General features: G+C 38.0%; 34 protein-coding genes and 1 riboswitch. Of the genes, 24 read left to right on the forward strand and 10 right to left on the reverse strand.

Annotated elements, in window-relative coordinates; translation table 11 throughout:
* From H1R81_RS26940 to H1R81_RS26955, 4 genes are all read left to right on the forward strand, one after another.
* Positions 1–4077: gliding motility-associated C-terminal domain-containing protein (locus H1R81_RS26940; protein WP_181843869.1), on the forward strand; the 4077-nt coding region annotated here is incomplete at its 5' end.
* 152 nt (positions 4078–4229) lie between these two features.
* A complete protein-coding gene (locus tag H1R81_RS26945) occupies positions 4230–8174 on the forward strand; it encodes a PA14 domain-containing protein (RefSeq protein ID WP_181843870.1) in 3945 nt (1314 codons plus the stop codon).
* 140 nt (positions 8175–8314) lie between these two features.
* Entirely contained in the window at positions 8315–10864 is a 2550-nt protein-coding gene (locus H1R81_RS26950; protein ID WP_220275329.1) for an OmpA family protein, read from the forward strand.
* Positions 10865–10994: 130 nt separating this feature from the next.
* Positions 10995–11915 carry an RluA family pseudouridine synthase gene (locus tag H1R81_RS26955; protein WP_181843872.1) on the forward strand — a complete coding sequence of 307 codons (921 nt, stop codon included), beginning with the start codon at positions 10995–10997 and terminating at the stop codon, positions 11913–11915.
* Here the strand turns inward: H1R81_RS26955 and H1R81_RS26960 are convergent.
* A complete protein-coding gene (locus H1R81_RS26960; RefSeq protein ID WP_181843873.1) occupies positions 11898–12203 on the reverse strand; it encodes a DUF4286 family protein in 306 nt (101 codons plus the stop codon). The two genes, H1R81_RS26955 and H1R81_RS26960, sit on opposite strands and share 18 nt — an antisense overlap.
* 140 nt (positions 12204–12343) lie before the next feature.
* On the opposite strand from H1R81_RS26960, the gene H1R81_RS26965 reads away from it, so the two are divergent.
* Genes H1R81_RS26965 through H1R81_RS26980 form a run of 4 tightly spaced genes read left to right on the forward strand, consistent with a single transcriptional unit; the run spans position 12344 to position 17967 of the window.
* Entirely contained in the window at positions 12344–14821 is a 2478-nt protein-coding gene (locus tag H1R81_RS26965) for a YfhO family protein (RefSeq protein ID WP_181843874.1), read from the forward strand.
* A gap of 59 nt (positions 14822–14880) precedes the next feature.
* Positions 14881–15873: a glycosyltransferase gene (locus H1R81_RS26970; RefSeq protein WP_181843875.1), complete on the forward strand. Its 993-nt coding sequence runs from the start codon at positions 14881–14883 to the stop codon at positions 15871–15873.
* A complete protein-coding gene (locus H1R81_RS26975) occupies positions 15874–16686 on the forward strand; it encodes an FkbM family methyltransferase (protein ID WP_181843876.1) in 813 nt (270 codons plus the stop codon).
* Between the two features lie 30 nt (positions 16687–16716).
* Positions 16717–17967, forward strand: a complete 1251-nt coding sequence (locus H1R81_RS26980) for a DNRLRE domain-containing protein (protein ID WP_181843877.1) — start codon at positions 16717–16719, stop codon at positions 17965–17967.
* A 91-nt stretch (positions 17968–18058) separates the two neighbouring features.
* Here the strand turns inward: H1R81_RS26980 and H1R81_RS26985 are convergent, their stop codons facing one another.
* Both H1R81_RS26985 and H1R81_RS26990 read right to left on the reverse strand, forming a co-directional pair.
* Positions 18059–18883 carry an anti-sigma factor domain-containing protein gene (locus tag H1R81_RS26985; protein WP_181843878.1) on the reverse strand — a complete coding sequence of 275 codons (825 nt, stop codon included), beginning with the start codon at positions 18881–18883 and terminating at the stop codon, positions 18059–18061.
* 79 nt (positions 18884–18962) lie between these two features.
* Entirely contained in the window at positions 18963–19541 is a 579-nt protein-coding gene (locus H1R81_RS26990; protein WP_181843879.1) for an RNA polymerase sigma factor, read from the reverse strand.
* Positions 19542–19815: 274 nt separating this feature from the next.
* Here H1R81_RS26990 and H1R81_RS26995 point away from each other — a divergent pair, with 274 nt between their 5' ends.
* The 5 genes from H1R81_RS26995 (at position 19816) to H1R81_RS27015 (ending at position 26180) form a co-directional block, all read left to right on the forward strand.
* Positions 19816–20862: an agmatine/peptidylarginine deiminase gene (locus tag H1R81_RS26995; RefSeq protein WP_181843880.1), complete on the forward strand. Its 1047-nt coding sequence runs from the start codon at positions 19816–19818 to the stop codon at positions 20860–20862.
* Between the two features lie 10 nt (positions 20863–20872).
* Entirely contained in the window at positions 20873–21226 is a 354-nt protein-coding gene (locus tag H1R81_RS27000; RefSeq protein ID WP_181843881.1) for a n-acetylglutamate synthase, read from the forward strand.
* A 180-nt stretch (positions 21227–21406) separates the two neighbouring features.
* Positions 21407–23791, forward strand: a complete 2385-nt coding sequence (locus H1R81_RS27005) for a peptidylprolyl isomerase (protein ID WP_181843882.1) — start codon at positions 21407–21409, stop codon at positions 23789–23791.
* Between the two features lie 35 nt (positions 23792–23826).
* Positions 23827–25167 carry a peptidylprolyl isomerase gene (locus tag H1R81_RS27010; protein WP_181843883.1) on the forward strand — a complete coding sequence of 447 codons (1341 nt, stop codon included), beginning with the start codon at positions 23827–23829 and terminating at the stop codon, positions 25165–25167.
* A gap of 41 nt (positions 25168–25208) precedes the next feature.
* Positions 25209–26180 (forward strand): MoxR family ATPase, encoded by a 972-nt coding sequence (locus tag H1R81_RS27015; protein WP_181843884.1) that lies wholly within the window; start codon positions 25209–25211, stop codon positions 26178–26180.
* 412 nt (positions 26181–26592) lie between these two features.
* Here H1R81_RS27015 and H1R81_RS27020 read toward each other — a convergent pair whose 3' ends face one another.
* The 3 genes from H1R81_RS27020 to H1R81_RS27030 all read right to left on the reverse strand — a co-directional run bounded on the left by H1R81_RS27020 (position 26593) and on the right by H1R81_RS27030 (position 30848).
* Entirely contained in the window at positions 26593–26946 is a 354-nt protein-coding gene (locus H1R81_RS27020; RefSeq protein ID WP_181843885.1) for a hypothetical protein, read from the reverse strand.
* 294 nt (positions 26947–27240) lie between these two features.
* Positions 27241–27999, reverse strand: coding sequence for a GLPGLI family protein (locus H1R81_RS27025; RefSeq protein ID WP_181843886.1), 759 nt, complete (start codon positions 27997–27999; stop codon positions 27241–27243).
* Positions 28000–28028: 29 nt separating this feature from the next.
* A complete protein-coding gene (locus tag H1R81_RS27030; protein WP_181843887.1) occupies positions 28029–30848 on the reverse strand; it encodes an outer membrane beta-barrel protein in 2820 nt (939 codons plus the stop codon).
* A 346-nt stretch (positions 30849–31194) separates the two neighbouring features.
* Between H1R81_RS27030 and H1R81_RS27035 the strand changes: the two genes are divergently transcribed.
* The gene (locus H1R81_RS27035; RefSeq protein WP_181843888.1) at positions 31195–31722 is read left to right on the forward strand and encodes a C40 family peptidase; all 528 of its coding nucleotides are present in this window, start codon (positions 31195–31197) and stop codon (positions 31720–31722) included.
* Between the two features lie 264 nt (positions 31723–31986).
* Positions 31987–32102: riboswitch (SAM-I-IV-variant riboswitch) on the forward strand.
* 63 nt (positions 32103–32165) lie between these two features.
* Positions 32166–33458 carry a methionine adenosyltransferase gene (metK, locus tag H1R81_RS27040; RefSeq protein ID WP_181843889.1) on the forward strand — a complete coding sequence of 431 codons (1293 nt, stop codon included), beginning with the start codon at positions 32166–32168 and terminating at the stop codon, positions 33456–33458.
* 190 nt (positions 33459–33648) lie between these two features.
* Here the strand turns inward: metK and H1R81_RS27045 are convergent, their stop codons facing one another.
* The 4 genes from H1R81_RS27045 to H1R81_RS27060 all read right to left on the reverse strand — a co-directional run bounded on the left by H1R81_RS27045 (position 33649) and on the right by H1R81_RS27060 (position 40073).
* A complete protein-coding gene (locus H1R81_RS27045) occupies positions 33649–35325 on the reverse strand; it encodes a hypothetical protein (RefSeq protein WP_181843890.1) in 1677 nt (558 codons plus the stop codon).
* 66 nt (positions 35326–35391) lie between these two features.
* Positions 35392–37272: a membrane protein insertase YidC gene (gene yidC, locus H1R81_RS27050; RefSeq protein ID WP_181843891.1), complete on the reverse strand. Its 1881-nt coding sequence runs from the start codon at positions 37270–37272 to the stop codon at positions 35392–35394.
* 136 nt (positions 37273–37408) lie between these two features.
* Positions 37409–39058, reverse strand: coding sequence for a CTP synthase (locus H1R81_RS27055; RefSeq protein ID WP_181843892.1), 1650 nt, complete (start codon positions 39056–39058; stop codon positions 37409–37411).
* Positions 39059–39206: 148 nt separating this feature from the next.
* A complete protein-coding gene (locus H1R81_RS27060) occupies positions 39207–40073 on the reverse strand; it encodes a hypothetical protein (RefSeq protein WP_181843893.1) in 867 nt (288 codons plus the stop codon).
* Between the two features lie 141 nt (positions 40074–40214).
* Here H1R81_RS27060 and H1R81_RS27065 point away from each other — a divergent pair, with 141 nt between their 5' ends.
* The 9 genes from H1R81_RS27065 to H1R81_RS27105 all read left to right on the forward strand — a co-directional run.
* The gene (locus tag H1R81_RS27065) at positions 40215–41177 is read left to right on the forward strand and encodes an oxygenase MpaB family protein (protein ID WP_181843894.1); all 963 of its coding nucleotides are present in this window, start codon (positions 40215–40217) and stop codon (positions 41175–41177) included.
* A gap of 30 nt (positions 41178–41207) precedes the next feature.
* Entirely contained in the window at positions 41208–41852 is a 645-nt protein-coding gene (locus H1R81_RS27070; RefSeq protein WP_181843895.1) for a TetR family transcriptional regulator C-terminal domain-containing protein, read from the forward strand.
* A gap of 40 nt (positions 41853–41892) precedes the next feature.
* Positions 41893–43227, forward strand: coding sequence for an AarF/ABC1/UbiB kinase family protein (locus tag H1R81_RS27075; RefSeq protein ID WP_181843896.1), 1335 nt, complete (start codon positions 41893–41895; stop codon positions 43225–43227).
* Between the two features lie 114 nt (positions 43228–43341).
* Entirely contained in the window at positions 43342–44874 is a 1533-nt protein-coding gene (locus tag H1R81_RS27080; RefSeq protein ID WP_181843897.1) for a bifunctional UDP-sugar hydrolase/5'-nucleotidase, read from the forward strand.
* A 76-nt stretch (positions 44875–44950) separates the two neighbouring features.
* Positions 44951–45469: a hypothetical protein gene (locus H1R81_RS27085; protein WP_181843898.1), complete on the forward strand. Its 519-nt coding sequence runs from the start codon at positions 44951–44953 to the stop codon at positions 45467–45469.
* A 3-nt stretch (positions 45470–45472) separates the two neighbouring features.
* Complete coding sequence (locus tag H1R81_RS27090; protein ID WP_181843899.1) at positions 45473–46225, forward strand: LVIVD repeat-containing protein; 753 nt, start codon at positions 45473–45475, stop codon at positions 46223–46225.
* Positions 46222–46938: a hypothetical protein gene (locus H1R81_RS27095; RefSeq protein WP_181843900.1), complete on the forward strand. Its 717-nt coding sequence runs from the start codon at positions 46222–46224 to the stop codon at positions 46936–46938. Before H1R81_RS27090 ends, H1R81_RS27095 begins: the two co-directional genes overlap by 4 nt.
* Positions 46841–47959 (forward strand): type IX secretion system protein PorQ, encoded by a 1119-nt coding sequence (porQ, locus tag H1R81_RS27100; RefSeq protein ID WP_255463283.1) that lies wholly within the window; start codon positions 46841–46843, stop codon positions 47957–47959. Before H1R81_RS27095 ends, porQ begins: the two co-directional genes overlap by 98 nt.
* Positions 47960–48249: 290 nt before the next feature.
* Positions 48250–55607: PA14 domain-containing protein (locus H1R81_RS27105; RefSeq protein ID WP_181843902.1), on the forward strand; the 7358-nt coding region annotated here is incomplete at its 3' end.

The following is a 55607-nucleotide window of genomic DNA, read 5'->3' on the forward strand; positions in this document are numbered from 1 at the left end:
ACAGCCACAGGTTGTAGTGGTTCAGTAACCTGGAGCAATGGTTCAACAGGTACAAGTATTACAGCAAGTACTGCCGGAACATACACTGCAACCTGTACAACACCTTGTGGAACCAGTGGCGTATCGAATGCGGTAGTTATCACAACAGGAGGTTCGCCAAGTGCACCAACAATAGCAGGCAACAAAACAAGCTTGTGTGGTAGTGAAACAGCAATTCTGACAGCCACAGGTTGTAGTGGTTCAGTAACCTGGAGCAATGGTTCAACAGGTACAAGTATTACAGCAAGTACTGCCGGAACATACACTGCAACCTGTACAACACCTTGTGGAACCAGTGGCGTATCAAATGCAGTGGTTATTACAACAGGAGGTTCGCCAAGTGCACCAACAATAGCAAGCAACAAAACAAGCTTGTGTGGTAGTGAAACAGCAATTCTGACAGCCACAGGTTGTAGTGGTTCAGTAACCTGGAGCAATGGTTCAACAGGTACAAATATCACAGTAAGCACAGCGGGAACATATACTGCAACCTGTAGCAATAGTTGTGGAACCAGTGGTGTATCAAATGCAGTGGTTATTACAACAGGAGGTTCGCCAAGTGCACCAGTAATTGCTACTAACAAACCAAGCTTATGTGGTAATGAAACAACTGAAATCACAGCGACCGGTTGTGGTGGTACGGTAATGTGGAGCAATGGTGCGACAGGAATGAGCATTACAGTTGGTACTGCCGGAACATACACTGCAACCTGTACAACAACTTGTGGAACCAGTGGGGTATCAAATGCAGTAATTATTACAACGGGAGGTAATCCTACCCCACCTATAGTGGCAACTGATAAGCCAAGCTTATGTGGTAGTGAAACAGCAATTCTGACAGCCACAGGTTGTAGCGGAACTGTAACCTGGACTGGCGGTCAAACTGGTACGAGTCTTACTGTAAATGCAGCAGGTACCTATACAGCAACCTGTACTAACCTTTGTGGTGTAAGTGGGGCTTCAACGCCAATAGTCATTACAACAGGCGGAACACCTGGCGCACCAATAGTAGTAAGCAATAAAATAAGCATTTGTGGTGCAGAAACTGCTACACTTACAGCAACAGGTTGTGGTGGGGTAATAACCTGGAGCAACGGCTCAACTGGGTCAAATATCACAATTGGTACAGCTGGTACATATAGTGCTATCTGTACTACAGCTTGCGGAACCAGTGGTTCATCAATTGTAATCACAATTACGCAAGGTTCTACACCTACTGCGCCAATCATAGCTGCTAACAAGACAAGTATATGTCCGAGTGAAACGGCAATTCTGACTGCAAGCGGTTGCAACGGAACAATTGTATGGACAGGCGGCAATACAGGAACAATGTTGACGGTAAGCACAGCCGGAACTTATTCAGCCACTTGTATGAACGGTTGCGGAACCAGCGGTGCATCGAACAGCATTGTTATCACATCTAAAACAGATTGCGGTACATGTAATGCGGTAGCCCCTATCATATCAGCGAACAAAACCAGCATCTGCAAACCTGAAAATGTAACATTAACAGCCACAGGATGCAGCACAGGGGTGGTTATCTGGTCAACAGGTCAGACAGGAAGTTCAATAACTGTGAAACCAACAGCTACGTCTATTTACACAGCGGTTTGTAAAGAATCGAACTTATGTAGCAGTGCTTTATCAAATGCTATACAGGTGAAAGTAACCAACGTTAAACTACCAAGTTTGGTTTGTTTGACTGACTTTGTTTGCGGTGGTGAATCAGTAACGATTAAGGCCAGCGGTTGTGAAGGTATAGTAGTTTGGTCGACAGGTGCAACGGGTGAAACCCTTACATTGATTCCTGACAGCACAGTGAAATATACAGCTAAATGTAAAGTAGGCGATTGTGAAAGCGGTGTAACCGAACCGGTAATGATACCATTTGGTGCTCCGAACAAACCATTCATCCATTGCAAGAAACAGATATGTCCAGGCGAAAGCACTACTATTACCGCTACAGGATGTACAGGCTTGGTGGTGTGGTCTACAGGAGCAACAGGAGCCGTATTGACTGTAACACCAACACAGGAGTTCACTACGTACTGGGCTAAATGTCAATCATTAAGCGGTAAATGTGAAAGTCCACGTTCAAACGAAATAACCGTAACAGTTGGCAAAGCGGCAACAGCACCGACAGTAATTGCCGAAATCAAGAATGTGTGTCCGTTTAACACGGCTGACTTAAACACTGCCATTCTGACTGATATTACCACAGTAGGAGGTCAGTTCGAATTCCATACGGCCAATTCAACAGACTCTCCTTTAATTACTAATCCGGGAGCTGTAGGTGCAGGTACATACTACGTATTTGAGCGTACATCAGCGGGCTGCTACTCTGCAGGATCGGTAATTAAAGTAGTAATCACTACTTGTGACGGTGGAGTGACACCGGGCACACCAATTGTAGACCTGGCAATCAGCAAGAAGGCTTCAGCAGATAAAGTAGCAATGGATCAGGAAGTCGAGTATAAAGTATTAGTGAAAAACGTAGGTACGCTCAAAGCAACAGGTATAGAAGTAAGAGACATCTTACCATATAAACTGAGCTTTATCTCGGCAAGTGTGAATGCTACTTATACCAATGGAATTGTTAACCTCAAACTGGATAGCTTATTGGCTGGTGATAGTGTATCATTCACTTACAAAACAAGAGTAGTTGCTGGTGGAAAGATTGTAAATAAAGCTGAATTAGCCAAAGTAAATGAAGTAGACAATACCACTACCAATAACGTAAGTGAATATACCATCAATGATCCAGCTCAGGAAGAAACCTTGTTAGGTATGAGCAAGGTATCAGGTGAGCCTTTATTAGTGAGTGGAAAAACTTACACCATACCATTTACTATCTATGTAAAAAACATGGGTAATTCAGATGTAACGGGTGTACAGGTAGTTGACGATTTAGAGAAGGCCTTTGGCAGCGGTGCGAAGATTCTGAACGATACTGTGAAGATAGTAGCAGATTCAGGCTTGGTAGTGAATCCGAATTATACGGGTCGTGGCTTGCACAAAAATATGTTGATTGACTCATTGAGCAGTATTAAGAAAGGTAAAACTTCGGCTCTGAGATTCAACGTAAAAGTTGATCTTTCTGAAGCAACAGCAGATAAGTTCTATAACAAAGCGGAACTCAATGTAAATGGCCAGAAGAAAGAAGAATCAACAGACGGTGTAAATCCTGACCCTGATAATGATGGCGATCCGACTAACAACAATGATCCAACTCCAATTGAAGTAGAGGTTGATATTAATCCGACCGAACCGGCCATTGGTGTCGCTTTAGCAATTGTTGACTCAACAAAATTAGATGAAACAAGTTATTCAGTAACCTACTTAGCTTTAGTGAAAAATGTTGGAAGTTCTAAACTGACTAATGTGCAGGTATCTGATAGCTTGAGCAAGACATTCGCAGATAGCGTAAGTTACGTAATGGTGGGTAAACCAACAGTAGGATTGAACTCTACTTTAAAACTGAACCCTGCATTCGATGGCAAAGAAGATGCTAATCTATTAATAGCAGATACAACAAGCCAGTTGGCAGTAAGTAAAATGGATTCAATATTCTATACCGTGAAAGTGTACCATAATGGTCATGAAGGGCCTTACGAAAACTATGCGTATGCAAAAGCTATCGGAAGTGGAAAGCTGGTATCTGACAAGTCAAATTCAGGTATGGAAGTGAAACCTAATCAGACTTCACCAACTGTATTGAGATTACCACTTGATGCTGGAGGAGTAGTGATAATTCCTGAAGGATTCTCTCCGAATGAAGACGGGGTGAACGACTACTTCAAGGTCACTGTTCCAGATGGTGCCAAAATTGTATCGGGTAGTATCTTCAATCGTTGGGGGCATTTAGTCTTCAAGGATAAAGACAATACATTGGCAGGAAAAGGTTGGGATGGAACCTCAAACCAGGGTATCAGATTTGGTAGTGAAGGTTTACCAGACGGAACGTACTTCTATGCGATTGATTATGAACTTGGTGGTAAAAAAGTACACAAAGTAGGTTATATTACACTTGCGAGATAAACCATAACCCCCAATTTACAGTAAACTGTGCCATCTTTCAAGACGATTCAATTCTAATGAGAGATGGCACTTTCTTTAACAGGCTGATTTTGCCCTGGCACATAACCCGCGATAACACCTTAAATGCTATTGAGAACCTATAACAAATCACTATGAAAAAAATCTACTCCTTTAAAAAGGTAGTAAGCCTTTTTATTTTTCTGTTTTTATCATATATATCCTGCGCACAATTGCCGTCTGGTTTTAACGACCAGCTTTTTTTAGGAGGATGGAATCAGGTAGTCGGATTTACTTTTGATGCTAATGGTCGTATGTTTGTGTGGGAAAAAGCCGGAAAAGTTTGGATAGTAGAAAATGGTGTAAAGAAAAGCCAGCCATTTATTGATATTTCGCCGGAAGTAGGTGACTGGAGAGATTTCGGCATGGTAGGATTTGCCTTAGACCCCAACTTTATTTCAAACGGAAACGTATATCTGTTATATGTAGTTGACCGGCACCATTTATTAAAATTCGGTACATCGCAGTATAGTGCAAGTACTAACGAGTATTATAACGCCACTATTGGACGTATCACACGTTATACTGCTACCGCCGGTTCAAATTTTTCTCAGATTGACTATAATTCAAGGAAAGTCTTGTTAGGTGAAACCAAATCTACAGGTATGCCGGTTCTACATGAATCTCACGGAGTCGGTCAAATAGTTTTTGGTACAGATGGCACACTCCTGGCAAGTCTGGGTGATGGAGCCAGTTATGCTTCAGCCGATCAGGGCTCTGCAGGAGAGACTTATTGGCAGACAGCCCTGAACGATGGGATTATCACACCTCAGGAAAACGTAGGAGCTTATAGATGCCAGATGCTAAATTCATTAAGCGGTAAAATCATAAGAATCGACCCGAATACAGGTGATGGAATCCCTTCGAATCCCTATTGGAACCCAAATAATCCACGTTCAGCGCAATCAAGGGTGTGGGCAGTGGGATTAAGAAACCCCTATCGTTTTACTATTAAGACAGGGACAGGAAGCCCCGATAGAAACGATGGTAATCCAGGTACATTTTTTATAGGTGATGTGGGTTGGAATACGAAAGAGGAACTTAATATCCTTACAAATAAAGGACAAAATTTCGGTTGGCCTTCCTATGAAGGAATGGAAGCACAAGGGGCTTATAATAATAATACCTATAAACCAGCAACCTACGACAGACCTAAATTAGACTGGCGAAATGGAAGTAATGCAAGAGGGTATATTAATGGGGTAGTTTCTAATGTGGGTAGTTCTTTATTATCAGGTTCTTCTTTTGGCGGAAACGCCTCAACCGGAGGTGTATGGTATACAGGTTCAAGTTTCCCTGCTGAATATAAAAATACCTATTTCCATGCCGACTATGGTGGCGGCTGGATAAGAAACATTAGTTTTGATGAAAATCTTAATCCAGAAAAAGTGAAAAACTTTGTTCCGGATGGTAGCGGCTCTATTGTATTTGTTGGTCAACAACCCTTTCAGGATGCTTTATTATATGTCAAATATCCGGGTGAAATAAGACGTATTACCTATACACAATCAGGCAATAAATTCCCTACTGCCATTGCATCGTCTGATAAAACTTTCGGAACTTCGCCATTAACAATACAATTTACAGGAGATCAGTCTTATGATCCGGAAAACGGCAATTTAAGCTACCTGTGGGAATTTGGTGATGGGAGTATCAGTACCTTGGCAAATCCTCAAAAAATATTTAATACTTCGGGTAATACTGCTTATAATGTAAAGCTGACAGTTACTGACAATGGAGGGGCAAAAAATTCGGCTTCTATTTTAATATCGCCGAATAATACACCACCGATTATAAACGCAAGTACTTTAAACGAGATTAATACCTTTCAGGTAAGTGGCAAAACCTATCTGACATTAGATTGCTCTGCTTCTGATAAAGAAACATCTGATTCTCAATTAAATTATAGCTGGCAAGTGGCTTTATTTCATAATGAGCACAATCACCCCGAACCGCCAATTAATCAGAAGACAACCTCAGCCGTTATTTCTCCAGTAGGTTGTGACGGAGCTACCTATTGGTATCGGATTACCTTAACCGTTCAGGATACTCAAGGTTTAACTGCAACATTGAGTAAAGATATTTATCCCAATTGCGGGGCTGCACAGCAATCTATTACTTTCAATAGCCTTGCCAATAAACTTAATACAGATACACCTTTTGCCATCAGTGCAGTTTCTACTTCAACCCTGCCTATATCTTATTATGTATTGAGCGGTCCTGCCACAGTAGTTGGAAATGTTGTTATCCTAAGTGGCCTTCCGGGTACTGTTACTGTTGCTGCCACCCAACCGGGGAATACTGATTTTGCTCCGGCAAGGCCGGTCTTTCAGTCTTTTGCTGTAACAAAAAAAGTGGATACTCCAACTAACCCTCCGGTGCAGAATGGAGACGGAAATGGGTTAGCCGCCACCTATTTTGATAATATAGACTTAACTAATCCCAAAGTAGCCCGGATTGATTCTAAAATTGATTTTAACTGGGCAACAGGTTCACCGGCTACAGGGATAGCTAATGACACTTATTCGGCAAGGTGGATAGGTGAAATATTAGCTAAATATACCGAAACTTATACGTTGAGTGTCTCGGCCGATGATGGAATCAGAGTATGGATTAATAACCAGCTTGTATTAGACAGATGGGTTGACCAGTCATTTACCACTTATAATTTTATGGTAAATTTGGTAGCAGGTCAAAAAGTACCTGTTAAGGTTGAATATTATGAAAATGGAGGAGATGCCGCGGTAAAATTAGAATGGGCAAGTGTGAGCCAGGTAAAAGAAGTAATACCGCAAAGCCAGTTATTTGGGGTAGTTGTACCTATTGCACCAACTACACCGCCTGACGGAAACGGGAATGGTCTGGCAGCTACTTATTATGATAATGCTAACCTCACTACTCCTAAGCTAACCCGTTTAGATAATAAAATTGATTTCAATTGGGGTTCTGGTTCACCCGACCCATCCATAGGAAATGAGACTTATTCTGTTAGATGGCAAGGTCAGATCTTACCAAGATACTCAGAACAATATACCTTTAGCATCACCTCTGATGACGGAGTGAAAGTATGGATTAATAATCAGTTGAAAGTGAATAAATGGGTTGCTCAGTCTTCTGTAACCAATACCTTCACGATAGACTTAACAGCAGGGCAGAAGACCTCTATTTTGATAGAATATTATGAGAATACAGGCAATGCCATGATAAAATTAGAGTGGGCAAGTACAAGCCAGGTAAAGGAAATAATACCGCAAAGCCAGTTATTTGGTATAGAACCCGACCCTATAGTCGGCACTGGCTTAACTGGTAGTTATTATAATAACAGAGACCTTACAAGCCTGAAGCTTACCAGAATAGACAAGACCATCAACTTTAACTGGGGAAATGGTTCTCCTGCTTCGAGTATTTCAAACGACACCTATTCAGTTCGTTGGGAAGGATTCTTATTACCCCGTACTACGCAGGTTTATAATATTATGATGACAGGCGATGACGGAATAAAAGTTTGGATAGATAACCGATTGATTATTAATAAATGGATTGACCAGTCGCCGACTACTCATTCTTATGCTATCTTATTGTCTGGTGGTGTAAAAGTGCCTGTCAGGATTGAATATTATGAGAATACAGGCGGGGCTGTTGCCAGGTTAGAATGGTCTGGCCCGAGTCAATCTCGAGAAGTGATACCTCAAAGTCAATTGTTCCCTAAAACAGGAACTTCAGGTATTATTAATAACTCTGAAGTGCCTGAAATAATAGGCAATTTCATTAGTATGAAATCAGAAGAAAATGATATTTTACTTTTTCCTAACCCTGCTGGTGAAAGTGTAACTATTCAGTTAAACAAATTGGCAAATCGTGCTGTAAAGCTACAAATGATTGATGAAAGAGGATCTATATTACATCAGGAATCATTCAGTAATAAAACTGAGATTGACTTGTCTCTCAAAAGTTATCATGGCGGGCTTTATTTTATTATTATAGAAGACGAAACCCAAGAGGTAGGGAAATCAGTCAAAAAACTGATAATTCAGCACTAACATATAAAAAATATACCTATATTATAGAAATGTTCCTAAATTTAGACACCTGAATAAATAAAGTGTGGACAAAATAAACTTGCCAAAGGCATGATTTTTGCATTTGATTACGTTTAATAAGAAAGCAGTACTACCTTGCAATGCTATTGAGAAAATTGATAATTTTTACCTTTTTTGCTACTTCTGCTTTTGTCGTTTATGCTCAAAGTACTTCTAAAGCGCTCCAGAAAGCCGATGCGCAGTATGAATCTTTGGCATACGCAAAAGCAATAGAGTTGTATGAGACTGCTTTGAAAAAACCGAAAGGTTTAACAGAAGAAGAAACTTTAAAAGCAAAAATACAGTTGGCGTTAGCTTACCGACAGGTTAAAGATTTTGTTAATGCCGAAAGAGTTTTCAGAGAGGTCTTAAGTACTAATCCGGTTTTGAAAGGTGAAGATGTGAAAGCCTACAGGCATTTTGCACAGGTACTAACCAGCAATGGTAAATATGATGAGGCTAACCAATACTGGCAGAAATTCAATGAGTTACAGGAACAGGATAAACGAGGTGAGGAGTTTATCAAATTGAATAGCAATCGTGGGGCATTGGAACGAAATGCAGGTAGTTATCGCATAGAATATGTAGGTATTAATTCGAGTAGTGCTGATTTCAGCCCAATTTATTATAAAAAGGGGCTGGTCTTTGTATCCGGCCGTACCGGTAATGCTACTATCAAAAGAGTTTTTAACTGGGATGCATCCTCTTTCCTTGACTTATTTTACTTAGAAGACCTGAAAGTATTAAATACCGAACCCTCGGCATCTGCTATTGGTACAAGCTCCTCTTCTACTGCAAAAACTCCAAACACCTCAAAAAGATTGGGTGATGATTATTATACCCCCCCCACATCAAACGATAGTAAAACGGTTGGCAGGAAAGGCAGTGATTACGTACCAGGTAGCAAAGACCTCGATTATGAAGAAGAACCAAGTATTCCTACACAGAAATTCAGCAAAACACTTAATTCAAAATATCACGAGGGGCCGTGTACGTTTTTCCATGATGGTTCAAAAATTATCTTTACCCGTAATAACCAAAGTACGAACGGAGGGATTTTTGGACAGAAAAAAAATACAGGTATCACACGCTTAAAGCTATATATGGCTTTCTATGAAGATAACGAATGGAAAAAAGTACGGGAATTACCTTTTAATAGTAATGATTTTTCTTGCGGACATCCCACCATCACAATTGATGATAAAATCCTGTACTTTGTTTCTGATATGCCCGGAGGTTATGGTGGAACTGATGTATGGATGACAAGATATAGTAATGGTGAGTGGACTAAGCCCGAAAACTTAGGCGCAAGTGTGAATACGCGTGGTAACGAGATGTTTCCATACGTAGATGAAAGAGGCAATCTGTATTTTTCGTCAGATGGCCACCCTGGGCTCGGCGATTTAGATATATTTTTCATGCCTATGAATACAGCCACAGGTTTACCTTCTGGGAAACCAAGAAACTTAGGCGCCCCTCTCAACTCAAACAAAGATGATTTTGGAATTATTACAGACAGTGAACGCCAGTCAGGATTCATAAGCAGTAATCGTAAAAGGGGGGGCAATGATGATGACATATATAAATTTACACGCTTAGGAACCATATATGGTTGTAGGGAAGTAATTGTTAATATATTTGATGCAGAAAGTAAAAAGCCCTTTGACCGTATCAGATTTGAATACGAAACCAAGGGAGAAGCCAACTCTAAAGAAAGTGCCATTACCAATAATTCAGGCACTATCAAGTTGTGTCTGCGAGCCGATAATGACTTTAATTTTATAGTTAAACAAAATGGTTATCAGCAATCTGTTATAAGTTTTTCAAATAGAGATGCCTCGGATTACGAAGCATCAAAACTGGATATTTATCTGAAACGTGAAGTGGTAGTGGCCGATAATACAAAAAAGAAACCCGCTGAAACTAAGCCTGCTCCAAATGAAATCCTGTTATCAAAAGGAAGTAAAAATAATATATCAACTATATTCAGAGGAGTAGTAACAGCCGGAAGAGACAGCACGCCTATAGCAGGGGTTTTGATTCGTTTCATTAATCAGTGTACTAATCAGGTACAGGAGATGATTACCGGAGCAGATGGGTCTTATGAATTTAAAAGAGATTTGAACTGTGATTATCTGTTAGAAGCTGTCAAAGAAAATTTTGGAAGAAGTTTTGAGATGGTTGAGAAAATTGCAGAAAAAAGAAGTATTGCTAATATTTTTAAGAAAAAAGCAGTTAAAGCTAACGTTGGTTCTTTATTTGATACCAAACTTTATAAGGTTGGTGATGTAGTGCAGTTAGATAATATTTATTATGATTCTGAAAGCTATAAAATCAGGGGAGAGGCAATTAGAGAGTTGGATAAACTCGTGAACACCATGCAGAAGAACCCTAATATGATAATAGAAATACGCTCTCATACAGATACAAGAGGAAATGCTCAGGATAATTTAGCCCTCTCACAGTTACGGGCTAATGAGGTAGTGAATTTTTTAGCAAGAAAAGGAATAGCTAAAGCAAGAATGAGAGGAGTAGGAATGGGAGAAAAAGAGCCGGTTAACGAATGTGGTGATGGTGTTCAATGCACGGAAGCAGAGCATCAGAGAAATCGCAGGACTGAATTTAAAATTCTTTCCATTGAGCGTAAATAATTGTGACTCAAATTTTTGGAATTAAGAGCCAGAGAAGTAAAATTTGTAGAATTTCTCCATATAAACAATCACTATTCCGTTACCTTTGCTTCATAAATTACACAGAATGTGCTTTTGAGAATGAATTGATATGAGGAATTTTAAAAATGATAATTATCCGCAGAAAGGTACTAATAAAACAGCCGAGACGAAATTTGTAGTAAAGGAAGAAACAGAGCTATTGGTATTTCTGCTTAAGAACATCAATAAAAGCCGCAACGATGTAAAAGTATTACTTAGGGATAGACACATTTTTATAGATGGCCGTACGGTTAGCCAGTTCAATCATATTCTCAAACCAGAACAGGTTGTTGAAGTAAGCTGGAAAAAAGCACCAGAAGAACAAAGACAAAAAGGATTATCGATTGTTTTCGAAGATCAGTATCTGGTTGTCATTGAAAAGCAAGAAGGTGTTTTATCTATAGCGACTGAAAAACAAAAAGACAACAATGCTTATAGTACCTTAAGTGCCTATGTAAAAAGGCAGAATCCCGGTAACCGTATTTTTATTGTGCATAGATTGGACCGGGAAACCTCTGGTTTAATGATCTTTGCCAAGAGTGAAAAAATACAAAAACTTTTGCAGGAGTCTTGGAATGAAACAATAGAAGAACGTACCTACTTAGCAGTAACTGAGGGATCGGTTGAAAAAGATAAAGGAATGATAACCTCTTACCTTGTCGAAAACCGGGCTTTAGTTGTTTATTCCAGCCAGAACCCTGACATAGGTCAAAAAGCTATTACACATTATGAAGTATTAAGACGCAGTAATAAATATTCATTAGTGAAATTTAATTTGGAAACAGGTCGTAAAAATCAGATACGCGTACACGCCAAAGATCTAAAACATCCGATTGTAGGCGATGCCAAATATGGTGCTACTGGCAATCCGATTAACCGTTTAGGATTACACGCCTGGGTTCTTTCGTTTAAACATCCCATCACTAAAGAAAATCTGCGTTTTGAGACAAAAGTACCCGCTAAGTTTATGAAATTATTCGATTTCTTCTAATAGAGAACTGAACTGAACAAATTTGCCTCTGAAAAGCATATTATGGCGGTCTAAAATTTGTTCTTTATGATGAAGTTCAAAGTTCAGAAAATCTTCCATATTCTTGAAATGGAATTGGAAAGAGTACGTATTACCACTATTTTCAATTTCTGTCAAAAGTTTTAAGACAGATGATTTATATGGTAGTTTGGTTTGCATTACTGCTGGTACAAAATTAGTCTTCATCCATTTAAGCCACTGCTGATGAATATGAGTTTCAATATTAAAAGTGATATTAAAAAGAAGCATCGGGTCTGATTTTTAAATAAAAGGTTTGCAAATTTCGGAAAGAAATTTGGTCTTATTCTTACAGAGTTTGATTTTTCTTTGCGTTCTTTGTAGTGAGAACCCTATTGATTGATTTTATTTCCATCATATTCTTTTAAAAAATGTTTAAAAAGTTTATCCCTACTATTCTTGCTATTGTTGGTTTTGTTGTGATTAGTTTTTTGTATGCCTCACCACTATTGCAAGGAAAACGCCTTGGACTACACGATATTCAGATGGCTTCAGCTGCCGCAAAGGAATTAAACGATTTTCATAAACAAACAGGTGATTGGGGGTGGTGGACAAACTCTATGTTTGGTGGTATGCCCAGTTTTATGATAGTAGGGGGGTATCCGAATAGTTGGTCGAGTTGGTTGGGGGCTACTTTATTAGATATTTTTCCCGTTCCGGCTAATATATTTATTGCCTTAATGATAGGGTTTTATGTATTGATGAGGGTGCTGAATGTAAACCGATGGTTAAGTTTTTTCGGCTCGGTTGCCTATGCCTTTAGTTCAAGCGGCTTACTCTTTTTAGAAGCAGGACACATATCAAAACTAATAGCTTTAGCTTTTGCACCGGGGGTATTAGCAGGTTTTATTGCTGTTTTCAGAGGCCGATACTGGCTTGGCATTGCGCTTACAACCTTGTTTATGGGCCTGGAGATTTATGCCAATCACCCTCAGATTACCTATTATCTCTTTTTCCTTTTAGGGTTTTATGTCATTTTTGAAAGCTATCTGCATGTCAAAAAAGGGAACTTTTCAGGCCTCCTTAAGTCGTATGTCATCATTTTGGTTTGTCTGGCTATAGGCGTTGGTACACGTGGAATGTATCTGTGGAATACCCTGGTATATACCAAAGAAACTACCCGGGGCAAATCTGAATTAACGCTGGGTAATATAAACCGTTCATCTGATGGTTTAGACAGAGATTATGCCTTTGGACAAAATTATGCTTTCAGTAAATTAGAAACACTCACCTTTTTAGCTCCAAATTTTGTGGGAGGATCTTCAAATGGTAATCTTGGCACAAATTCAGAAACCTATAAAATGATGGTTGGTAAAGGCATAGATGCAGGCACGGCGCTTAACTTTAGCTCTAATCTTCCATTGTATTTTGGTCCACAAGGTTATACATCAGGTGCATTTTATTCTGGAATCCTTGTTTTATTCTTCTTTCTATTGTCTTTATTTATTGTAAAAGACGGCTTAAAGTATGTATTGCTTGCTACATCTGTTATTTATCTGTTCATAGCCTGGGGTAGTTATTTCAGTGGCTTTAACTATTTTATGTTCGACTACTTCCCTTATTTCAATAAATTCAGAGATAGTAAAATGATCCTTACATTATTACATCTATGTCTGGTATTAGGGGCAATGTTAGGCATCAAACAGATAATAGATAATAACCTGAGTTTCAAAGACTTGAAAAAACCATTGTTATATACACTGGGAGGTGTGTTAGGCATAATAATAATCGGATATTTTATAATTGATTATCGCTCACCCAATGATGATGATTTTGTAAAGAGTATCGCTCAGGCCAACGGACAAGATTTTGCCAATTCATTATTAGCTTCTATTATTACCGACCGTCAGTCAGCAGTTATGAGTGATATTCTACGGTCATTATTTCTGGTAGCAGCTGCAGCGAGTCTGGTATGGGCATTTACAACACAGAAAATTAAAACCAATGTGTTTATCATTGTATTGGGAGTACTCACAATCTTAGATTTGATTTTAGTTGATAAACGCTATCTCAATAATTCCGACTTTCAACCAAAATCAGCAATTGTCAGTCAATCTTACACGCCTTCGCCAGCTGATGAGCAGATTTTACAGGATAAAGACCCTGATTTCAGAGTTATTGATCTCGCAACAAACCAGAGTTTCTGGTCCGATGCCCGCATTTCGTATTTCCATAAATCGATAGGGGGGTATCATGGAGCTAAGCTGAAACGTATGCAGGAACTATACGAGAACGCCATGATAAAAGAGGGTAAATTAAATATGCCGATTCTGAATATGCTGAATACTAAATATTTCATAACTGCCGGACAAAACGGCGAGCCTGTGGCTCAAAGAAACCCTGATGCCTTAGGGAATGCCTGGTTTGTAAACGAAATAAAAGAAGTAAAAAATGCAGATGAAGAACTGAAATCGGTAAATAATTTTAATCCTCGCACAGTAGTATTAGTTGATGAAAGATATAAAAGTTACCTGAATGGAAAATCTCTCAAACAAGATACTTCGGCTACTATTAAACTGACAGAGTATAAACCTAATGCCTTGACCTATGAGTCAAATTCGGCATCGAATCAGGTAGCTGTTTTCTCAGAAGTATATTACAGAGGTAATGAAGATTGGAAATCGTACGTAGACGGTCAGGAAACACCGCATTTCAGAGCCGATTATGTATTAAGAGCTATGGTTGTTCCGGCAGGAAAACACAAAATCGAGTTTAAATTCCAGCCAAAATCAGTAGTAGTCGGTACAAAAATCGACCTTTTTTCATCTATTGCCTTTGTTTTATTGGTTATTGGTGGTTTAGTAATGGAATTCAGAAAAAGTAAGTTTGAAGATAAGCCTGACGCTTAGTTTAAAAGGCAATGAGGAGAATAAAAAACTAAAGAATTGTTTGATTTAATTAATGAATTATGCCTGTTGTTTCAGTTTTAATGCCTGTCTATAATGCAGAAAGGTATCTTAAAGAAGCGATCAATAGCATTTTGAATCAGACATTTAAAGATTTTGAATTAGTTATCTTAAATGATGCTTCCGGCGATTCAAGCAAAGATATAATCCTGTCTTTTAAAGACACCCGTATAAAATATATAGAAAATGAGCAGAATAAAGGACTTTCATTTTCAAGAAATCGATTGTTAAGTGAAGCCAGAGCAGATTATATAGCATGGCTTGATGCAGATGATATAGCATATCCGACAAGACTCGAAGAAGAACACCGATTTCTGAAAGAACACACCAGCTTTGCAATGGTAGCAAGCTGGGCAAGATTAATAGACGCAGAAGACAGGCCGACAGGTAATTTTATTAAATCTTATATTCCCAACGAATACCTTTCTGCCTTATTGCTATTTGTGAATTACTTTGTGCAGTCGAGTGTATTATTGAAAAAAAGCTGTTTGCCGGAAGTCCATTATCGACCAGAGTTCCCACCAACAGAAGATTATGACCTATGGGTGAGAATAGCCGCCAATTATCCGGTAGCCATTCTATCTAAAACACTGGTTGATTATCGTATTCATACAGCCAACATTAGCTCTGTACAACAGCAGAAGTCAGAAAAAGCTGTAAAACTGAATCATCAGATACAGTTAGAAAATTTAGGAATATTACCAAGTGACGAAGAAGTAAACTTACACTACAATATTGCTTTCAGAAAAGCAGAAAGTTTAGTGTTTCTGCAGCAAACCGCCAATTGGCTGCAACGCATTAGCAATCAGAACAAAATCAGTAAAAGATTTGATACCAAAGCCTTACATTATATTCTTGCCCATCGTTGGATAAAAGTATGTACAAGTAACAAATCATTAGGTATAAAGGCTTTGGGCATTTACTTTAAAAGTAAGTTCGCAGAAATAAATTTTCGGAATGTGTTTTTGATAATTAAATACTTAGTAAATAAATAAATGAATATTTTTATTGAATTGTGGAGGGCAGTGCTAAAGTCATTACAATTGCCTTTATCAGTCTCCCAGAAATTCCAATTAATTTTTGTGTTAACCAAATTAGCTTTTTTAAAGATAGTTGCTAAAAATCAAACACCTGCAAGAGTTAAAATTTTTGGTTTCGAGATTGTTAATTATAACTATCGTCTATTAGACTATTTAATAAAAGAGGTTTTTGTAGGTTATGAATATAAGTTCTCTGCTAAGACATCAGCACCAGTTATTTTTGATTGTGGGGCAAATATTGGAATGGCAACTATTTTCTTTAAATGGCTTTATCCTGAAGCAATTATTTATGCTTTTGAACCACAAACCAAAACATTTGAGTTTTTGCAACAAAATATTAAGAATAACAATTTATCAAATGTACACAGTTTTAATCTGGCATTATCTGATGAAGAAGGAACTATAAGTTTTTATGAAAGCGACAGTCAGAATTTAATGGGAAGTATTTTGGAAGATAGGGTAGTAGGAATGAAAATAGAGGTTCAAACTAAAAGATTATCAGATTTTATTACTCAGAAAATTGACTTGATGAAAATTGACGTTGAAGGGGCAGAAAACCTGATAATTAAAGATTTAGTAGAAAATAGGCTATTAAATAAAGAAAAAGTCGATCAGATTATTATGGAGTATCATCACAAGATACCTAAACAGAAGTCATCAATGGGTGCTTTTTTAAAACCATTTGAGGACAATAATTTTGAGTACCAGATTAGAACTGATTTTCATCAATTAGATACATTTCAGGATATGTTGATTCATTTTTTTTAGTGACTATTTTATAACTTAATTAAAATTTTTATGAAGAACAACTTTACGCTTTTGGCTCTTTTATTAATCCCTTTTTTTTGTTTTGCTCAGATACCTTATACTATTAGTCCATTGCCTGCAGGGGGAACTCATGTTGCTACAAAAAAAATAAGCCTTAATACTGATAAAATCCTTAATAAAATATATATTGAGGATAATACAATTGGAGGCGATACTCCAGATTCACGTATCTTTGCTGAGTTTAAAAATACAAATACTCAGGGGACAGTAAGTCAAAGATTTAGCTTGGCTGATGATGGCTATTTAGAAATTGGATATTTTGGCTCTCAATACGGACAAGGTACCCCTTTACAGACAATGTACGCAAATTTTAGCACTATCCAGGCCAGAGGAGGGAGCAAGGGTCTGATTTTAAGGGCTGATTCGCCTTTTGGAAATTCTACAGATGGGGTAATTAAGTTTATGAACGGATACAGTCCATATGGAGTTAATGAAAGAATGCGTATCGAGCAGAATGGAAATGTCGGTATTGCTACTGAAACACCACAGGCAAAATTGAATGTTGGAGGAGGAAACGTTCAGTTAGATAATGGCGATGTTTATGTAAAAGATTTCACAAAAGGTATTATTCTTAAATCACCTAATAATGTTTGTTGGAGAGTTACTATTGACAATGACGGGAATTTTGTGAAAACTGCTATACTCTGTCCGAACACGGGGATTTTAACTTTACAACCAGATGCAAGCTCGAGCAAGGAAGCTACTATCAGTTCGATTATACCTGATGAAAACAGAAGTGCTAATATATTAGATATAGGGGGTGTCGCACAAACTAATAGTGGAACACCAAATATCACGCGAACACTACTTGATTTTAATTTATCAACTTTACCACAAGGAACGGCGATAGATAGTGCAAGGTTATATTTATATGGTAATCCAAATACTACTATCGGTTCCAATATTTCGCCCAATCAATTGGATATATATAGAATTGTTAGTAATTGGCAGCAAAATACAGTTACCTGGAATATTCAGCCGTCAATTGACTTAAATACAAAATCTTCTCTCCCTTCATCATCAGGAGGAGATTATTCAAGTTATATAGTAGACGTTACGGCTTTAGTTCAGAATTATGTAAACGATAAAAATAATAGCTTTGGGTTTATGCTGAAATTATTTAATGAATCACCTTACAGAAGACTGATTTTTGCATCTTCTAAAGTTGTAGATACGCAATTACATCCTAAATTGGTGATTTATTACAGACCTCAAAATTAGCATAACAAGCTTGATGTATTTCTGAGTGGCTCAAGTCTACAAAAAAAGCCAAGTGAAGACTTGGCTTTTTTTGTAGACTTGAGTTTAAATTTTATATACCCAATACAAAAATATCTGATGTTGGGGTGGCACTTCCACCTTTCTTTTCAAGTGTTACTGCAAAGGCTTTAGGCAGCGGTACTTTTTTTAGTTGCTGGGTATTATTAATAATATCAAATACTCCGGCATCTAAAGGTTTGTCATTTACAATAGCCCATAACTGATATTGCATTCCAGCAGGAGGTGCAGGTAAATTACCACGAACCAGATAAACCGTGTTTGTCTTCATATCTAAGGCAAGCATAACCGTTGAGTTCGGAGATACCTTTTGTCCCATCAGCTTAAATGTTTTCACTTCCGGGCTCATCAACAAATTCACCTCACTCGGCTTCATCATGCCATCATTATTCTTAACTTCTTTTTGTAGTAATATATTCTCGTTGATAGCCGCAGTTAAACTCTCCTTGCTTTCATTCCAGCGAGTCAATACGTAAATATTTGCTAAAACGCTGCCTAATAATGCTAAAGAAGCAGCAATCCTGATATAACTACTAAAAAATCCACTTGGTTTTACAACCATTGGTGCTATCTCTTCTCCACTATCAAAATCTACAACTTTTGTTTCTTTTACAGCAACTTCATTATTATTTGTATCAGCAACAAGTACGTTCCAGATTTGATTTTTCAAATGAGCAGGAGGGTGTTTGGCATGGTCAAAGGCATAGCTTTCTAAAGCGTCTTCAATTGCTCGAAGCTCCGCCTTTAATTGTGGGTATTTTAAAGACATTTGCTCTACCTCAACTGCCTCCTCTGGAGTAGTTGAGCCAAGCACGTAGCTTTCTAAAATACCGGACGCTATGTATGAATTAATATCCATTTTTATTTACAGCTTGATTACGTTATTAATAAATCAGGTTAATGTAACAAGCATATGTTTTTTAGTTTTCTGGTAGTATTTAAAAAATATTCATTAACAAAAGTACCAATGTCTGAAGTAAAGTACGCAGGGTGTTTACTGCGGCTTTAATCCTTGTTTTGACTGTACCTAAAGGTATGCCGTATTCCTCAGCCACCTCTGCCTGGGTATAGCCCTGGTAATAAATCAAATCTATTAACTGTTTGTATTCAGGTTTTAATCTATCTACTACTCTATGCAGCCCTATTCCATCTACTTCCTGTGCGGTTTGGTATTCAGAATCAATCTGATACACAACCTTATCTTCCATAGATACATTCAGAGATGTATCTCTAAAATCCACCGACCGGACTTTATCTATTGCCAGATTTCGGGCAATATTCATCATCCATGTGAAAATGCTTCCCTTAGAGGCGTCATAATTACCAATGTTTTTCCATATCTTCAAAAACGTATCCTGAAGTAAATCATTGGCATCATCATCCTGCTGTATAATCTTATTAAGTACACCATAGAGCGCACTTGAATAATTATTATACAGAATAGTAAAGCCCCGCTGGTCTTTGTCTTTCAACAAAGCCACTAATTCTTCTTCTGATATGCTAATACGACGTGCCAAACGATTCCTGTTTTCGGGGCTAAATTAGTAAGTTTTTCCAAAGATGTTATTTATCTTAGATCTTTCCAAAAAAAACAATACATTTTAATCAGATTTGCAGGTGATTTATTTAAGCCCAAACGTTTTATCTTTTTGCACTTCTGGTTGTATTTACGGAATATCCTCAGTTTTGGATTTATTTTATTAAATAATAGCCGTACCTTTGCATTTCTTTAGATTTTTCTAATAATATCGAAAGATAATTGACCAATTGAAAACCAAAAAAAATTAAGTAGTGGTTACAACACCCAAACAACAAGGCTTTTTCTTCCCTGCTGAATGGCATCCACACCGTGCAACCTGGTTAAGTTTTCCTCAAAGTTCTGATTCGTGGGATTATGGTGAGCGTTTGGAGCGGATATATCCCTCTTATATGGCTTTTATCAAAGCCATTGCTGAAAGCGAAAAAGTTTGTATTAATGCAAAAGACAAACAGCAAAAATCTTTGATTATCAACCTTCTTGACCAATATAAGATAAATCATAGTCAGATCGAAATACCTATACATACTACTAATGATTCATGGTGTAGAGATCATGGTCCGGCTTTTCTGATAAATCCTGAAACCAGGCAGAAAATGATCGTGGAGTGGGGTTACAATGCTTGGGGCGGAAAATATCCACCTTATGGAGATGATGACGAAATACCCATAAAAATAGCTAATTATTTAGGCTTGCCTTATGTAGTACCAGGTATTATTATGGAAGGCGGATCAGTAGAATTTAATGGCAAAGGTACTGTATTGACCAGTAAATCATGTTTATTGAATCTGAATAGAAACCCACATCTGAATCAGCAACATATTGAACAGTACCTTTATGATTACTATGGAGTTGATCAGGTGCTCTGGGTAACAGATGGGATCGTAGGCGATGATACAGACGGGCATATTGATGATACAACTCGTTTTGTAAATGAAGATACAGTGCTAACTGTAATTGAACATGACAAGACCGATGATAACTACCATCCGCTGAAGCAAAATCTGGCTGATTTAACCAGGATGCGCCTGCTAAATGGTAAACAATTAAATATCAAAGAATTACCCATGCCTGAAGCAGTATATGATAGTGGTATTCGCCTGCCGGCATCCTATGCTAATTTCCTGATTACAAATGGGGCCGTAATTGTACCAACCTATAATTGCGATAAAGATGATACTGCTTTAGATATTATACAGGGGTGTTTTCCGGATAGGAAAATAATTGGCATAGACGCCACCGAAATTATCTGGGGACTCGGTAGTTTTCATTGTTTATCGCAACAAGAACCTATTGTTTAAGGTTGTATAAATGTTAAATTTTCATAAAAAAATATTCAGGTCATTTAGTAACTCAGCCAACGGAGAAGTAGGAGAGGAGACACTGTTTTACTACTCGCAAACCGGGAATGTCGTATGGGCAGAATACGCTGGTGGAGTTATAGTAAAGGGCTTTCTGATAGCTAAAATGTTGGATAATAATGTTTTAGATATGCGCTATGAACATATTAACCAGGCAGGAGAATTAATGACAGGAAAGTGTCATTCTACTCCTGAAGTATTGCCGGATGGCCGCATACGTCTATATGAAAAATGGCAATGGACAAGCGGAGATTTATCATCAGGAGAGTCAATTGTGGAAGAAATAATCAGCAAAACTTCGTAAAAAGCAGATTTTTCTCTTATTTTTGATTCTTCGTTTTTTTGATACCTGAAAAACCATGGTTTTTGACAGGTGAATAACCCAAACAAAATTAATATTCATCACAATAATTTTTAAACGCATAGAGTTTAGTTATTGTAGCAAAATGGCATTGCCATGAAGATGATTGAAAGGTGTATTGTTATGAAGCGATTTTACAAGGTATTTCCATATTATATATTATTAATCTTTTCTCAGATTGCCTGTCAGGTCTTAAAGAAACCATCATCATCTGAAAGAGCAGTAAAAGAAGGAACCAACACCACGGGTGCAGCGGCACCTGCGCCTCAAGCCACTCAGGTAAGTGCTGTAATCATTGAACCGGTAGGTCTGACAGTAGGAACAAATGAAGTGAAAGTGTCAGAATTGAAGCAGGAGATTGAGAAGATAAAAGTATATGATTCTGTATCAGTAGAGAAAGCCTTGGAACAGGTGATTCAGGATCAGAGAATGGTAGCTGAAGCCAGAAAGAGAGGATATGATAATTCGGAGGAATATAAAGAAGAACTGCAAACTTACAACAGCATTTTAGCAGAGGCTTATCTGACAGATAGTGTTACTATTAAATATCTTCTGAAAGAGACATACGACTGGCTATTACAAGAGGTAAGGGCTGCTCATATTATGTACCAGTTACATGAATTTGCTAATCCGGCAGATACAGCTGCTATTTACAATAAATTAATTGATATTCGTAGAAGAGCTGTAGAAGGAGAAGATTTCGGAGTATTGGCGCAGCAATTTTCACAAGATAAAAAAACAAGCACTAAAGGAGGTGAATTAGGCTGGTTCAGTGCCTTACAATTGGTATATCCTTTAGAAAAAGCAGCATTTAACGTAGCTGTCGGACAGGTCTCTATGCCAGTCAGAACAAAAGCTGGGTATCATTTAGTTAAAGTGTTAGAGCGTCGGCCAAATAGCGGTAAGGTATGGGTACAACATATTCTAAAGGTTGTTCCGCCTAATACAAACGATTCGTTAAACAGAGCAAAGTCTCAGATAGATTCTATTTATACAGCCTTAACCAAAGGGGCTGTATTTGAAGTCTTATGCGAACAATACTCTGATGATTACCGAACAAAAAATAATAAAGGCTACCTGCCTGTATTCGGGATTGGCACACGAGAAGAAACCGCTTTTGAGCAAGCGGCTTTTGCATTGAAAGTAGGTGAGTTTTCAAAACCTGTCCGTACCTCAGCAGGCTGGCATATCATTAGATTAGCCAAGAAAATTCCACTTGAATCTTATGAAGATATATTGCCAAAACTGAAAGAAAAAGTAGTGACAGATTCGAGGGGGGAACTGGTAAAAGAGAATGCCATGAGCCGCATGAAAAAAGATATGCAGTTTGTTGAGTATCCTGATATTGTGAAAAAAGCTATTGAATCTGCCGATACAAATCTGATAAAAAAGAAATGGGGATATACGCTGAACGGCCCTATAACCAATAGCACTATCTTTTCTATTAGAAATAATGAGATCAAAACAAAAGCCTTCTTTGACTATGTGATGGAAAGGCAATTGGTAGAACGGGTACCAACCGGATATTCGGCGGTGGTCTGGATGCGTAGTTTTTATAAAAGATTCGTTGATAAAAATGTAAAAGAATATGCCGAAGCACATTTAACTGAAATCAATTCCGATTTCAGGCAATTAATGCAGGAGTATTCAACAAGCTTTCTGAAAATGCAATTGATGAACGATATGGTTTTTGAGAAGTCGGTTGCAGATACTTCAGGGCAAAGAGCATATTATGAAAAAAATAAGGCAAACTACCGGATGCCTGAAAGAATAATGGGAAGCCTGATAGTTGCAAAAGATGCTAAAACATTAGGGCAGGTAAGAGATATTTTTAAGAAAGGAATGCCATATCCGCTCAACAGCACTATGCGGACACCTTTGTATTATGATAAGTATGCAAGTGATTTAACACCAGAACACAAAAAGGTTCTGGCAACTTTACTCGAGATTATGCGTACTAATAAAGGTTATATTGTTGAGATTGGTGGCCACGCCGACCAGAACGAAAATACGAATAACTCAGCAGAGCGGATCGAAAAAGTAAAGAGTTTTCTGACAGCTAACGGTTTGCCGATAGAGAGAATAATTGAAAATGATTATGCTAAAACCAAACGTGCCGATCGGTTTGACTGGACTAAAAACCAGAGAGTAACTTTTGTATTTTATAGTAACTCTAAGAAGGATGTTGAAAAACGATTCAACCGTAAAGAAGCCAATAGCGTAGATATAGAAGACGGTTATTTCAAAAGAGGAGACAATAAATATGTTGACGCATTTAAATGGGAAACAGGAAGCCAGTCTATAATAAAAGATGGAAAATACATTGAGTTGATTGTTGAAAGACTTGAACCAGCTCGTTATAAAACACTCCGGGAAGCACGTGGTCAGGTATTGGCTGATTATCAGAAACAACTGGAAAAACAATTGCATCAGGAATTGGAAGTCAGATATCCGGTTAAAATTAATAAAGAAGAAATAGATAAAGCCTTAGAGGCTGGGAAACAATAAATTTAAAAAACAGAATCAAGTACACTACCAATTATATGCTAAAGAAATTAATTTTATTTGTTTGTCTGCCAATATTGGCATTTTCACAAGAGCCCACTAAACCTATTAATATTGACAGGATTATTGCGAAAGTAGACAATTATATCGTACTACGCTCAGAGGTAGAACAGTGGTATTTGCGCTCAGTTCAGCAACAACAGCCCATTACCAAATGTCAGGCATTAGAGAGTTTGGTAGTAAATAAGCTATTAGTGGCAAAAGCTGAAATAGACTCGGTAATTGTAGAAGATAAGACTGTTGACGACCAGCTAACTGCCCGTATGCAGCAGATGGTGCAACTGTATGGCAATGAAAAAAACATTGTTGAGCAGTTTGGTAAATCTTTAGAAACTCTGAAAAGCGAGGTTCGTTCGCAGGTAAAAGAGCAATTAACTGCCCAGAAGATGCAGGGAGAGATTACCAAAAATCTGAAAGTTACACCAAACGAAGTAAAGAAGTTCTTCAATCAGATACCTAAAGACAGTATTCCTGAAATACCAGCAGAAGTACAAATCGGACATATCGTGCGGTTTGCCAAAGTAACAAAAGCACAAAAAGACGAATTATCAGAGCGTTTGCTCGATTATAAAAAACGGATATTAGCTGGGGAAAAGTTTGAAGATTTAGCCAAAGAATATTCAGAAGACCCGGGTTCGCGCCAGTATGGTGGTGATTTAGGCTGGTCAAAAAGAGGGCAGATGGTGCCTCAGTTTGAGGCCGCAGCCATGAAACTGAAACCTAATGAAATGACCGATGTAGTAGAATCTGATTTTGGACTACACTTGATTCAGACACTTGAAATCCGTGGACAGGAATACCACGCCAGACATATCCTGTTACGCCCTGATTATAATCGTTTAGATGTAACTGAGCCTACCAGATTTTTAGATAGCCTTCGTAAAGAAATAGTGCGTGACAGTATAAAATTTGAAAAAGCTGCTAAAGATTTTTCAGACGATAAACAGACGCAAGACGCAGGTGGAATGTTGTCTGATCCACAGACCGGGGCTTCTAAATTGCCTTTAGATCAATCAATGGATCCAACCCTTTACTTCACTATTGACAGTATGAAAGTTGGCACGATTACTGCACCCATGCCGTACAGAAGTGAAGACGGTAAAACAGGCGCAAGAATCATTTACTTTAAGGCAAAATACGCTCCTCATATTGCTAATCTGAAAGACGATTTCGAAAAGATAAAAGAATTTGCCATGATGGAAAAACGAAGCAAAGAGATAGAATCATGGTTTAAAAAAGCGATAGCTGATGTTTATATAAAAATTGACCCTGAGTATGAATCCTGTAATATCTTCGGACAGATACGAACCGATAATTAACAGCCATTCATCCGTAAACAATTCACCCATACCATACATTAATGAGCAAAGTTCAATTTAATTCAGACGTAGAAGCAGCAGATGCCCTTAAAGTTGCCTATAACAATTTAAGAAATGAAATCGGACAAGTGATCGTTGGGCAAGATGATACAGTTCGTTTATTACTCACAGCTATTTTCTGTCAGGGACACTGTTTATTAGTAGGGGTGCCAGGGTTGGCAAAAACGCTATTGATTCAGACAATTGCTTCGGCTTTAGACTTAGACTTTAATCGTATTCAGTTTACACCCGACCTGATGCCTTCTGATATTTTAGGGTCAGAAACACTGGATAACGAACGTAATTTCAGATTTATAAAAGGACCAGTATTTGCCAATATTATTTTGGCGGATGAGATTAATCGTACACCCCCTAAAACACAATCAGCACTTTTAGAGGCTATGCAGGAATATGCCGTAACAGTAGCTGGTCAAAAACATAATATAGGTCGCCCTTTCTTTGTATTGGCTACACAAAACCCAATCGAACAGGAAGGAACATATCCACTTCCTGAAGCCCAGCTTGACCGTTTTATGTTTATGGTTAATCTGGACTATCCGTCTTACAGACAAGAACTGGATATAGTAAAGAATACAACCTCTGATATTAAAAAAGTAGTAAGTAAAATATTGACTGGCGACCAGATTCTTTACTTCCAGCATTTGGTACGTCGTGTTCCGGTGGCTGATAACGTAGTAGAATATGCAGTAAGCCTGGTACATAAAACTCGCCCGAATACAGAAATGGCTTCGGTAGATACCAATAAATATTTAGAGTGGGGTGCTGGTCCTCGTGCGTCTCAAAACCTGATTTTGGGAGCTAAATGTAATGCCTTGATTAATGGTAAATACTCACCTGATATTGAAGATGTAAAAGCAGTAGCAGTGTCTGTATTACGCCATCGTTTAGTAAGAAACTTCAAGGCAGAAGCAGAACACGTTTCGGTTGAAGAGATTATTAAGCGAATGCTATAAAAAATAAAAAGGAATAGTAATTGAAGGGAGATGTTTTAGCATCTCCTTTTTTGTTGTATTGTCTTATTGAAGATTTTTTAATTATTTTTATAAGTTCCTATACCTCTGTTAGAGGAATTATCATCTTGTGTGCGTGCTGCACCAGCAATCTGTTATTCGCCATTCGGGCTTGTAACACTTTTCTGGTCTGATTGAGCTTTCCTTCTTTACCGATTTTGTTATGGAGACTTTTAGTACCAGAGTTTTGCCTCGGCTTGTTCTCAACATCACCTTTAATGTATATCACCTTTTGCTTTTTTTAAACTTTTATTAATTAAAAAAACAAACAGGCCTTTTCAAATTGTCTTCGAGAAGGCCTGTTTACCTATATTATTAAAATTTCCGCTGGAAATGCTATTTCCAACACGAAGACCTAAACCTCATTTATCTCGGGTTTATCTGTTTGAGGTTCAATCTCTGGTTTATCATAACGATTATCCCCATTTTGTTTATTTCTGTCTTGGTCTTGTCTTGATGAGCCATTAGCATCATATTCTTGTCCTTGTTGACCTTGGCTTGAACTATTTTGCTGCCCTTGTTGAGGCATATTTCTATTGCCTCCTTGTTGGCTTGTATTTTGTTGGCCTTGATTCCAGTTCTCTTGTCCTTGTTGACCTTGGTTGCTATTGCTTTGTTGTCCTTGTTGAGGGGTATTTCTATTACCACCTTGTTGTGTCGACGTGTTTCTATCTTCGTCTCTTCTCTGTGTGTCTTTTTGATTTTCCATGACGTTGTGAGTTTTAATTTGTTACTCCTTATCTAAAAAAACAAAAAACCTATGCCAGTTAAATTCTAAATGTTTTATCGGTTATGTTGAGACAAATCTACCCCTTCAATAAACTTCACGTCTATGTTATTACCCATTGTTGCCTGATTGGCGACTAAGGCATTCTGATTTTAGTGGTCTTCATTTTTTGACAAATAAAGTTCTACACGAATTAGACTAAAATATTTAAAATGACGGATGCTAAAGAAAATGCCTGTATTACACTTTGGCAACACAGGCATTTTCTACCTATTTCTAATATCTGATTGCCCAATAGGGGTTCCGGTAAGATTTGATGCTGTCTTTAATATGTTTTACTATAAGCTGGTCATAATCAGCATCTTTGATTTTCTTGCCTTTTAGCTTAGGGAGAGTCAGTTCCTTGCCCTCCAGTTTTTTAAACTCAACTTTGGTCGCTGTAATCACTACATCACCATCATTAATTTCCAATTCCAGAATCATACCTGGTAGTCCGTAATATCTTTCAGGCCCTGCAGAAACAGGAATATCGCCAGTAAACCATGCCGTTACTTTCTGATGCTTAACAGTGTCTTCTGTAACCGCTTTCATACATATATAACCTGCCACGTCTTTAATCTGGTTGAGAACTTTCCAGTTAGGAGCTCTAAGCGAATCTTCAACAACATAAGTTTTTCCCAACATTTCAATAATCTCTATTTTCTTCTCTTGTTCGTAGTTTCGGTAGATGAAATAGTCTTCCGTCCGAGAAGACCACCCATACTCGCTTGTTTCTTCCAGATTAGTAAGGAGGCTTTCGTTGGCATTGAAAAACATTTTGGTTTTAGATTTCCAGCCCTGGTCATTTTTACCCCAAGTTTGTTTTACACGGTCTTTTTCTTCGTTCGACAGATAAGTTAACTGCCCAATAATCTTCGACCAGAACTCCTGACGCTCATACACTACCATGCCCTCAGTTTTTTGGGAGAAACCTGACAGGGGAGAAATAACTGCAAAAAAGAGCAAACCGATTACGTATTTTGATATAGCTTTCATTTGTATGTGTTTTAGTGATATTAAATAGCTTAGTACCAGCCCTGACGACGCATTTTGGCACTTACACCTCTCATGTTGTAGGTAAAACTCAACATAAAATACCTCGAAAGGGTCTGTGTCTGTTCTGTTGAAACGAAGTTCTGATAAGCATATTGGTTAATACCAATGTTTTTCTTTAATAAATCATACCCCGACAGACGAATCTCCGCTTTTTTAGCTTTACCTAATATCTTATAAACAGATGCATACAGGATAGGAACGTGCTGATTAAAACCAAAACGCTCGTTTTTAGAGATTCTGTAATTCAGATTTGAACTGAAATAAATACCTGCTGGCATAGCGATGTTCATTTCTGCACCTAAATTATGGTTAAATATCTGTTGATTCTGTGTTGTATTAATAGAATATCTGGTATTAGTGATACCGAAATTACCATTTGCGTATAATGTAAACTTATCGCTCGGTGTTAAATCAACACGGAAGCCGAAGTTATAATTATTGTTTCTTGTTGTATTTAATACATTGTTAATGTAAATCAGGTTTTTTGAAATGTTGGTTCCCACATTTAAGTTTAAAGTACTTTTAGTTTTTTTCAAGGGGAAACCAAAGCCTAAATACGAACCCATGTTTTGTCCACCCGAAATATTGGTAGGTTTCGCAGTAGTAACCAACGTAACAGGGTCAACGGTCTGATTATAAATTACCTGATTGATATTATAGCCATAGTTCAGGTTGAAGAACATATTAGTGAAACTACCCGGATTGAACATATTATATCCTATAAATGCTCTGTGGGTGCTCATTGGTAACAAATTAGGATTGCCTGTACGGATATACAAAGTATTGCTGTTGTCAATAATAGGTTGTAAATCTTTAATAGCCGGCTCAGCAACTTCTTTACTATAATCGGCCCAGATATAACGATTGTTTTTAAGATCAATATTAACAGAAGAGGCAGGGATTAACGCAAATATATCTCTGTTGATTTTTTGAAAATCAGCGGCATTTTTACTACGTGCAAAGTTTCCGTCAAAATGAAAATGTTGAGCGGCTAAACCAAATGAAATATTCACACCTTTATAATTATATCTCACATTAGTTCCGAAACGATTATACATAAAATCATTGTTGTAATAATTGCTTAGCGAGTCAATTCTGATGCCATCAGTTGTTTGTACATTTCTGTCAACAGCATCACTGCGCAAGCTGAAATTATAGAATGTTTCAGAAAAGAATTTCTTAGACAACGGTTCTACAAAAAGCAAACTCGATTTAACCAGATTACGAGGGCTATTCGTAAAGTTAATCTGATTGATATTTGCTGGTATTGAGCCAACTGGTACACCAAATAATTCATTGACTGAATTTTGACGCGCCTCACCATCTGAAATATTATAATTATAAGTTAAACTTGCGGCAAAATTCCTTCCCTTTTTCTTGAATTTATGACGATATAAACCAATTAATGCAATTGCAGTTGAATTAAACTCGTTGAAGTTATTAATGGTAGTCTGGTTTGATTTCGAAGCGCTACCATTTCTATAAATTTCCTGCAAACTATTAAATTTGGTTGTTCCATTACCCGTCCTTCCGTTTCCTATTAATACTAAAGTATTCAACGAGTCTATTTTTTTCTCAAAACGTAAACTTACACGATGGTTACGGCTGATACGATTCTGATAGCTGTCTTCAAGTGTCTTGAACGAATTGTTATTAGAAAGAAAGTTCTCTCTCTGCGATTTTTTGGAAACTAACTGCTGAGTCTGATTGAAATAATAATTTGAACTAAATTTCGTGTTTTTGGTATCGTAGTTATAGTTGGCACCTCCAGCGTAATTTTCAGAAAATCCCTGAAAATTACGGCCACCTACCGGAATAGTAATACTCTCTTCCGTATCATTGTCATAGAAGAACCTTACACCGCTGCTGAAACCAAAATCTGCTTCATCTCCCCAGTTATTAGCTTGGCTGCCTCTGAAATCCTGAAAATCATCTCGGGAGATACCTGTCTGATTGATATTATTCCCTAAGCCAAGCACAGAAAACTGCTGTTTAGAGTCAAATTTGTTATAATTACCTTTTAACTCTGCTCTTTCTTCAGTACCAATAGCGGCAGTAATCTTGCCAAATCCACCTTTTTTAAAATCATCTTTCAGCTCAAGGTTCACGGTCTTCTCTTTTTTTCCGTCATCTACCCCTGTAGCTTTGGCTTGTTCTGATTTATCATTGAAAATCTGAACCTTTGTAATTGCTTCAGCGGGTAGATTTTTTGTAGCAGCTTTAGGGTCACTACCAAAAAAGCTTTTACCGTCTACAGTTACTTTCTTGACATCTTGTCCTTGGGCTTTAATATTTCCATCCTGATCAATCTGTACACCAGGCAGCTTTCGTAGCAGGTCTTCAACTGATGATCCCGGGGGGACTTTAAATGAGGCCGCGTTATATTCTATAGTATCACCTTTAATATTTAACGGAGCGCGAGCCGTTTTTACAACCACTTCCATCAATTCTTTGGCAATGGGTTTTAATTTCAGTTGTCCTAAGTCGTTTACTGCTCCGTCAACAGGCGTTACATCAGTCTGGAACGGAATGTAACCTACAAAGGAGATTTTCAGGATGTAGTTTGCTTTTTTTACATTTTTAAATTCAAATACGCCATTTTCATCTGTCCGACCAAAGTTCACTAAAGTTGAATCTTTGGGTTGTAATAGCATAACAGTAGCAAATGGCATAACAGTATTACCTGAATCAATAGCGATGCCTTTGATTGTGAATTTAGTTGGGCTTTGGGCAAACAAAAGTGCAGCCGAGTGCATAAGCACAGCAAGTAGAAGTAAGCGCTTTTTCATAAAATGGTTTAGTAAAGTAATGTCGTTGCGTCTAAATAACTAATTGTTTAGTTAATACTGATGCGAAGATAGAAATATTTTTTTTTGCGAATGTAAATTTTAAGTTTTTTTAACTATTATTTTTTTTTACGGAATTTTTTACAAATATTTACATATAGTTTATGTCACATGCTTCAGTAGCCGATACTGAAAAATCCACCGGCTCATTCATCGTTTTCCTTCTTATTTTTCATAAAAAATTGTACTTTTTCGTGAATCGTTAACAATAATCTGCCTATTTTTACCGTTTTTTTGGACTTAGGCATTGTATTTGTCTAATTTTGTAACAGAACCAAATCAATATATAATGTTAAAAAAATATGTATTGGGTTCGTTGTTAGTCGTTACATCAATGGTCTCTAAGGCCACTGACCTTCCAAAATCACTCACAACTTCACCGAACGAGGTAAGCGATAAAAATAATTCAAAATTAACCGACGACCTACAACGATTCGCCCGAAAACTTATTGGTATCCGCTATTTATGGAGCGGCAAAACACTCAAAGGATTTGATTGTTCCGGTTTAGTAAACTACGTATTTGCTAAATTTGGCATGAAACTAAGCCACCGTAGTATAGACCTTTTTAAACTGGGTTACCAGACAACACCTGAAGAAGCACAACCTGGAGATTTGATATTCTTTAAAATCAATGCTAACAGAAAAGATGAAGTATCTCATGTTGGCATTGTGTTGGAGTCTGATAAAAATGGTTTAAAGTTTATTCATTCAGCCTGCAAAACAGGAGTAAGTATCAGCTATCTGAAAGAAAAATATTATGCTTCACGCTTCGCAGGTATCCGTCGCGTAATCGATAGCCTGACAGATAGTAAATAGAATTTTTACCGAATATTAATTTAAGAAATTCTCATTTGTCCAAATAAAGAGCTGCTTTATATATAAAGCAGCTCTTTATTTTTATAAACAATATGATTTATTAGAAGTTGTTGGAAAGGTAAAATATCGCTTATATAGGTGTTTTTATAGATAAATTTTCCAACCGAAAATTTATTTAAAGATAATTTTGAGTGTCAATCATAGTATTATAGATATATTTTCAATCGAAATTTTGCATTTGTTTTGCTAAATGTCGTACATTTGTAGATGTATCAAGAAATTCCCGTTTGCGGAAATCCAACCGAGTCGAAACACTACGGTGGTAAAGAGATGCGGGCAGTGAGCACTCAGATGCTTGTTTGTCAAAAAAGTTTCTTTTCCCCTTCTGCACAGAGTTTTTAGCATACACTTTTAGCAAATCATTTAAAAACTAAATAAGATTTATGGCGTACCTATTTACTTCCGAATCGGTATCGGAAGGTCACCCAGACAAAGTTGCTGACCAAATTTCTGACGCTCTTATTGATAATTTTTTAGCGTTTGATCCTACTTCTAAAGTTGCTTGCGAAACCCTCGTAACAACAGGTCAGGTAGTTTTGGCAGGTGAAGTAAAAACTAAAACTTACCTTGATGTTCAATCTATTGCCCGTGACGTAATCTCAAAAATTGGTTATACCAAATCAGAGTATATGTTTGAGGCAAATTCTTGTGGTATCTTGTCGGCTATCCACGAACAATCAGATGATATTAACCGTGGTGTTGACCGCACTGCCAACGAAACGAATTTTGAAGAAAAAGCTGATGCTCAGGGAGCTGGTGATCAGGGAATGATGTTTGGTTATGCTACCCGCGAAACCGACAACTATATGCCTTTGGCTTTAGATTTAGCTCACAAAATCTTACAAGAACTTTCAACTATTCGTCGAGAAAACAAACGCATCAAATATCTCCGCCCTGATGCCAAGTCTCAAGTAACGATTGAATACACAGATAATAATAAGCCTGTCAGAATAGATACGATTGTTGTGTCAACACAACACGATGATTTCGGAACTGATGAAGATATGTTGGCTACAATCCGTAGAGACATTATCAATTATGTAATCCCTCGTGTAAAAGCAAAGTTGAAACCATCGTTGCGTAAATTATTCAATGATCAGATTACCTATTATATTAACCCGACAGGGAAATTTGTAATTGGCGGCCCACATGGCGATACTGGTTTAACCGGTCGTAAAATCATTGTAGATACTTATGGCGGTAAAGGAGCACATGGTGGTGGAGCCTTCTCTGGTAAAGACCCATCTAAAGTTGACCGTTCTGCGGCTTATGCCACTCGCCATATTGCTAAGAACCTTGTAGCTGCGGGTGTATGCGATGAAGTGTTAGTACAGGTATCTTATGCTATTGGTGTAGCAAAACCTTGTGGCATTTTTGTAAATACTTATGGTACTGCTAAAGTAAAGGGTGAAAACGGTAAAAAAATGTCAGACGGAGAGATTGCAAAAATTGTAGAGCAAGTATTTGATATGCGCCCTTATGCAATTGAACAACGTTTGAAATTGCGTAATCCTATGTATTCAGAAACAGCAGCTTACGGACACATGGGTCGTGAATCGGAATGGGTCAGAAAAGTATTCAAAGGCCCAGAAGGTGAAAAAACAGTTGATGTAGAGTTATTTACATGGGAGAAATTAGATTATGTAGATAAAGTAAAAGAAGGTTTCGGAATCTGAATTTTACAATAATTTTATATCAAAAAAGGAGAACATTAGTTCTCCTTTTTTGATATAAAATTTGAAAATATAAAACAAATTGAATTTTCAGTATTATTTGAAAATAAAAATAAAATTTTCTTAGGGGTGTAACAACAAAAAAGGTGCATTAGATGCACCTTTTTTGTTGTTACAATTGTATTTTGTTATTTTACCTTGAAACTTCAATAAATCTTCCATCCTGATATTTAATGATAGGTACAATCTTGTTTTCATTCGAACGATTGGTATAATCAAAGCCATCAAGCGTATAACCTTGAGTATATTCAATAGAATCTAAATTATTACGAAATTTATTTCTACCAGATTTCAGCATTCTGCCATAAAATAGTACCATATCATAGCCCCAATAACTATAATAAGAGGGGGCGATGTTCTGACTGTTGATATAGGCACTTCTGAAATTCTTCACCTCTTCCTTTTCTCTGTCCATATAATCTAACTGAATCAGATATAAATCTCTGTTAAAAATATTGAGAGAAGAACCCTCAAAATCAAAAGCTGATGAAGCAGCTATAATAGGACAGGTAACTCGTTTTTTGTCCAATCCACTGATAATCTTTGGTCCTAAGTTCTGCTCACTTCCGGTTATAAAAATATGGTCTGGTTTGCGTTTGGCATCAATATCATCTGTATTGTTGAATCTCCTGATAGTCAGTATATTTAGCCCTTTTTCTAAAGCTTTATCACGATAGATATAGGCAAAAGTAGAATCTTTTCGTGTATTGCCATAATAGATACTTACCGAACGAACCGCTTTTTCGTTAACCATATATTCAACGGCTTTAGCGGCTTGAGTTTCAAAAGAAGGAGATGCCAGAAATGTGTTTTTATCAGTGCTAACCAATTGCAGATTATTTGATAAAGGGTGCACCTGTATGGCATCATAAGATTTCACAAAATTATGAGCAACTTTGTTAACCTCTGGATAAAGTGGACCTATGATTAAATCTACTTTATCAAAGCCGCGGTTATTTATTACCTCATTCGTATGCTTTACATCACGCTCTATATCAAAAGCATATAAATTGGCATCAATTTGTTCAGAGGCTAATTTCTCCTGTGCCAGTTTCATTCCTGCATATAAATCATAGATATACTGGTTTGCACGATTGGTTCTGGTAGGGTCAAACTCAAATAAACGAAAAGGTAGCATAACAGCTATATTAATAGCATTATCATCATCTTTTCTCGATTTTCTCGAAGGTTTTTTATTTGAATCTCCTCCTAAATTAAACTGATTGGTTAACTGGTCTGATAGTTCTAAATCTTCTCTCGAAGCGTTTTTGCTGTTTTGAATATGGTCAACAATCAATTGTGCAATAACCGGATTATCTGGAGAGGTCTTATAGAGTTGCTTTAAATGGCTCAGTTCTTTAATTTTGCTCAGATACAGATACTCCATATTCTCAATTTCGGGTCGCCACATTTTTGAAGTAATACGATTGAGCGATTGCAACGCTTCTTCTGGTTTATTTTCTGCAAAAGCAACATTGGCGTATAGATACGTTGCATCTTCCATTTTCCTCCAGTCCGGAAAACGCTCAAACAACTGTCTCAGAATAGTACGGGCATCATAAAACTTGTTTAGCTTGAAAGCAGCTAAGGCATAGTAATAATGAGCATAGGGGGCAATCGTATTTTCGTATTTTTTATTAGTGAGTGGCAGAAGGATTTCCCTTGCTTCAAAATATTTTTGGTCAGCATATAATTGTACAGCTTTTTTATATCGTAACAAATAATCATTATCGCTAAGACCAGCTTGCTGTTGGGCTATCGAAGTATATGATAGGAATAAAAAAATGAAAATATTTTTTGTTCTTCTCATAGGTTGAATCAAGGGATTTATATGAATTGCGTGTGAGGGCAAAAGATACCCCACACGCAACAAAAATTATTTTTTCTTATTCGGTTGTTGTTTCTTTTTCAGATCTTCCTGTTGTCTGCGGCTCTCTTCTGCCATTTTTACTTGGTTTTCCATAAATTGAGCAAACTTACCTTTTTTAGCAGCCTGAGGGTTAGCCTGATATTTTATCTTGTTGTTCATCAGAATACCCCGGATTTTTTCTTCATCAACGAAACGACGCACTATTTGTTGTTGCAGAATAGTGATAACGTTTGAGACAAGGTAATAAAAACTCAACGCAGCAGGAAAACTATTCAGAACAAAGAAGAAAACTATCGGGAACACATAGCTTAACTTCTTCATGTCAACAGGGCCAGGCTGATCTGGCGTAATCTGATTATTATAATAAGTAAAAGCCAGACTCGACAAAGTCATTAATACCACAAATAAACTGATATGATTACCCACAATCGGAAGACTTGTCGCCCAGCTAATGGGGTAATCGTACGTTGAAAGGTCAGAAGCCCACAAAAAGTTTTTCTGACGGAACATAATCATATTCGGAAACAGGAAGAATACAGACATCAGAATTGGCATCTGCAACAGCATTGGCACACAACCACTTAAAGGATTAACACCTACTTGCTGATAGAGCTTCATTTGCTCTTGTTGCATCTTTACCTGGTCATCACCTACTTTTGCACGAATCTCGCTTAATTCAGGTGCTAAAATCCGCATTTTTGCCGAACTTATATAAGATCTGTAAATCAATGGTGTAAGCACCAGTTTAATAACTAATACCACTACTATTATTAATAGACCATAATTGCTTATCAGGTTTTCGGCTAAATTAAATAAAGGAACAAAAATGTAGCGATTGATAGGTTTTACAAAATCGTAACCTAAATACACATTTCTATGGAAACCTGTTGCTACTGTTTTAACCAGATTATAATCGTTCGGCCCGAAATAGAAACGATAATTACCTTTACCTGTTTTCAGGTCAGCTATAGGTAAACTTGCCTCTACTTCGGCTATTTTTACAATATTTGCGTCTGTTTCGGGAGTAGTTAGTTTAAACTTGGGTGCGGCCATTGCCTGGTTCTTAGCTACAAAACCAGTAATGAAGTATTTTTGTTTAAAAGAAAACCATTGAATAGGGTCAACCAGACTTATTTCATCATTACCTATTTTATTAGAGCCTATATCATCAAAATCATCTTCTTTAGCATCCCAATAATTAATCTGAGCCGCTTTACGGTTTTCATTAACATCATGCTCAAGCACTTTAAGATTATCCTGCCAATATAAACGTGCAGGCTGATTTTGAACAACTGCATCTAAGCCTACCAGATTAACATCATAATCTACAATATAACCTGTGCCTTTAATGGTATATACCTGCTCTACATACTGATTATCAGCCAGAACAGATTTGAATACCAGTTTAGTAGAATCGCCTTCTTTTAATACAACTGATTGATTGGTTGATGTATAAAAGAGTTTTTTTAAATCAACCTTCCCTTTATTGGTCTGAACCTCAAGATTGATGGTTGAGGTTTTGTTATCAAAAAGCGTTAAGGGCTTTTTGTTACCTGATTTGAAGTCGTCGTAGGTTGAGTAATTTTTTAGCGTAACTTCTTTGATATTTCCACCCTGAGTGCTGAATACAAATTTGGCATCTTTATTTTCGATTACTATATCCTGTGGCGTTCCGATAGCCGCTGAAGCGAAATCGCCGAATGCAGCCTTAATTGCAGTAGTATCTGTAACCTGAGTATTTTTTGGCGCTACTTTTGTTGCCTCTGCCGGAACGGCCGGTTTTTGCTCTTGAGGGGGAGTTGAAGGCATAAAATACATATATCCTGCCCACATTGCCAACAACAATACAATACCAATTATCTGGTTTTTGTCTATTAATTTTTCCATTAAAAATTTATAATTCGTAAAAAATACACTTTGCAACATTCAAATTGCCTTACAAAAGTCGCAAAGATTCATAATAATTCCTAATTATTAGGCTTTCTCTAAGAGCTTGCTGTTCAAAGATTTACCAACTTCTCGCTTAGCTTAAAACTAATTTCTTACTTGATGCATATTCTATGGCAGCTTTCACGAAATGAACAAAAAGTGGGTGTGGGTTCATTACTGTACTTTTTAATTCCGGATGAAACTGCACACCGATAAAATACGGATGGTTTGGCAATTCTACTATCTCTACCAACCCGCTGTCAGGATTAATACCTGAAATAATCATTCCTGCCGCCTCATAATTTTTCAGATACTTGTTATTAAACTCCCAGCGATGGCGATGACGCTCACTAATATTGGCTTTCCCGTAGATTTTTCTGGCTAAGGTCTTGTCTTTTACCTTACAAGCATAAGCTCCCAGGCGCATAGTACCTCCTTTATCAGTTACATTTTTTTGCTCTTCCATTAAATCAATCACCGGGAATTGTGTTTCCGGTGCCATTTCGGTTGAATGAGCTTCGGGCATTCCAATTACATTTCTGGCAAATTCAATACACGCCATCTGCATACCAAGGCAAATACCAAAAAACGGAATATTGTTTTCTCTTACATAACGCACGGCAGCAATTTTACCTTCAATTCCTCTTTCACCAAAGCCAGGAGCAACTAATACGCCATCTAAACCATCAAATTTTTCAGCAATGTTTTCAGGTGTCAGACTTTCAGAGTGAATCCATTCAATTACCACTTTACATTCATTAGCAGCTCCTGCATGAATAAACGACTCTGCAATTGATTTATAGGCATCTTTCAACTCTACGTATTTACCAATTAAGCCAATACGCACTTCTTCAACCGGATTCTTATATCTACCCAGAAAACCCTTCCACGCATCCATATCAGCGTCCTGATCATTGTAAATATCAAGCATATACAATACCCTCTGGTCGAGCTTTTCTTTCTGCATCAACAAAGGCACATCATAAATCGTTTCAGCATCCATTGCCTCAATCACAGAATTTTGCTCAACATTACAGAAAAGTGCTATTTTTCTACGAATATCATTTGGAAGCGGATGCTCCGTGCGACACACAATGATGTCAGGTTGCACACCTGATTCCTGCAACATTTTAACTGAGTGCTGTGTTGGCTTGGTTTTTAATTCTCCTGCTGACTGTAAATAAGGTACGAGGGTCAGATGAATAACAAGTAGGTTATCTGCTCCCAAATCCCATTTCAACTGGCGTACAGCCTCTACGTAAGGAAGTGATTCAATATCGCCAACACAACCGCCTAACTCGGTAATAATAATGTCAAAATTGCCTGTTTCTCCTAATTGAAGAATGTTTCTTTTGATTTCATCGGTAATATGAGGGATTACCTGAACAGTTTTGCCTAAATAATTACCTCTCCGCTCTTTCATAATTACATTATAATAGATGCGTCCGGTAGTTACATTGTTGGCTTGTGAAGTAGGAACATTTAAGAAACGCTCATAGTGGCCCAAATCAAGGTCAGTTTCAGCACCATCGTCCGTTACATAGCATTCACCATGCTCATAAGGATTCAGTGTACCTGGGTCCACATTGATGTAGGGATCAAACTTTTGAATAGTTACGGATAAGCCTCTTGATTGGAGGAGTTTGGCTAAAGAAGAGGCAATGATGCCTTTTCCAAGTGATGAAGTTACGCCGCCCGTAACGAAAATATACTTCGGATTTCGGGGTTGCCCGTTCATTGACATGTTGTCTAAATATCTTTGATTACGGGATACAAAGGTACGAGTTTTTGTCGAACTCTTTCGGCTAAAATTTGATAACTTTTTAAATTTTGTTCTAAAGTATTGACTATCAGATGTTTGTTCTTCCTGTTAAACTATGTCAATAATTTTCTCACTTCGGACAATTATAAGAAAAACTCTCCTGATAGTTTTCGTCTTTCCCGCTATATCTTCGTGTAACTTTGGTTTTAACAGGAAATTTCTCATCGTTATACTCATATTGGTAAGTGTAATTTACTTCTCCATTTGATGAATAAATTTTAGCTAAAGTTACGTTGTTTTTATTGACAAAATAGGTCGTGTTTTCAGCACCCAAGCTGGCTGAGTAAATAATAAAATAAAGCATAATATTAGAATGAGACACACCCAGATAAGGTGAATTTTTATCATCAAAACTAAGGTTTTCTAAAAGAGTTTTCGATTTACCTTCCTTCATAATACTAATTTTTGTCACATTCCCGGCTTTATCATAAGTTATTGTCGATTCAATAATATCATCGAAAACTGGCAATGATAAATTGATTCGTTCCACCTGTTTCTGTGTATTTACAAATACACTACTTTTAAACTCAAAGGACTTTCCGGCACTGTCTTTGCCGACAAAGGTAATGAGTGAGAGACCACCTTTCGCATCGTATTGAAAACTGATATAATAGCTTTTATCATTAGAGCGTTCAGCCTTTACAGGTAAGCCATTTTCGTAAGTAATCTTATCAAAATCAGAAAAGCCTTCTAAAGTAGTCAGAAGTTTTTGAGTGTCATAACTAAGATTGTAAACAACACCATGCCCATGATTGGCATTTTTTAGTAAACATAATTCTACTTTTGGTGGAGTTGTTTCTCCGACTTTAATTAAAATTTCCCCGTCGTCTATGCAGGATGACACCAACAAAATAAAAAGTAATAAAATAGATATCGATTTATAAGTGGGCATGCGTAAATAATTGTAATAAACAGGAATAATTAATGCAAATATCATGCTTGTTTTCCTGATGATGAAAATTTAATAAGTCGGGTAAAAATTCGACGTAAAATTAACGATAAAATTAACCAGACAAGTTAAACGTATAACAAACTATTCTTTCTGGCAAGACGTTTATATAAGCACAAGTGTTGCAAAATGACAAATCAACTGGCAAAGTATCGAATGATAGGTGACCTAAAGGCCGATGCTGTCATACAGCAATTGGTAATGCAAATGGGTACGGGCTTTCTGCGTACCATAATGCCGTTTTTAGCAGATTTTAAGAATCTTGATTTTTCTGATCAACCTCAATCAATACAAGAATTTCTTGCACAGAACTCTTCATTACCAGATTTTTTTAATAAAAAAGAACTTATTCGCACTACAGATTTTTATCGGCAGAATCAGCAAACTATCGGACTAATCTTAGGGCTTTATGCTTTGCCCTACTGTTACTTAGGTGCAGATGGCGCCAGAGTGTTATATCTATCTGAAAGAATACGAAAAGACACTTATAACCGTCTGATCGAAACAGGCAATTTCCTGAAGGCCGTGATGAATTATGATAACTGGACAAGCAACAGAATATTTGCAGTTTGTATTAAGATAAGGCTAATGCATGCCGCTATCAGATATTTTACTTTACAGAATTCTAAATGGAATATGACCTGGGGACACCCGATAAATCAGGAGGATATGTTAGGCACTAATATGGCGTTTTCCCTGATAGTATTAAGAGGTATGCGAAAGTTTGGCTATAGTATTGATAGTAGCTACGAGCGTGCATACCTACACACCTGGAATATCATTGGCTTCTTATTAGGGATTGATAAGTCTGTATTACCTGCCAACGAACAGGAAGCCATTAAACTGGAACGGCTGATTGCTACCAGGCAATTCAGACAATCGACAGAAAGCCAGGAACTGACCGCTTCACTGATGCAAGCTATCCGAGGTATAAGTCCCAGTGCTTGGACAGCCGATTTATTGCGGGCTCAGTCAAGATTTTTGTTAGGGAAAAAATATGCAGAAATGCTCGGCGTAAAAGAAACAAATATCTCTGATACTTTGTTGAAAGTTTATAACACTACTTCTGTTGTATTGTCAAGATTCTTCTGAAACTAAACGAGAAACTTCAATTTAAAATCAATGACTAACGATAAAATCAAACACGCCTATATTGAGCATATTTTAGATAAAGGTACACAACCGGAATCAATTTATGCTTTTTGTAAGAAACTAAAAATCAAGGAGTCTGCTTTTTACGAAGAATACACTTCCTTTCCACAGATAGAAAGCCAAATATGGAAAGACTTTTTTTTAGATACGATTACCTCAGCACAAAATGAAGAAGTCTATGCTGCTTATACAGTTCGTGAGAAAGTACTGGCCTTTTTTTATACTTGGGTTGAAGTGCTGAAACAAAACAGAAGTTTTATACTGAAATCTTATGAGAGTTTTCAGAAACCTGTTTATGTTAAGCGTAACATACAATTAACTGATTTTAAAATAGCCTTCCACGATTATATAAATGAATTGGTGCTTGAAGCCCGTGAGACTAAAGAAATAGAGCAACGCCCGATTCCTCAGATAACTCAGCGGTATCCGGATTTATTCTGGGCTAAAACCTTGTTCATCCTGGACTTCTGGATCAATGATACCAGTAAAACATTTGAAAAAACAGATACTATGATTGAAAAATCGGTCAATACTGCTTTTGATTTATTAGGCCGCTCCCCTTTAGATTCATTATTCGATTTAGGCAAATTTTTATTTCAGAATAGAAAAGTCTGAACTACGCTATTTCGGCTTAGCTCAAGACAATAATTAACTTATGAACTCACAAGACAAAATACCAACCTCCAAGGTTGCCAGAGCCACACAGTTTGTAAAAGCAGGAGTGAAAGTAGGAGGGAATTATATAAAGCACTACAGCAAAAAGATATTAGACCCATCATTAAGCAAAGAAGAGTTACACAAAGATAATGCTGCAGACGTGTATGAGACATTAAGCAGCCTGAAAGGCAGTGCCTTGAAAGTAGCACAAATGATGAGTATGGACAAGAACCTCCTGCCAAGAGCCTACACTGATAAATTTGCTATGTCTCAGTACTCGGCGCCACCGTTATCTTCACCTTTAGTTATCAAAACTTTCAGGCAGTATTTTGGAAAATCTCCGGCTGAAATGTTTGATAAATTTGATTTAAAAGCTGAAAACGCAGCATCTATCGGACAGGTGCATGTGGCCTATAAAAATAGTAAAAAATTGGCTGTTAAAATACAGTATCCGGGTGTAGCTGAAAGCATTAGCTCTGACCTGAAAATGGCCCGTCCTTTGGCAGTACAATTGTTGAAACTGAACGATGCAGAAATTGACAGGTATTTTAAGGAAGTAGAAGAGCGTTTATTGGAGGAATCTAACTACGATTTAGAATTGAAACGCTCAATCGAAATCACAAATGCCTGCGAGCATATCCCACATTTGTTTTTTTCGAAATATTATCCTGAGTTCTCATCTAACAGAATTCTGACTATGGACTGGATAGAAGGAATGCATCTGAAAGAATTTTTAGAGACTAATCCCTCACAGGAGATCCGTAACCAGATTGGTCAGGCACTGTGGGATTTCTATGACTACCAAATGCACACGCTTCGTAAAGTACATGCAGACCCTCATCCGGGTAATTTCCTGATGACACCCGATGGTAAGTTAGGAATATTAGATTTTGGTTGTATCAAAGTAATACCTGACGATTATTATCAGAATTACTTTGCTTTGATGAACCCGGATACGCTGAACGATGAAAAGAGGATGCAGAAGATTTTCTGGGATCTGGATTTCTTGCTCAAAGAAGATTCACCTAAAGAGCAGGCTTTGTTTTCAGATATTTTTAAGCAGATGATTCGTCTGTTAGGCCGTCCTTTCGATTCTCATACATTTGATTTTGGCACTACAGGTTACGTTGATGAAATTTATCAGTTTTTAGATTTTATCTCCAAAATGCCTGAACTCAAAAATGGTAATTCGGCACGTGGTTCCCAGCATGGGTTATATGTGAACCGTACCTATTTCGGTCTTTATACCATTTTAAATGATTTAAAGGCCAATATCCTTACTACCAAGCCAGATTGGGTAACGCCAAAGCATTTAAAAGAGGCATTTGTATAAATACCACTTTTTCTACTACATTTGGAACGCTTATAGAGTTCTTATAACTTTATAAGCGTTTTTATTTGCATAGATTGTAACCTATTATTATTCAATTAGTAAATTGTTGATTCAATGAAAAAACTTCTCCTTCTCCTTTCTATTACCTTACTTTTAGCGGCTTGTCGCACAGCAAAAGTAGGCAAACCCAGTCAAGACGAAGTCGCTGTTACCTTTTTACATCTGAACGATGTCTATGAAATATCTCCGTTAGACAACGGTAAAATAGGAGGTATGGCTCGGGTTGCAACAGTTCGTCAGCAATTGCTAAAAGAAAATCCGAATACTATTACAGTGCTTTCGGGCGATTTTTTAAGCCCATCAGTAACAGGAACTCTACGCTATGAGGGTAAAGGAATCAAAGGCCGACAAATGGTTGATGTAATGAACGCTGTGGGTATTGATTGGGTCTGCTTTGGTAACCACGAGTTTGATTTAGACGAAAAAGATTTACAGGAACGCATCAATGAATCGAAATTCGAATGGTTGAATACCAATGCTATGGAGAAAATCAACGGCAATTTAGTGCCTTTTGGTAAGATAGTAAATGGTACAAAAGTCCCTTTCCCAAAAATACAGATTTTTTCTTTTAAAACCCCTAAAGGCGAAGAGGTAAAAATAGGTATGTTTGGCATTGTGTTACCCTCAAACCCGAAAGAGTATGTCTGGTATGACGATTTTTTTGAGTCGGCTAAAAAAGCCTATGAGACTTTAAAACCTCAATGTGATTTTGTTGTGGGTCTTACGCACATCAATAAAGTAGATGACATTACATTAGCTGGTATGTTGCCGGAAGTAAAACTTATTATGGGTGGGCACGACCATGAAAATATGAAAGAAAAAATAGGCAATGTGATTATGGCCAAGGCCGATGCCAATGCTAAAACAGCCTATATTCATAGAATTGTCTATAACAAAGCTAACAGTAAGATCACCATTGAGTCAGAATTACGAAAAATAGATAACACAATACCTGACAATACTGAAGCGGCTCTTGTAGTAAAAAAATGGGAAGATATTGCAGATGCCAGTTTTAAAGCCATTGGTATTGATAAAAATGAAGTCATTACTGATCTGAAAGAACCTTTGGACGGACATGAGGCAACTGTTAGAAACCAACAGTGTGCAATGGGAAATATGATAGCCAAAGCTATGACATTGGCTACACCTGATGCTACCGATTGTGCTTTTTTCAATGGCGGGTCTATCAGAATAGATGATATTGTATCAGGTAAAATGACACAGTTAGACGTTTTGAGAGTTTTACCTTTTGGTGGAAAATTAATAGAAGTAAAAATGCGTGGACGATTATTGGAAAGAATTCTGGAAACAGGATTTCAAAACAAAGGAAGCGGAGGATACCTGCAATGGGATAAGATTAGCTATGAAGCAACAAAAAAAGAATGGAGGATTAATGGCAAACAGCTTGATGTAAATCAGGAGTATAACGTAGTAACAAGTGATTTTCTTTTGACTGGTAAAGAACGTAATCTTGATTTTTTTGTAAAAACAAACCCTGACATAATTTCCGTAACTGATTCTTTCCCGGAAAGTGATGTACGAAACGACATCAGAAAAGCAGTTATTGCTTATCTGAAAAAAAACTAAATGATTTCCAACCATTCGGGGGCGATTGTTGTCATAGTAAGGATGAAGCTTATTAAACGCTTATACCCACATTTCTATGAAAAAACTGTACTTTCTGACAATAATCGCCCTTTTGAATAGCTGCATCTCTGACAATGAGAAAACAGCTGATGTAAAGGTGATGGGTTATCGCCCCATTTATACCGATTATGCAAGTATTCGTAAAATAGAACTGCAAAAATCAAGAGGGCTTTCGCGTCCTGGTAAAATCTATACTAAGGGTAAATATCTCTATATTAATGAATTAGGCGAGGGTATCCATATCTTTGATAATTCAGACAAAACTAATCCTAAGCCTGTTGCCTTTCTGGCGATTCCTGTCAATAAAGACATTTCTATCAAGAACAATATTCTCTATGCTGATAATGGCGATGACCTGATAACTATTGATATTTCTGACCCGAATAGTGTAAAAGTTTTGAAACGTATCGAGAAGGCCTTCCCTTATCCAAGCTATCCCAACGAGAGAGGTAAGTTTGAATGTGCTGACCCCAATAAAGGGTATGTAAAGGCATGGGAATATGTTGAACTAACCAACCCTAAATGTTTTAGATAAACCATGAAAGCACTAAAAAAACTCATAAGTTGCTTAGCCGTAATGACATTTATATATGCTTGTAAAGGAGATAGCGTTGCCACTGATAGCACTTCAAATATTGGTAGAGGAGGCTCTATGGCTCGCTTTACTATTGCCAAAGACTATTTGTATATTGTAGATAATCAATCACTAAAGGTTTTCAGAATTACTGAGCCTGAAAACCCTATTTCTGTTAAGAGAGTGCCGCTGAACACGGTAGTAGAGACCATTTTTCCTTTTGAGGGGCATCTGTTAGTAGGTACACAAACCGGAATGTTTATCTTTAGTATCAGCGACCCTGAAAATCCCTCAAGGATTTCTACTTATTCTCATGTAGTATCATGCGACCCCGTCGTGGCAGACGGAAACTATGCTTATGTAACACTTCGTAGCGGAACTAATTGTAACCGGGGTATAAACGCTTTAGATGTAGTAGATATAAGAGATATGACTAACCCTCAACTATTAAAAAGCTATCCAATGCAAAATCCACACGGCTTAGGAGTAGATGGTAATCTTTTGTTCGTAACCGAAGGAAATCACGGGTTGAAAGTATTCGACAAAACTAATCCTAACGACTTGAAGCTAATCAAAACCTTTCAGGATTTTACAGCTTTCGATGTGATCCCTGAGTCCGATGTATTAATTATTACCGGAAAACAGGGTATTTATCAATATAGCTACAACGCACAAAATGAATTGAAACTATTAAGTAAAATTCCCATTGAATCATGAGATATACCACAATGATTTTACTTTTCGTTTTAGAATTTGCCAAACAATCAGTGGCACAGGATACAATTCAGAAAAACCACCTTGCATTAAAAATAGCCCCCTTAGCTATTTTAGATATTGATAACACTTTTCAGTTTGCCGTAGAGCATAGATTAAAAGGAAACAGATGGACTTTATCTGAAGAATTGGGATACGGCACGGCTGCCGCCAATTTCTGGGCAAATTCTTTTAATAGTTCGGGCAGTAAGTTAAGAGAAAACATCCGCGCAAAAATAGAGGCCAGAAAATACAGAAATGCTTTTTATGGCAGATATGTCGCATATGAGTTATTTTACAAGCAAATTAATGACAGAACTAATCGTGGTATAGGTCGTGAGTGTGAGACCGGATTGTGCAATTATTATGAAATGGTCAATTATCCGATTAACAAGCACGTAGTAGGCATTAGTGCAAAAATCGGATATCAGGTAAGAATTCGTAATGAATTGAAAAAAAATACCAACTTTGTATTTGATTTTTACGTAGGGGCAGGGCTAAGGCGAATCATGATAAATCATCATGATCCTGACGAATCCTTACAAGACAACGGATTGAATAATTTTTTATATTTTAATGATGGTTTTTTCAGTAACTCAGGGCTTGGATACGGAGACAAAAATTATAATATACCCCACCTGGCATTGGGTCTTAAAATTGGCTATCTTATTTTCTAAATCAATTATTATAACCTTTTTCTTGCTGGCTTTTTGCTCTTTCCGCATTCAAACCTTCTCACAAAATAGCTTTTCATTCCTGACATTGCCTAATAATGCACACCTGAACGCATTGGGTGGAATAAATGCCTCTCTTTTTGATAAAGATATTAATCTGCATACCATCAATCCTGCTTTATTAGATTCATCTCAACGTGGGCAACTGGGTATAAATTATTCACCCTATCTGGCTCAAAGTAATTTCTTTACACTCAATTATGCGCCAATATTTAAGAATGCCACTGGAAAAAGTCAATGGGGCATTAGTTTGCAAAATTTGAACTACGGTAACTTTCAGGGAACTGATGCCGTTGGTAACCCGACAGGTGAGTTTTCGGCCAATGATTTTTCATTAGGAGTTACCCATTCCAGACAAATCAGCAATATCTCATTTGGTATTACAGCCAAATTAGTCGGGTCAGTTTTGGAGTCATATAATTCAATAGCAATATTAACCGACTGGGGTGGTACGTTCAGGCATCCAAACTATGACTTAAACTTGGGTATTGTGGCCAGAAATATAGGTTTTGTAGTGAAAAGTTATGGAAATATTAAGCCTGATATTCCTTTTGATTTACAAATTGGAGCCTCTTTCAAACCGGCTCATATGCCAGTAAGATTCTCAGTTACGGCACATCATTTATATGTTTTTGATATTGCTTATAACGACCCTGCTTTCAACTATACCTTTGATAATCAAGGAAATAAAGTGCCAGAAAAAACCTCAGTGGCCGACAAAATATTTCGTCATCTGGTAATTGGTACCGAGATTCTGATTCATAAAAATTTTCATCTGTTAGCTGGTTATAACCACCTTCGTCGTCAGGAACTCACCATAAATTCATTAGGTGGTGCAGGCGGATTCTCTTTTGGTGCTAACCTCCGTCTCAAGCAATTTGGCTTTTCGCTTTCACGCTCTGTACTTACTACGGGTAAAGGTTATTTTACATTTAGTGCCCTCTGGAATTTACTTAAGAAATAAGAGTTATCTACGCACAGATACATGGGAACCAGAGCAATTCTATGTTAAATTTCTATCAATTTTTTTTTGTTTTTCTTGCAATTTTTAATTATTTATTTTCCTCGTTTTTCTTCAGGAGTCTTAATTTTTTGTGCTTGATTATCAGGTAGTTATAGTTTTTTATGTATCCGCTCGATAATTTTTTTTGTCGATGGCATGGCATTTGCTTAATAAGGATATTAGAGGCAAACCTGAACATTTTTTGATAAGCCTTTCAATATACCCAACTCAAACAGCAGATAATAAATTAGGTGTCCATTGTAATAGAAAATAACTATTGCTCTCCTAAATTCATTGATTTAAAGAGAAGCCTCTTTTGGCAGACTTATGCTAATCATAAGTGTGCCATAGGTTTAAGCGTCTGTCTCTTTTTAAGTCTTTTTTCTTCTGCTTTTTCTCAGAATACCATTGCATCACAATCAAGCCAGAACATTATTTCAGCTGTTGCAGATAGTAACCAGGGTCTTTCAGATCAGAATAATGCTATACTTGCATTAAGCAATACTACGGGAAATGAGGTGAAAATCTACACCGAGGGTGAAAAATTCTTTAATAGAAACCTATCAGCCACTTTTGAAAAACCGTCTGCATTTGTATCAGGCGACGTAGTAGCCTGTAGTAATGTTACCTCTGCAGGTTATATCAGTACAAGTGATAACCAGACGATACAGATATTTTGTGCGACTTCCTACAATCCAAGCTCATTTAATAATTATGCTTCTGCATCAGGAGGTAGCGGTACACTATACTACCAATGGCAGTATAGTACAGATAATTATAACTGGACTGATATTTCAGGGGCAGTTTACAGCACTTATAATCCTTCTACGCTTTCTACACTGACTTATTTTCGTCGTTTAGCAAGAAGATATGAATGTACTACTTGGCTTGCATCAAATACATTAATAATTGCTGTAAACATGCTACCAAGTGTATCTTTATCAAAGACAGACCCAACTTGTGGTTTAAGTAATGGAACTATTACAGCAACAGGAAGCGGGGGGATAATTGGTTTAGGAGCAATTACCTATCAGAAGTGGAATAGTATAAGTGGTACAACTGTCGCAAACCTCACAAGCAACTATAATTATCCGAATAACCCATCAAGCACAACTACATTAACTGAGATGGAGGCTGATGTTGACCAGGCAGATAATTTTGGCGCACGCATGATTGGGTATATTACACCGACCATTACCGGCACTTATTATTTCTGGATATCTTCTGATGATAATGGCGAATTATGGTTAAGTTCAAATGAGAGTGCTTCCAATAAAACAAAAATTGCCTATCATACCAGCTATACGGGCTCTCGGGAATGGAACAAGTTTTCTACGCAAAAATCAGCAGCAATTAGCCTGGTGGCAGGAGAAATTTATTATATAGAAGCTATATACAAAGAAGGAGGAGGGGGTGATAATTTAGCAATCGGATGGGCAAAACCGGGGGAGTCAACGACTTCCCCTTCTGAGGTTATACCGATTGATGCCATCAGACCTTATCAAACCTCATCAGTCACTACCCCTACTTATCAGTATTCAATAGATGGTACAAATTTTCAAACCAGCAATGTATTCTCCGGTTTGGCAGCAGGTACCTATACTATTACCATTAAAGATGTATATGGCTGTACAGCAACAAGCTCAGTTACTTTATCAGGTACTACCCTAAGTGTAACAGCAAACAGCAATAATCCTCTGTGTGTAGGGCAAACGCTTAACCTGACAGGGTCAGCAAGCCCTACTGCAAGTACTTATAAATGGACAGGTCCGGGAGGTTTTACCTCAACTTCCCAGAACCCAAACAGAACCAATGCTACTACCGCCATGAGTGGTACATACACTTTAGCTGCTACATTTTCTGGTTGTACTGCCACGGTTACAGCAACTACTGCTGTAACGGTATCAACACTTCCTTCAACCCCGGGTACTATTGGTGCCACTCGTTGTGGTACGGGCACAGTAACACTATCAGCAAGTGGTTGTGCCGGAACATACAGATGGTATAATGTTTCTAATGGAGGTTCTTCTTTAGGTACGGGTAGTAATTTCACAACTCCGGGCATTTCAAGTACAACTACCTATTATGTAGAATGTAATGTTAGTTCATGCACAAGCAGCCGGGCATCCGCTATAGCTACAGTAAATGCAAACCCAAGCCCAACTGCTACCGGAGATACAGAATGTGAAGGCTCAACCATTATTTTAGGCTCAACAGGTGGTACTTCTTATACCTGGGTCGGGCCGAATAGTTTTACTTCTAATTTGCAAAACCCGACTATAGCCAATGGTACAACCAATATGTCAGGTGTGTACACGGTTACGGTAACAAATGCCGCAGGTTGTACAGAGACAGCCACAGCAAGTGTATTAGTAACAGCCATTCCATCTGCTCCCACAGGTTCGGATGTAGTTCGTTGCGGAACAGGCACAGTTACCCTGACAGCATCAGGCTGTAGTTCAGGAACCTACACGTGGTTTGCCAATGCAACCACCTCCACAAGTTTAGCTACAGGAACAACTTATACTACACCAGGCATTTCCTCAACAACGACTTACTATGTAAGCTGTACTGTAAATGGTTGTGTAAGCCCTGGTAGAGGCGCGATAAATGCAATTGTTACGTCACCTCCGTCTGCACCGGACGTTGTTAATGGTTCACGTTGCGGAACAGGTTCTGTCGCACTTTCTGCCAGTGGCTGTTCAGGAACTTATGCCTGGTACACCGCGACAACAGGAGGTTCATCAATTGGCTCAGGAAGTACCTTTAACACACCGGGTATTTCAAGCACAACTACTTATTATGTAGAATGTAACTTCGGGTGTTTAAGTAGTAGGTCGGCAGTTACTGCAACAATAAATGCTATTCCCGCTGCTACAGCCACCGGAGATACAGAATGCGAGGGCACCACTGTTGTATTAGCTTCAAGTGGTGGCGCATCATATTTATGGTCTGGTCCCAATGGATTTACTTCTAATTTACAAAACCCGACTATAGCTAACAGTACAACTAATATGTCTGGCCTATATACCGTAACTGTAACCAGTGCCGCAGGTTGTACAGCTACTGCCACAGCAAGTGTATTAGTAAAGCCAATTCCGGGTGCGCCAGGTGGTAATGATGTAGCACGTTGTGGCACAGGAACAGTAACACTTACAGCTACAGGTTGCAGCGGTACCTATACATGGTATGCAAATGCTACTACTTCAACAAGCCTGGCAACAGGAGCGACATATACCACACCAAGTATCTCAACTACCACAATGTATTATGTGAGTTGTACTTTGAATGGTTGTGTTAGCACTACAAGGGGTTCAATGAATGCCATCGTTACCACACCTCCTTCAGCGCCGACCACGGTTGATAACTCCAGATGTGGCACAGGAACAGTAACACTATCGGCAAGTGGATGTGCCGGAACATACAGCTGGTATGCAGCAGCGACAGGTGGTTCGGCATTGGGCTCTGGTAGTACCTTTACTACGCCAGGTATTTCAAGTACAACTACTTATTATGTCGAATGTAATTTCGGTTGTGTTAGTACCAGAGCCGCAGCAATAGCTACAATTAATGCATTACCTTCAATTACTACTACAGGAGATACCGAATGTGAAGGCTCTACTATTGTTTTAGGTGCTTCAGGTGGTGTATCCTATAGCTGGACAGGCCCAAACAGCTTTACTTCTACTCTTCAAAACCCGACTATTCCTAACAGTACAACATCAATGTCGGGAATATATACAGTAACGGTAACTAATGCAGCGGGTTGCACAGCCACAGCTACAGCCAGCGTATTAGTTAAACCAATTCCAGGTGCACCAGCTGGTAATGACAATAGTCGCTGCGGTACCGGAACTGTCACGATATCGGCCACAGGCTGTAGTGGAGGTACTTATACCTGGTATGCAGCTGCTTCCGGCGGCTCAAGTTTGGGAACAGGGTCAAGCTATACTACCCCAAGTATTTCAAGCACTACCACTTACTATGTGAGTTGTACTGTAAACGGTTGTACAAGTACAACCAGAGGATCGGCTGATGCAACTATCAAGCCTATTCCATCAGCACCAACAACAAGCCCTGTAAGCCGGTGTGGTACAGGTTCTGTTACTATTTCAGCCGATAATTGTGCTGGAACGGTCAACTGGTATGCTGCTGCATCCGGCGGTTCAAGTTTAGGAACAGGCAACTATACAACACCAAGTCTAACAGCCCCTTCTACCACTACATATTATGCAGCTTGTACCGTAAATGGTTGTGTAAGCACAAGCCGTACTGCTTTAACCGTAACTGTTCTGACCCCACCAACAGCAAGTGCATCTAATACAGGTACTCATTGTTTGGGAACAACCTTTAAATTGATAGGAGGGGGGAATGGAGAAAGTTTTTCATGGAGTGGTCCTAATGGCTTTAGTAGTAGTGAGCAATCTCCGTTAGTAAACAGTGCTACATCAGCAATGGCGGGTGTTTATACATTAACTGTTACTGCTTCTAATGGCTGTACGGCCACAGCTACCACAAACATGGTTATTAATAGCAGCTGTACATCAGTATGTACTACACCTATTGCAGTTCAGCCAACTAATCCGTCCTCATGTTCTGGAACAGATGGTTATATTTTTGTAACCGAGTATTCTGCAGGCCCTTACTACGAAAACAGTATAGACGGTGTTACATGGTACAATTCAGAGAAGACTTATTCAAGCCTTGGGGTTGGTTATTATACAATATTTATCAGAGATAAAACCTCAAAAATAGTCTGTAGAACTATTTCGGCGGTTCTTACCTCTTCTACCAGCTCTTACTTTACAGGTGCTACTACCACCTCTGCCACCTCATGTTCTGCAACAGATGGTAAAATTGTTCTGCAGGGTGTTTTAGGAACAGATGATGTTTCGTGGATTTCTTCAACAAGCCGTACCTATGTGAAAGTTTCAACACTTTCTCCAAGTAATACGATTTCAAATTTAGCGCAAGGTACTTATTATGTGATAGTATCAAGAGGAGGTAATCCGCTTTGTTATAGCGAAAGAAGGGTAACCGTAGGAAATAGCGGAACTCCTTGCCCTACAGGTCTTTGTACAATTTCAAAAAATACAAATCTTTTCCCTGGTGGTGATTTTGGTTCAGGCAGTTCTGTTACAGGACCTTCTTTGTCACCGGGTGAGACGCAGTATAGTTATGCACCTATGAACTGTGATTCTCCGAATGACGGTAACTATACTATTACAAACACAACGGATTGTAATGGTTCAGCATCAGGAGGAAAAATATTTACAACCTGGGATATTCTCACCCAAGACCATACTACAGGTGATTCCAACGGTTATATGATGATTGTCAATGCTTCATATAATCCGGATATTGTAATTGAGAGAACTGTAACAAATCTATGCCCCAATACAAGATATGAGTATAGCTTGTGGATATATAACCTTTGTCCTGCAGCTGATGCAGCAGGTTGTACCATAAAACCTAATTTGACTTTTCTCGTTGACGGGGTTGGTAAATATACAACTGGTGACATAACAGGAACCACCTGGCAACAGGTCGGCTTTACTTTTACTACGGGTAATTCAACGACGTCAACATTCAGTATCAGAAATAACGCAACGGGTGGACAAGGTAATGACTGGGCTATTGACGACATCGCTATTATTCAGTGTCTGCCAGCGATTACCCAAAGTGCTAATATCACTAAGTGTATTGGTACAACCGGACAAACCATTTCAGCAACAGTAACCGATGGTAGTACCCAATACACCTACTATAAATGGCAGCAAAGTACTGATGGTGGAACCACCTGGACCGATTTGACAAGCGGTACTTCAACTACATTTACCTCAGGTGCTTATACAGTTTCTTATACATTGCCAACTATCACAGCGGCAATGAATGGTAGAAAATACAAAATTGTAGTAGGTACTTCTTTGTCTAATTTAGCTAATTCTGACTGCTCTTACGATGGTACAGAAACAACATTGACTGTTCCGGTAATCATTGTTACACCTTCTGCTAATCAGACGATTTGTACAGGTAGCAGCGCAACAATTACGGCAAGTGCTTCTGGAGGAACAAGCCCTTATACTTATTCGTGGAGTAACGGTTTAGGTAGTGGGACTTCAAAAACTGTCAGTCCTACTTCTACAACAGTTTATACCATAACCGTTACCGATGCAAATGGTTGTACAGCTACAGCTACAACACAGGTAACAGTAAATAGTCTTCCGTCGGCTCCAACAGCCGTGAATGGAAGCAGATGTGGTACAGGTACAGTAAATTTGGCAACCACAGGTTGTAGCGGTACCGTAACCTGGTATGCTTCTTCAACAGCCACTTCAAGCCTTGCTACAGGAACCAACTACACTACACCGAGCATCAGTACTAACACTACTTATTATGTAACCTGTACAGTAAATGGTTGTGTAAGTGGCTCACGTACAGCAGTAACTGCTACAGTAAATACAATTCCTACCGCAACTGCCACAGGAGATGTAGCGTGTGCTGGTAGTACTATCAATTTATCGGCAAGTGGAGGAAGTACCTATAGCTGGGTTGGTCCTGCAAGTTTTAGTTCTACACTACAGAATCCAACCAGACCTAATGCCACTACCACTATGAGTGGAGTTTACACAGTAACTGTCACATCTGCGCAAGCTTGTACTGCTACCGCTACGGCTACTGTAACAGTTAACCCAACACCAACGCCAGGTATTTCGGGTAATACCAATATTTGTATAGGACAGTCAACAACCTTAACTGCAAATGGAGGAGAAAGTTATCTGTGGAGTACAGGAGAGACTACAACAAGTATTAATGTTAGCCCGTCTACCTCTACAGTTTATACGGTAACAGCCTATACTACCAATAGTAGTTATACTAATTTAGTAACTGATCAGGCGATTTTTAATGCAGCAAATTTTAATTATATCAACTCTTCGGCTTCTTACGCTGGTCCACAGAATTTATTTGATGCAGTTGATAATACAGGAGTTAACACTTTTCATGCAACAAGAATAACTAATGGTCAGGATTGGGGAATAGGCTATGCATTAGGTGGAGACTATCTGATTACTTCATTAAGTCTTGATGGAAGAAACGATTGTTGTACAGACAGAGCCAAAGGTGGGGTGATGCAGATATGGAAAAATGGCTCAATGGTTTATCAGAGTAGCATTGTCAGTGGCTCCGGTAACGGTGTAATTAGTACCAGCCCTGTACCAAATGTAATAGGAGACGAAATACGATATATTTTCTTAAATGGAGCCAATACAACCAGCGGAGAAACCACACTTAATTTTGCGGAATGGATTGTTGGAGGTGCAAAAGTATGCTCAGCTAACACTCAGGTAACAGTAACTGTAAATCCTATACCTACGATAACAGCGGGTTCAAACACCCCTGTCTGTGTAGGTCAGACTTTGAACTTAACTTCATCAGGAGGCACAAGTTACTCATGGGCAGGGCCGAATGGTTATACCTCAACAACTCAGAATCCAAATATCAGCAATGTAACCAGTGCGGCAACAGGTATATACACAGTAACTGTAACGAATGCCAGTGGTTGTAGTGCCACAGCGACCACCTCAGTAGTGATTAATGCCTTACCAAC

This window comes from Emticicia sp. BO119, assembly GCF_013912375.1.
Classification (GTDB): Bacteria; Bacteroidota; Bacteroidia; order Cytophagales; family Spirosomataceae; genus Emticicia.

What these genes read in the sequence shown, in the direction of transcription:
- porQ (WP_255463283.1), top strand. Translation starts at nt 46,841, where the DNA reads ATGGTTTTTTCAGTAACTCAGGGCTTGGATACGGAGACAAAAATTATA.
- H1R81_RS27095 (WP_181843900.1), top strand. Translation starts at nt 46,222, where the DNA reads ATGAGATATACCACAATGATTTTACTTTTCGTTTTAGAATTTGCCAAA.
- H1R81_RS27075 (WP_181843896.1), top strand. Translation starts at nt 41,893, where the DNA reads ATGAACTCACAAGACAAAATACCAACCTCCAAGGTTGCCAGAGCCACA.
- H1R81_RS27015 (WP_181843884.1), top strand. Translation starts at nt 25,209, where the DNA reads ATGAGCAAAGTTCAATTTAATTCAGACGTAGAAGCAGCAGATGCCCTT.
- H1R81_RS27025 (WP_181843886.1), bottom strand. Translation starts at nt 27,999, where the DNA reads ATGAAAGCTATATCAAAATACGTAATCGGTTTGCTCTTTTTTGCAGTT.
- H1R81_RS26960 (WP_181843873.1), bottom strand. Translation starts at nt 12,203, where the DNA reads ATGCTTCTTTTTAATATCACTTTTAATATTGAAACTCATATTCATCAG.
- H1R81_RS27070 (WP_181843895.1), top strand. Translation starts at nt 41,208, where the DNA reads ATGACTAACGATAAAATCAAACACGCCTATATTGAGCATATTTTAGAT.
- H1R81_RS26950 (WP_220275329.1), top strand. Translation starts at nt 8,315, where the DNA reads ATGCTATTGAGAAAATTGATAATTTTTACCTTTTTTGCTACTTCTGCT.
- H1R81_RS26975 (WP_181843876.1), top strand. Translation starts at nt 15,874, where the DNA reads ATGAATATTTTTATTGAATTGTGGAGGGCAGTGCTAAAGTCATTACAA.
- yidC (WP_181843891.1), bottom strand. Translation starts at nt 37,272, where the DNA reads ATGGAAAAATTAATAGACAAAAACCAGATAATTGGTATTGTATTGTTG.
- H1R81_RS26980 (WP_181843877.1), top strand. Translation starts at nt 16,717, where the DNA reads ATGAAGAACAACTTTACGCTTTTGGCTCTTTTATTAATCCCTTTTTTT.
- H1R81_RS26985 (WP_181843878.1), bottom strand. Translation starts at nt 18,883, where the DNA reads ATGGATATTAATTCATACATAGCGTCCGGTATTTTAGAAAGCTACGTG.
- H1R81_RS27005 (WP_181843882.1), top strand. Translation starts at nt 21,407, where the DNA reads ATGAAGCGATTTTACAAGGTATTTCCATATTATATATTATTAATCTTT.
- H1R81_RS26965 (WP_181843874.1), top strand. Translation starts at nt 12,344, where the DNA reads ATGTTTAAAAAGTTTATCCCTACTATTCTTGCTATTGTTGGTTTTGTT.
- metK (WP_181843889.1), top strand. Translation starts at nt 32,166, where the DNA reads ATGGCGTACCTATTTACTTCCGAATCGGTATCGGAAGGTCACCCAGAC.
- H1R81_RS27055 (WP_181843892.1), bottom strand. Translation starts at nt 39,058, where the DNA reads ATGTCAATGAACGGGCAACCCCGAAATCCGAAGTATATTTTCGTTACG.
- H1R81_RS27010 (WP_181843883.1), top strand. Translation starts at nt 23,827, where the DNA reads ATGCTAAAGAAATTAATTTTATTTGTTTGTCTGCCAATATTGGCATTT.
- H1R81_RS27090 (WP_181843899.1), top strand. Translation starts at nt 45,473, where the DNA reads ATGAAAGCACTAAAAAAACTCATAAGTTGCTTAGCCGTAATGACATTT.
- H1R81_RS27035 (WP_181843888.1), top strand. Translation starts at nt 31,195, where the DNA reads ATGTTAAAAAAATATGTATTGGGTTCGTTGTTAGTCGTTACATCAATG.
- H1R81_RS27060 (WP_181843893.1), bottom strand. Translation starts at nt 40,073, where the DNA reads ATGATATTTGCATTAATTATTCCTGTTTATTACAATTATTTACGCATG.
- H1R81_RS27045 (WP_181843890.1), bottom strand. Translation starts at nt 35,325, where the DNA reads ATGAGAAGAACAAAAAATATTTTCATTTTTTTATTCCTATCATATACT.
- H1R81_RS26970 (WP_181843875.1), top strand. Translation starts at nt 14,881, where the DNA reads ATGCCTGTTGTTTCAGTTTTAATGCCTGTCTATAATGCAGAAAGGTAT.
- H1R81_RS27080 (WP_181843897.1), top strand. Translation starts at nt 43,342, where the DNA reads ATGAAAAAACTTCTCCTTCTCCTTTCTATTACCTTACTTTTAGCGGCT.
- H1R81_RS27085 (WP_181843898.1), top strand. Translation starts at nt 44,951, where the DNA reads ATGAAAAAACTGTACTTTCTGACAATAATCGCCCTTTTGAATAGCTGC.
- H1R81_RS27065 (WP_181843894.1), top strand. Translation starts at nt 40,215, where the DNA reads ATGACAAATCAACTGGCAAAGTATCGAATGATAGGTGACCTAAAGGCC.
- H1R81_RS27030 (WP_181843887.1), bottom strand. Translation starts at nt 30,848, where the DNA reads ATGAAAAAGCGCTTACTTCTACTTGCTGTGCTTATGCACTCGGCTGCA.
- H1R81_RS27000 (WP_181843881.1), top strand. Translation starts at nt 20,873, where the DNA reads ATGTTAAATTTTCATAAAAAAATATTCAGGTCATTTAGTAACTCAGCC.
- H1R81_RS27020 (WP_181843885.1), bottom strand. Translation starts at nt 26,946, where the DNA reads ATGGAAAATCAAAAAGACACACAGAGAAGAGACGAAGATAGAAACACG.
- H1R81_RS26955 (WP_181843872.1), top strand. Translation starts at nt 10,995, where the DNA reads ATGAGGAATTTTAAAAATGATAATTATCCGCAGAAAGGTACTAATAAA.
- H1R81_RS26945 (WP_181843870.1), top strand. Translation starts at nt 4,230, where the DNA reads ATGAAAAAAATCTACTCCTTTAAAAAGGTAGTAAGCCTTTTTATTTTT.